Raw genomic sequence first — 54,773 nt, 5'->3', positions numbered from 1 at the left:
GAAGCGGTCGCAACCGGGTTTGCCGTAGATGGGAGCGTCGTCGTTGAGCTTGACGCCATAGCCGCCCGAGAGTGCCGCGGGGGCATTGACCTTGGCAGCCGGGTCCGTGAAGACGGTTCCGGTGGCGTGGGCATACTCGCGAGCCACGCCGCGGATCGAGAACGCGTAGCCGCGGTCCGGAGTGACGTTGATTTCGGCGGCTTCGTCGTAGAGGCCAAGGAGGGTCATGGCGTCGGTGCCGATTTCCGGATCGAGGCCAATGCGGGAAAGCACCAGGATGCCGTCGTGGTCCTCGCCGATGCCGAGTTCACGAACCGAGGCGATCATCCCTGCGGAAAGGTGCCCGTACGTCTTGCGCGCGGAAATATGGAAATCACCCGGGAGCACGGCGCCCGGGAGGGTCACCACAACCTTGTCTCCCTCGACGAAGTTGTGGGCGCCGCAAATGATGCCCTGCACGCCGGACGGGTCGATGCCCTTGCCGGTCAGGGTCTGCTCCTGGCCTTCGGGGACCACGCGGACCTGGCACCAGTTGATGGTCTTGCCGTTGGACTGCGGTTCCTTGACGAGGCTCAGGACCTGGCCCACCACGATGGGACCCTTGAGTTCGTCCGTGGGGCGGTGGACAGCTTCTTCTTCAAAACCGACCTTGACGAGTTCCGCCATGACGTCTTCGGCCGTGGCGTCGGCCGGAACCTGCGCGAATTCACGCAGCCATGAAAGTGGGATACGCACTGTTAGATCTCCATCCCGAAGTGCTCGCTGAAACGTACATCGCCTTCGATCATGTCGCGCATGTCGCCGACCTCGTTGCGGAACATGAGCGTGCGCTCGATGCCCATGCCGAAGGCAAAGCCTGAATACTCGTCCGGGTCGATGCCGGCAGCGCGCAGGACATTGGGATTGACCATGCCGCAGCCGCCCCATTCGATCCAGCGAGGCCCGCCCTTGGCACCGGGGTGCCAAATGTCCAGCTCCGCGGAGGGCTCGGTGAACGGGAAGTAGTTGGGACGCAGGCGGATCTGTGCCTCATCACCGAACATTTGCCGGGCGAAGTGCTCCAAGGTGCCGCGCAGGTCGGCCATGCTCAGCTTCTTGTCGATGGCCAGGCCTTCGAACTGGTGGAATACGGGCGTGTGGGTGGCATCGAGTTCATCGGTGCGGAAGACCTTGCCCGGGCACAGCACATAGATGGGCACTTCGCGCTCCAGCATGGACCGGACCTGCACCGGTGATGTGTGCGTGCGCATGAGCAGGTGGGCCTCGGGAGGTTCCACGAAGAAGGTGTCCTGCATTTCGCGGGCCGGGTGGTCCGGCTTGAAGTTGAGGGCGTCGAAGTTGAACCACTCGGACTCGACCTCGGGTCCTTCGGCGATTTCCCAGCCCATCCCGACGAAGATGTCCGCCACGCGGTCCTGCAGCGTGGAGAGCGGGTGGCGGGCACCGGCGCGGCGCCGCCGCGGCGCTGCCGTGACGTCGACGGTTTCCTCCACGAGGATGCGGGCGTCGTTTTCCGCTTCGAGCACAGCGGTCCGTGCTGCGAGCGCCTGGTTGACGCGGCCACGGGAGGAACCCATGAGCTTGCCTGCGGCCGCCTTCTGCTCCTTGGGCAGGCCGCCGATTTCACGGTTGGCAAGGCTCAACGGCGACTTCTCGCCGGTGTGCGCCAAGCGGACGGCTTTGAGTTCTTCGAGGGAGGATGCAGCAGCAATCGCGGCGACGGCATCCTCAACGGCAGCGGTGATGGCGGCTTCATCCAGAGGGTTCGGGATGGCAGCGCCCGGCAAAGTGTCAGTCATCTACTGTTCTTAGCTACGAGTCGGAAATGGTCTTCACCAGGCAGGGCCATGGCAAAAGCAGGAGCAATGCTCGCTGGACGGGTCCGGCGGGCACTAACACCCAGTCTAGTAGAAGGGTCCGGCGGGGATTTAACCCGTGACACCGCTGGGCCGCCGTTCGCCGGTGCCCGGGGCTAGCATGGCCTCATGACACCGGTCCGCACCATCACTGTCACCGGAGAGGGAACCGCCGAGGCCGTTCCCGACCTTCTTACGCTCACGCTCGCAGTCGAGGTCAGGCGCGACGCCGCCGAAGCCGCCTATGGCGGCGCCGGTGAGGTCGCCTCGGCGGTGACGGAGGCCTTGCGGGGACACGGCGTGGCCGGTCTTGACCTGCGGACGAGCGGCCTCAATCTGCGTGCCGAACTCGTCTGGGCCGAAAACCAAGGGCAAAAGGTCACTGGTTATGTTGCATCAACCACCATGGTTGCCCGGTTCGGCCCGCCGTCGGCGGCCCCCGCGGCCATCTCGGCGGCGGTGGCTGCAGGCGGTGACAGCCTTCGCATCAACGGGATCGAACGAGGATTCACGGATTCCTCCACCGTCGCAGCGCGCGCACAGGAGGCGGCGTGGCGGGAGGCCGAAGCGAAGGCGGCCCGCTTTGCGTCACTTGCCGGCGGCCGCTTGGGGCGCGTGTTATCCGTCGATCAGCGGCCGGAGCACGGATCGCCGGTGCCGATGATGGGCGACATGAAACGCGCCTCGGCGAGAGAAGGCGTGCCCATTGAAGCTGGATCCGTGGCGGTTTCCGCGAACGTCGTGGTGCAGTGGGAGCTGGACTCGGCAGCGCCAGCCTAGTGAACAGCGCCGGCCTAGTGAACAGCGCCGGCCTAGTGAACAGCGCCGGCCTAGTGAACAGCGCCGGCCTAATGAACAGCGCCGGCCTAGTGAACAGCGCCGGCGGACAGCTTCGCGTCCACCTGAGTCTCGAGCGTAGTCCGCACGACGACGGCGATCCCCCGGCCCATGTCCAGCGTCGCCATGCCAGGCGCGGCACTACCCTGCGGCAGCTGGGCCTCGTCATAGGGCACGTGGATGAAGCCGCCCCGCGGGCGGGACGCAACAGCCCCGGCGAGCTCGTGCATCAGGGCATAGAACACGTGGTTGCAAACGTAGGTCCCGGCAGTCTGCGAGACTTCGGCGCGGATTCCCGCGATCTGCAGCGCCCGGAGCGCGGACTTCACCGGCAGTGTGCTGAAATACGCCGCTGGGCCCTCCGGGACCACCGGCTCGTCGATGGGCCTGTTTCCGGCGTTGTCCGGAATCCGGGCGTCATCGCAGTTGATGGCCACGCGCTCCAGGGAGAGCCGGTCCCGGCCTCCTGCGAGCCCGACGCAGATGACCAGATCCGGGCGCAGCCTCCCCATGGCCTCGCGCAGGACCGCAGCTGATTCACCGAAAACGCACGGTAGTTCGAGCGTTTCCACCCCATGCCCTTCGGAGCGCAAAATTTCCTGCGCTTCGAGGACGGCAGCCCACGAAGGGTTGCTGGAATCGCCACCAAAAGGCTCGAATCCCGTCAGCAGAATCATGAAGCCACCATAGCAACAGCTGACCCGGCTTCCGGGTTCCCCGTTCGAACTTTCAGCAGGCTTTCTTTCGACGGGCCTTGACAAGCGTTCGAACATATATTCGAATGGAGGCCATGAGATGGGACGCACAAGCACTTTCACCACAACGTGGTCCGGCACCCGGAGACAACAGCAACAGCGTTCCGTCCGGAGCCGCCCCAGCAACGGACGCACTGCTGCCGCTGGCCGGGCTTGTGCGTTCCGTCTCAACCCCCGAATTCTCCGGAGTCACCTTCCATGAGGTCACCGCCAAATCGGTGCTCAACAAGGTGGCGTCCGGTTCCCAGATGCCTTTCGAATGGACGGTCAACCCCTACCGCGGATGCAGCCACGCCTGTGTCTACTGCTTTGCGCGCAAGAGCCACACCTATCTGGAGTTCGACGCCGGACACGATTTCGATTCCCAAGTGATTGTGAAGATCAACGCGGCCGAGGTCTTGCGCAAGGAACTGTCCAAACCGTCGTGGGGCCACCATCAAGTGGCCCTCGGCACCAACACGGATCCGTACCAGCGGGCAGAGGGGCGCTACCAGCTAATGCCGGGGATCATCCGGGCCCTGGCTGATTCCGGTACTCCGTTCTCCATCCTCACCAAGGGAACCCTCCTGGGCCGCGACATCCCCCTCCTCAAGCACGCCTCCAGCCAGGTGCCCGTGGATCTGGGCATCTCGCTGGCCATGACTGACGAAGCGCTGGCCTCGGCCGTGGAACCCGGCACGCCCGCACCACGCGCCAGGCTCAAGCTCATCCGCCGGTTGCGCGAGGCCGGTCTGCCTTGTGGTGTCATGGCCATGCCCATCCTGCCGTGGCTGACGGATAGAGATGAGGCCCTGGAGTCGCTCTTTACGGCCCTGTCCGACGCCGGTGCCACTGGTGTCACCGCCGGGGCCTTGTACCTGAAACCAGGCACGCGGGAATGGTTCATGCAATGGCTGGCGGAAAACCACCCCGGCCTCGTAGGCAAATACCGGCGTCTCTACGGCCAAGGCTCGTATGCCTCGAAGGAATACCGGACGTGGCTGACTGGCCGCATCAAGTACTTCAAGGCTCGTCACGGTTTCTCCGGCAGCAGCGGCTTCAGCCACAGGAACGCCACTGCGGGCAAGGAAACGCCGGGTTCCGTTCCAACGGCTTCCTTTCCAACTGCGGGCCAGCCCACTCTTTTCTAGCCAACGCTCTTCTAGCCGAGCAGGCCGGAAGCCACCCGTTCCAACAGTGCACGGACAATCGGCAGGTCGGCAGGAATCCACGGCAAGGTGAACGCCTCGTCCCCACTGCCAAGCGGAACCCACCGGAGTTCATCGTGGTCCTGGAGCGGACGCGGTTCGCCGTCAAGCAGCTCGGCGAACCATACCCTCATGACGGCCCGCTCGTTCAGCGGCCAACCGGCGCCTGCGTCCGGCTCAACCTCAGACCCGAGCCGGACAGTGATCCCGAGTTCCTCAAGAAGTTCGCGGTGCAGCGCGTCTTCGAAGGATTCCCCGGCCTCCAGCTTGCCGCCGGGGAACTCCCACATTCCCGCGAATTGCGGAGGGGCGCTGCGCCTTGCGACGAGCAGCCGCTTCGGATTTTCAAGGGAATCGACGACGGCGGCGCCGGCCACGCTTATTAGTCCAGTCACCGCAACAGTCTATTGGCCCTCAGGTAACCACCCTCATCTATGGAAGTTGTCACATTCAGGGTCATTCGCCGGAGTCTCGCACTAAGCTTGAAAGTCGGCTTTGTTCCCTTCGAGTCGCCTCCCGCTCGCCCCCAAGAAACAGGACGATGACCACTACCGCTGTCAGCAAGACCTCCCAAAAGACCGGAAGCCGGCACGTTGCGCTGGCGATCTTCGCCCTTGCCATGGGCGGATTTGCCATCGGGACCACGGAGTTCACCATGATGGGCCTGCTCAAGGAGATCGAGCAAGGACTCAACATCAGCACTCCCGAGGCCGGGAACCTGATCTCCGCCTACGCTTTGGGTGTCGTGGTGGGGGCGCCTATCTTCGCGGCACTTGGCGCCCGGCTCCCCCGCAAGCAACTTGCCTTGGGACTCATGCTGTTCCTGTCGATAGCAAACCTGACGTCCTTCATTGCACCGGACTACGGGACCATGGTGATCACGAGGTTTGCCTCAGGACTGCCCCATGGCGCCTTCTTCGGGATCGCCGCAGTCATCGCCGCGAGCCTGGTTGCGCCCACTAAGCGCGGCTGGGCGATTTCGATGGTCATGGGCGGTCTCACGGTCGCCAACGTCATCGGCGTACCCGCGGCTACGTGGCTCGGCCAGACTTTCGGGTGGCGCCTGCTCTTCGTGGTTGTGGGCGTCATCGGCCTGGCCACCAGCGTGTTGCTGTGGAAGTTTGTCCCCTTTGAGCCTGCCCACCCCGAGGCAAGTATCCGCCGGGAACTTGGTGCCCTCAAGCGCATCCAGGTGTGGCTGGCGTTGCTGATCGGCGTCATCGGCTTTGGCGGCTTCTTCGCCACCTACACGTACATCTCCCACACCATGACGTCCGTGGCCGGAATCCCGCAGGCGCTGATACCCCTCGTCGTTGCCCTCTACGGACTCGGCATGGTGGCAGGCAATATCCTGGGCGGCCGCATCGCCGATAAGTCGGTCATGGGAACCATCTACCGGGTCCTGCCCCTCATCGCCTTGGCGCTGGTGGTCTACGCGGTCGCAGCCCACTGGGCGTGGTCGGCATACGTCATGGTCTTCATCGTGGGCGGCATCGGCTCCATGCTTATCCCGCCCCTGCAGACGCGCCTCCTCGACGCTTCGCCGGACGCACCTTCCCTGGCTTCCTCGCTCAACCATTCCGCACTCAACATCGCCAACGCCCTTGGCGCTTTCCTCGGCGGGGTGGTCATCGCCTGGGGTTGGGGCTACGTTGCACCAGCCCTTGTCGGGGCTGTCCTGGCAATCCTGGGGCTCGGCGTCGCGGGCATCAGCGGCTGGTTGGAACGGAAGAGGCCGCTGGCCGCATAGTGCTGCCTTCGCAATACCTGGCTGCGCGACGAAAGCGCGTCATCCTCTGCATGCTCGCTCCTTCGTCCCCACCGGCCCCCTTACCTCGCAAGCTCGGCCAGGGAACCCGGCCGGAGTGGGCCCAGCTTAGACGCATGCTGCCGGATAACGCGCCCGCGCCGCGCTGCTACCGAGCTGGGCCTGCTTAGACCTGGACGCGTTCCACGTCCGGTTCGAGGTAGATGACCCGGGCGATCGGTACTGCCGTGCGGATCCTGAGTTCGGCGTCGTCGATCGCTTTAGCAATCGCCTGCCCGGTATCTGCCGCGCCCACGCTGATCTTCGCAGCGACAAGCAACTCTTCCGGGCCAAGGTGCATGGTCTTGAGGTGGATGATGCGCGTGCCGTCGGACTCAATGGCTTCCGTGATCCGCACGTTGTCCTCTTTGGTGGCTGATTCGCCGAGCAGCAAGGACTTGGTTTCCACCGCGAGCACCACGGCGATTGCCACAAGCAGCAGCCCAATCATTCCTGTTCCCGCCGCGTCCCACGCCCCGTTCCCGGTGAGAAGGGTCAGGCTCACGCCGAACAGCGCGAAAACGAGGCCCAGGAGGGCTCCGAAGTCCTCCAGGAGGATCACGGGCAGTTCCGGTTGCTTGGCGTTGCGGATGAACTTGATCCAACTTTGTTTGCCGCGCAAGGGATTGGATTCGTGGATGGCGGTCCGGAAGGAGAAGGATTCCGCCACGATGGCACCGAGCAGCACGGCCAGTGGGACCCACCAGAAATCGCCTTCGATGGCATGGGGGTGCTGGAACTTCTCCCAGGATTCATACAGTGCGAAAAGGCCACCCACGCTGAACAGCACGATCGAGACGATGAAAGCGTAAATGTACCGCTCACGGCCATAGCCGAATGGGTGCTCGGGACTTGCGGCCCGCTGCGCCCGCTTCCCGCCAAGCAGCAGGAGCAACTGGTTGCCGGAATCGGCTACGGAGTGGATTGCCTCGGCCAACATGGACGACGACATCGTCAGGACGAATGCGACGAACTTGAGCACAGCGATCGCCAGGTTGGCGCTCAATGCCGCCACGATTGCCTTGGTACCGCCATTTGCAGCCACGGGGGCTCCACCTCTTCTTCGGTTCAGGGGATGTGAGTGAATCGGCAGGAACGGATCGTAAGGGGGTGCGTCCCTGCAAGCAATACCGTACCTGTAGCGAGAGTGTCAGGAACCTTGTTGCGAGCGTGCGCTGGCGTAAAGGCAGACCGTGGCGGCCGTGCCGAGGTTCAAGCTTTCTGCCGAGCCGTAAACGGGCACTGCGACACGATGGTCGGCAAGGGCCAGCTCGGAGTCCGAAAGTCCTTGCGCCTCGTTACCGAACAGCCAGGCGGTCGGGGCTTCGAGGGCGTAGTCGGAGGCGGCTGCCGAAGCACCCAGGCGGCGCGCCGCGTTCTCGTCCTGGAGCTTGTCCAGATTGAGGGTGCCGTAGCCGTCCGCTGCGAGGATCCCGATGCCGCGCTCCTTGCAGAGGGCCACGAGTTCCTCGACGTCCGCTCCCAGGACTACCGGCAAGTGGAAGAGTGAACCTGCCGTGGACCGCACAGCCTTCGGGTTGTAGATATCGACGCTGGAGGCAGTCAAGACCACGGCATCCGCCCCGGCCGCATCAGCGGCCCGAAGCACTGTTCCAGCGTTGCCGGGGTCCCGCACCTGGCACATGACGGCGATCAGCCGCGGCCCGGCGTCGAGCACTGATTCAAGGCTGACGTCCACAAAACTGCAGACGGCCACAATCCCCTGGGGATTGACGGTATCCGCCATGGCGGCCAGGACATCGTCATTCGCGAGCCGCAGGGCAACGCCGTCGGCGAGCTCGGCCAGTTCGGGGAGCCGGTCCAGGCAGCTTTCGCTCGCGAAGACTTCGTGTACGACGCCGGGCTCCCCCGCCGTCGTCCGCTCCCGGTGGAGTACCAGCGCCTCGCGAACAGCCTGGGGCCCTTCCGCGAGGAACCGGCCGCGCTTTAAACGGGCCGGGCGCCCTGCAAGCCTTGCGACATCCCTGACCCGATCGGCTCGGGGGTTGGACATCGGAAGTTCTTGCGGGCGCCCGGTTTCGTTCATATACAGAACTTTAGTGGCAGTTGCGACTAGTTCTTGATCTGCTGGCGGGCTTCGCCGCCGGCAGGCTCAAAGCCTGCAGCCTTTGCTGCCTCAACCGTGGAGAACCAGTATTCGGCGACAGTGACGTCGTACCAGGTGGAACCCGGAACGTGGTACTTGTTCGACTCGGCGTTGCCCTTGATGGCGTGGCCTTCCGGTGCAGCTTCGCCTTCAACGGCAACAACAGCGCCTTCGATGGCAGGCTTCTCGGAAACCGAGGCCTTGACAGCGGTAGCGGTCTTTGCAGCCGGAGCAGCCTTGGCGGCGGCCTTCGGAGCTGCCGCGGCCTTGGCGGCCGGAGCGGAGGTGTCGGCAGGCAGGGAGTCCTTGGCAACCTTGACCAGCGCGGCGAAAGCGTTGGCGTCGGAGACGGCCAGCTCTGCCAGCATGCGGCGGTCAACCTCGACCTCAGCGGCCTTCAGGCCCTGGATCAGGCGGTTGTAGGTCAGGCCGTTGGCGCGGGATGCAGCGTTGATGCGCTGGATCCAGAGGCGACGGAAGTCACCCTTCTTCTTGCGGCGGTCGCCGTAGCTGTACACAAACGAGTGCAGCAGCTGCTCTTTTGCCTTGCGGTACAGGCGAGACCGCTGACCGCGGTAACCCTTGGCCCGTTCAAGGACAACCCGACGCTTCTTGTGGGCGTTTACCGCCCGCTTCACACGTGCCACGTGCGTACTCCTTCAAAATTCTTATCCCAAGCTGCTACTGCCGGGAAATCCGGCCGGCCTGAGAAGGCTTTGGTGTAGTCGGCAGCTACCGGATGGCAGCGACCAGAAAACTTGGAACTTAGACGCCGAGCATCTTCTTGATGACCTTGGCATCGCCCTTGAAGACGATCTTGTCGCCGGCAAGGCGACGGGTCAGGGTGGAGGACTTGTGCTCCAGGTAGTGGCGGCGGTTGGCCTGCTGACGCTTCAGCTTGCCGGTACCGGTCAGCTTGAAGCGCTTCTTAGCACCACTGTGGGTCTTCATCTTCGGCATGGGAACCGATCTCCTTACGTGTCCGCAGACTGGGTCTGCAGTTCTTTCGTGCAGCCATCCCATAGGGGGCGGCTGCTGCTTTCGAGCCGGGCGGAGGGGATACCTCCGGCGGCGTGACTAGTTGGTCTTGCGTGCCGCTGGCTTCGGAGCGGCCTTGGGGGCTGCCGGTCGAGCTGCAGGCTTCGGAACCGCGGGCTTCGCCATCGGTTTCGGTACTGGTGTGGCAGCAGGCTTGGGAGCAGCCGGCACAACGGGCTTCGGAGCTGCTTGCTCCGGAGCCTTTGCCGGTGCCGGTGCGGCAACCGGAGCTGCTTCAACCACGGGAGCCTCTTCGACAACAACTGCTTCCTCAGCAACCGGAACTGCTTCAACCACAGGGGCCTCGTCGGCAACCGTATCTTCAGCGACCGGAGCCTCTTCGGTTTCAGCAACCTCCGCCTCAACGGCCTCCGGCGCGGTTTCCTCGGCCTGGGTTTCCTCAACCTGGGTCAAGAGTTCTGCCGGGAGCAAGTCCGCGAGTGACTGGGTCAAGGGAGCATCCTCGCCTGAAACGTCAATCCGGCCTGCAGCCTTGGCTTCATTCTGGGCTTTGGCTTCTGCACGCTGCGCCGCGCGGCGGGCCTCGGCCTTGGCCTCGGCCTTGTTCTTCAACGGACCGATCACCATGACCATGTTGCGGCCATCGATGCGCGGGCTGGACTCAATCACGCCAACTTCGGCAACGTCCTCAGCGAAGCGCTGCAACAAGCGGATGCCCATTTCAGGGCGCTGCTGCTCACGTCCGCGGAACTGGATCATGGCCTTTACCTTGTCACCGGCGCCCAGGAAGCGAAGCGCGTGGCCGCGCTTGGTCTCGTAGTCGTGGGTGTCGATCTTCAGGCGGAAGCGGATTTCCTTGAGGACCGTGTTGGTCTGGTTCTTGCGGGCCTCACGGGCTTTAACAGCGGCTTCGTACTTGTACTTGCCGAAGTCCATCAGCTTGCACACCGGAGGCTTCGCCTGCGGTGCAACTTCAACGAGATCCAGGTCAGCCTCGGCAGCCAGACGTAGGGCGTCCTCAATACGGACGATTCCAACCTGTTCGCCGGCAGGACCGACCAAACGCACCTCGGGGACGCGGATACGCTCATTGATTCTTGGCTCGCTAATGTCAAAGCTCCTGTTGTTGTGATGAGTATTCCACCGGCAAATAGAGAAGGCCCCCAATTGCTGGCGCAATCGAAGGCCTCGAAGATCGGATACGGCCCCTCAATGGGGGCGTTCGCACCATCCAAGGCTGACCTTGAACGGTGTCCGACCAGGTACCCGGCAACTTACATCCCCGAAGGGAAACGGCTGACGCGGGTGGGAGAGAACTCCGCTTGCAAACTGAAAATCAATTCTACAGAAATCGGCAACCAACCGCACATTAACGATGGGTGGCCGAGCTCTGCGTGTGCCATGGAAAATGGCAACTTCCAGTCGGTCTGTGACAAGCTTACCAGCATGAGCACTTCAGACAGCAATTCCCTCGACCACGAGCCCAACGGCACTGACGCCGGAGTAGGCCAGCAGATCCGCGACATTTCGGAAGTTCCGGCTGTTGAGGTCATCACCACCGGCGCCGTCCACCTCATGAGCGCAGCAGCCGTCAAAGTGGGCTTGGCCGACGACCCCGAGGCCGAGGAGCTCAAGGACCTGGACGAGGCCCGCAAGCTGATCACCGCTTTGGCCGGACTGGTCACCGCCGCAGCGCCGGAAATCGGTTCGCAGCACGCCGGCCCCTTGCGCGATGGCCTCCGCTCCCTGCAGCTTGCGTTCCGGGAAGCGTCACTGATCCCGGACGAGCCGGGCAAGGGCCCGGGCGAGAAGTTCACCGGCCCGGTCAACTGACCCGGACCCACCTGTTGGACCGCGACGGCGGGCTGGCCTCTTCGGCCGGCCCGCCGTCGTCGTCTCCCGGCGGCTTGGGCGCAACTCAGTTGGCGGGGTCCCCCGCGCCGGCCTGGGTGGTGGTCATGATCCGGCGCCGACGCAGCTGGAGGAGCAGCCCGGCAAGGCACAGCACCACTCCCGCCGTCCCGATGGCGACGAAGCCGGCCCACGGCCCCACGCCGTCGATAAAGAGGCCTGCAACCGGCGAACCGAAGGCCACGCCTGCTGTGAGAGCCGAGCCATACCAGCCCATCGCCTCGCCGCGCCGCTCCTCATCCACGAGGTCGGCGACTTTTTCCGACGCCGCCGACAACACCGGCGCGCAGAGCAGGCCCGGAAGCAGGGACAACAACGCAAGGGTCCAGGTGTCCCCGGCGAAGCCCATCGGGATGGTCAGGGCCGCCATGCCAAGCAGGAGCAGGATGGGTGAGACGGGCCGGTGCATGGCACCATAGATGAGCCCGCCGACTACCGACGAGGCGCACCAGAAGAAGAAGACAATTCCGATCTGGCTCTCGTGCCCGCCGCGCTGCAACACCGCGACGATCCCGACGTCGGTGCCGCTCAGCACCATGCCGGATCCTGCGGCGACGGCGAACACAGCAGCTACCGCCGCAGTGAACCATGTGAAGTTCCTGGCCATTTTCCCCCGCAGCCCCGAAGGCTGCGAAGCCGTCGGTGCCATCTCTGAAGCTGCTTCCTGGAGATGGGCCGGCGCCGATGCCACCACTGCGGCTTCGGCCGCATGGAGCTCGTCCGCATCCCGGTCGGCCGTCTGGCCGGCATCCAGGACGCCCTCGCTGCGGGTGGGCGGGTTGAACCACAGCAGGAAGAGCCCTGCGGCCGAAGTGCACACACCCACGATGGTCAGGCCGAGGACCGTGAAGCCGCTGGTAGCCACGACCGCGCCCACCGCGGGGCCGATCATGAAAACCACTTCGGTGCCAATGGAGTCCAAGGCATAGGCCGAACGCCGTTGCTCGCCGTCAACCAGCACACCGAGGGACTGCCGGATGACGCTGAAGATCGGCAGCGTCAGCAGGCCCCCGACGAAGACGAGCGGAAGGATCCATTCGTAGCTCGCATGCGGCACTACGGACCAAATCACCAACTCCGACACCACCGAAGGAATAAGCGCCTTGCGCAGGCCCACGGTGTCCACGCGCCGTCCGCGCCACGGCGCGCCAATGGCGATGCCGATGGTGAAAACCGCGGCGGCAGCGCCGGCGGCAGCATATCCCTTGCCCAAGGTCAGCACGATGTGCAAGGTGAGCAGGACCCCCGCTGCCGAGTGCGGTATGCGGGCCACCATGCCCACCAACAAGAGACGCCGCACGGACGTGATGGACAGCATCTCCCGGTAGAGAGAGAAATTCACGAGCTACATCCTCTGTTCTGCCGAGGGCAGGACAAGGACGTTCCCCCTGTGCCTTCGGCTACTGTGCCGCCCGCTGCAAGCTGACCTCGATCGAGTCAACCCGCTCGGCGAACAATTCGTTCTGCGCCCAACGCCCGTTCAGCCCGGAGACGAGATCCTGTACCGCGGCGGCGTCCAGGCCGTCTTCGAGGTACAGCACCACGCGCAATTCGGGCCCGGGTCCCCCGCCGGCCATGGCCGATCCGTCAGCCGTGCGCGAAGCCATTCCCGATCCCGGCCGCACCTCCAGGCGCCGCACGGCCGGGTACATCCCTGCCAAGGAATTGAGAGCAGACTCCAGTTCATCATCAAGGTACGACGGCGTCCAGTCGCGCTGCTGTGCCAGTGACCACATGGCAGGCCGGCGCACGACGAAGGTGACCTCCGAACCGGGATCCAGGACAAGCAGCTGGGCTCCCTCCGAGACTGCAGACAGCGCCGCCCGGGCCGCATAAACAGCGACGGGACGGGCCTGCGGATGCCAGGCTTCAAGGGCGGCAGCCGACGTGAACACAGGCATGGCCGTGCGGCCGTCCGGCGCCTTCAGGGTCACGAGCGCCATGTCGGCCTGCTTGTCCGCATGGAGTCCGTCCACGCCCTCGGCTTCCTCAGCGAGCTGGGCCACCACCGGGACAAACACCCTCGCCGTTGCCAAGGAAGCCACCACGCCCGCCTCGGTGCCGGTACCGGCGAGCAGGGCCGCGACGGCGGCGAGGTACCCGGCGTCGGCCGTTCCGTCGTCGTCCTCGAAATTATGGATCTTGGCGGCGTCGCTGCTCAGGTCGCGGCCGGCCCAGGGCTGGCCGGCAGAATCGCCTGCGCCCCCCGCACCTGCCAGGGCTGCCGCGATGTGCCCAGGCAACTGCCGTGGGGCCGGAGTCGAAGCCTTGTGGGCAGCCGGGGACTGTGGATCCTGCGACATCAGCGGCGGCCGGCGACGTCCAGGGCTTCCGGGAGCGTGAAAGCACCGGCGTACAGCGCCTTGCCGACGATCGCTCCTTCGACCCCGAGCGGTACGAGTTCCCGCAGGACGCGCAAATCTTCGAGGCTGGAGATGCCGCCCGATGCAACGACAGGCTTGCCGGTCTTTTCGACCATCTGGCGCAACAGCTCGACGTTGGGTCCCTGCAGGGTTCCGTCCTTCGTGACGTCGGTGACCACGTAGCGGGCGCAGCCGGCGTCCTCAAGGCGGGCCAGGACCTCCCAGAGATCCCCGCCCTCCTTGGTCCAGCCCCGGCCCGCGAGCGTTGTGCCGCGGACGTCGAGCCCGACGGCGATCTTGTCACCGAAGCGGTCGATGGCCCGGCGGGTCCATTCCGGGTTCTCCAACGCGGCGGTACCGAGGTTCACGCGGGCGACGCCGAGCTCAAGCGCGCGCTCGAGGGATTCGTCGTCGCGCAATCCGCCGGACAGCTCCACCTTGACGTTCAGCTGCGAGACGACCTCGCTGATGAGGTCGGCGTTGTTGCCGCGGCCGAACGCTGCGTCCAGGTCCACCATGTGCACCCACTCGGCTCCGGCGTTCTGCCAGTTAAGTGCTGCTTCGAGCGGGGTGCCGTAGCTGGTCTCGGAGCCGGCTTCTCCCTGAAGGAGACGGACGGCCTGGCCGTCCACGATGTCGACGGCGGGCAGGAGTTCCAGAACAGGCAGTTCGGAGGCGGTGGTCATTGAAGTCCTCGGTGTTGTGGGGACGGGCGTCAATTGCCCGGCAAGTTATTTGGCAGGCGCAGTTATTTGGCAGGCGCAGTCATTTGGCAGGCAGGGTCAAGAGGTAGGCGGCCAGCAATGCCAAGCCAGCGAGTACGTAGAACGAAATGGAGACCCAGGCGGGACGCTTCTGCTGGTGGAAGGAGATTCCTCCGCCAACCAGCAGCCCGGCGGTGCCCATGAGGATAACGGACCACATACTAGGCAGCGCCTCCGGCTTCGCTCGCCTGCGGCTGGGGTTTTGCCTGCGGTCGCAAGCCCTCAACCCAGTTTCGCAGGAGCCGCGCTCCGGCGTCGCCCGACTTCTCGGGGTGGAATTGCGTGGCGCACAACGGTCCGTTTTCCACGGCGGCAATGAAGGGGGCGCCGTGTTCGGACCAGGTCACCTTCGGCGGAGCCATGCGGGGCTGGACGACGTCGAATTCCCACTTCTGCACGCCGTACGAGTGCACGAAATAGAAGCGTTCGTGCTCGACGCCAGCGAACAGCTTTGAGCCTTCCGGCACGTCCACGGTGTTCCAGCCCATGTGCGGGACAACGGGCGCGGGGAGGAGCTCCACCTTGCCCGGCCACTCGCCCATCCCTTCGGCCTCGGTTCCGTGCTCCACTCCGGCCTCGAACAGCACCTGGAGCCCGACACAGATACCCAGGACGGGCCTGCCCCCGGCAACACGGCGGCCGATCATCCGGATGGCGTCGACTGCCTTGAGTTCGCGCATCACTGTTTCGAAGGCGCCGACGCCGGGCACCAGGAGCCCGTCGGCGTTCAGGACATCTTCTGGCTTGGCGCTCAATGTGACTGCCGCGCCGGCACGCTCAAGCGCCCGGACCGCCGAGCGGACATTGCCCGAGCCATAGTCAAGGACGGTCACGGTCGGCTTTCCCTCAGGCGAGACGATGCGGCCGGCAGCGTTCGGATCCACCACAGCCCCATCCTTGAGGATGTGCGTACTCACAAGGCACCCTTGGTGGACGGAATGCCTTCGACGCGGGGATCCGACTCAACGGCGGAACGCAGTGCACGGGCGAATGCCTTGAACTGTGCCTCCACGATGTGGTGCGGATCCCGGCCAGCCAGGACATTCATGTGGAGGCAGATGCCGGCGTGCAGGGTGATGGCCTCAAAGACGTGACGGGTCAGCGAACCGGTGAAGTGTCCACCGATCAGGTGGTATTCCTGGCCGGCGGGCTCACCGCCGTGAACCAGATAGGGGCGTCCGGAGACGTCGACGACGGCGTGGGCCAACGCTTCATCCAACGGAACTGTGGCCTCGCCGAAGCGACGGATGCCCGCCTTGTTACCCAGGGCGGTGCGCAAGACCTCGCCGAAGGTGATGGCCACGTCCTCCACGGTGTGGTGGGCGTCGATGTGGGTGTCCCCCGTCGCCTTGACGGTCATGTCGATGAGCGAATGCTTGCAGAGCGCCGTCAGCATGTGGTCATAGAACGGCACCGAGGTGCTGATATCCGAGACTCCCGTGCCGTCGAGGTTGATTTCAACCAGGACGGAGGACTCGCTTGTGGTGCGTTCCATGCGTGCTGTCCGGGCGGCCGCCGTGCTGGCGCCGTTTTCGCTCATTGATATGTCCTTAGGAGGAAGGAGTGGTGGGGCTTGTCCAAGTCTAGGCCGGTGTGGAGCCCTGGCCGTCCAGCAAGGCTCCAAGCGCCTCAAGGAAGGCCGTGGTCTCCGGCTCCGTGCCGGCCGTGACCCGGAGGTGGCCTGGTATGCCGACGTCGCGGATCAGGACTCCGCGCTCCAGCAGGCCTTGCCACAGGGCGTGGGGGTTGTCGATTCCGCCGAAGAACACATAGTTCGAATCCGAGGCGGCCGGCTTGAAGCCCATCCGGGTCAACTCGCTGACAATGCGATCTCGTTGGACCTTGATGTCTTCGACGTCGGCCATGAGGGCTTCGCGGTGCCGGAGGGCCGCCAGCGCGGTTGCCTGCGTGATGGCGGAGAGGTGGTACGGAAGGCGGACCAAGCGGATCGCATCGGCGACCTCGGGGGCAGCTGCCATGTAGCCGATGCGTGCACCGGCAAGGGCGAACGCCTTGCTCATGGTGCGGGAGACAATAAGGCGCTCCCGGCCGGGGAGGAGCGTCAATGCGCTTGGCGTGTTGTCGTGGGCGAACTCGTGGTAGGCCTCGTCCACGATCACCATTGTCTGGCTCGCCTCGCCGGCTTCGTATACGGCTTCGACAACGTCGAGGCCGAGTCCGGTGCCGGTGGGGTTGTTCGGAGAGCAGAGGAACACGACATTCGGCTTGAGCTCGCGGACCTGCGCGGCGGCCGAGGTTGCATCGAGTCCATAGTCTTCAGCGCGGACTCCCGCGATGTACGCGGTGTCGGTTCCGCTGGCCAGCAGGGGGTACATGGAGTACGTGGGCGGGAAACCGAGCGCGGTCCGGCCGGGGCCACCGAAAGCCTGGAGGATCTGCTGCAACACTTCATTGGAGCCGTTGGCTGCCCAGATGTTCTCGGCCGCAAGGTCGTGGCCGAGGTATTCCGCGAGGGCCTCGCGCAGTTCGGTGAACTCGCGATCCGGATAGCGGTTCAGTCCGACGGCGGCCGCCGCGACAGCTTCGGTGATGGCCGCCTGGACATCAGCTGGTACGCCATGAGTGTTTTCGTTGACGTTGAGCAAAATCGGAACATCAAGCTGCGGCGCGCCATACGGGCTCAGGCCGCGGAGGTTGGTCCGGAGGGGAAGTCGGTCAAGTCGTTCAAGCTGCTCACTCACCATGACAGTTTAAGGTGCAGCGGCGGATGCCCTGAAACTGTGACGGCCCGGGGACCGTTCCAGGCACATGCAACCCGGTCAACGTTGCTGCTAAGTGGCAGGAATGAACAGTTGCTGGCCTGGCACGATGTGGCCGTCCTGGAGGTTGTTCAGCTGGATAATCTCGGCCACAACGTCGCGCGGATCCCGGGACGGTGCGGCAATTCCCGCAATCCCCCACAAAGACTGGCCCACTTGTACCGTGACGCTCGTACTGGAGGTGGGCTGCAGCTCCGCGGTGGAATCAGCAGCCTTGGCCGGCGAATTCAGGAATCCCGCCAGGCTCAGCAGGGCTGCAACCAGGAGCATTGCCGGGAAGCCGAAGAAGACCATGCGGCCCCGGCGGGTCAGGCGGAGCCGGCCACGTGCCGCATTGCGGCCGGGCGTGTGGGTGATGGTGATTGCGGACATGAGCTGAGCCCTTCTGAACAATGCCGCGTCCCGGAATCCCTGGTTGCGGCTGCCAATTCTTGCCTTCAGTCAGTGCTTGCAGGACGGTTGTTCGTTGTTGTCTTCGAACGATTCGAACGAACAACCGGAGCCTGCATCACTTTTATAGAACACATATTCGAACTTTGCTACGACATTTTTAGCACTTATCAACGAACGATGTCGAGACTCGCTAGAACAAATGTTTGATAAACGCCTGCGCCTGCCCTACGTTTGAGTGAAGGAACGAGCACTGAATCAGTGCAACAGGAGGGTCTGACATTTCAGGCCGCTAGTCCCGGCAAGCGCCTCAGGGCCGCACGGGTGGAACGGAAGGGCGTTGGCGAACATGGCAGCGAAAGCCACTGGCAGCGGGTCGGCCTCGGCGCGGAGCCAGCAGCCGCAAAAGGCCCCCAAGAGCCTGACCGTCCGCCAGAAGAAAATCCTGGAGACCATCCAACGTTCAGTGAACGATCACGGTTATCCGCCGTCGATGCGCGAGATCGGGGACACCGTTGGCTTGGCCAGCTTGTCCAGCGTCACGCACCAGTTGTCACAGCTCGAGAAGCTCGGCTATCTTCGCCGCGATCCCAAGCGCCCTCGCGCAATGGAAGTCCTCATGCCGTTGACCCTTGACGGCGGCTCCGTCATCCCCGGCGTTGAAGCGCCGGCGAAACTCCGTAGCGCCGGCGGCCTGGCCGTCACCGAGCTCGCGAGTGCCAGTGACACGGCCATGGTTCCCCTTGTAGGGCGCATTGCCGCCGGTGGACCCATCCTGGCGGACCAGACCGTTGAAGACGTCCTGCCGCTGCCCCGGCAGTTGGTAGGACATGGCGAGCTCTTCATGCTGAAGGTCGCCGGAGATTCCATGATCGACGCCGCTATCTGCGATGGAGACTGGGTGGTGGTACGGCGGCAGAACGACGCACTCAACGGCGACATCGTGGCCGCACTCCTGGACGACGAAGCCACCGTCAAGACCTTCCGGCAGCGCGACGGCCACACGTGGCTGCTCCCCCAGAACACGCAGTACGAGCCTATCCTGGGCGACCATGCCACCATCATGGGCAAAGTCGTCTCGGTCCTGCGCTCGCTTTAGTCCGCGATAGCTTTGACGGCGCGGTAGCTTTGACGGCACTGGGCCCGTGGCCTGCCGCCTCTCCGCCGGTGGTGGTAGTCAGGTATTCTGCTGCCAGTGATACTTCATCTTTCTCTGTGACCCACAGGCCTCTCAGCGATTCCAGGCCGCTCCTTAGCGAGCAGTGATTCCGTGCGCCCGCGAGGGGAACTCCATATGGACTTCCCCTGCTCACCGGCCCACACCGAACTCACTCCTGGAAGATCACATGCAAACAACGTCAGCGAACCATACCGAACCCTCATCACCTTCCCTCGACCGGCAATCCCTGCGCCCTGACTGCGGAAACTGCTTTGCCCTCTGCTGCACAGCGTTCGGGTTCTCCCGCTCTGCAGATTTCGCACTCGACAAACCCGCAGGCTCTCCGTGCCAAAACCTTGCAGCTGACTTCTCCTGCACAATCCACGACAGCCTGCGCCCAAGAGGCTTTCGTGGCTGCACGGTCTTTGACTGCTTCGGGGCCGGCCAGAACGTATCGCAAGGGTTCTTCGCCGGAAAGAGCTGGCTTGCGTACCCTGATATAAAAGACGAGATGTTTTCGGCATTCAAAGCCGCCAGACGGCTACATGAGATGCTTTGGTACCTGGCTGACGCACAGGCACGAACTTTCGATCCCGACTCCTCACATCGTGCGATACAGCTCCGGAACACGATCGAACAGGCAGTCGGCGGCGAGCTGCCGGACCTGCTTTCACTGGACATTCAAGAACTTCACTCCCAGGTGAGGTCAACGCTCATGGAAGTCAGCGAAGAAGTACGGGCCTCCTACTTCGCCACCGGAGACGATCATCTTGATTCCGCGCTGAAGCCGGGAGCTGATCTGATGGGCAAAAATCTCAGGTCCCGCCGGTTATGCGGGGCAAACCTCAGAGGGGCCTACCTGATTGCCGCGGATCTGCGGGACAGTGACTTATCGGGGGCCGATCTGCTCGGCGCAGACCTCAGGGATGCATGGCTTGAACGCACTGATCTGTCCAAGGCAATGTATCTAACCCAGCCGCAGCTCAACGCCGCCAGAGGCAGTCGCGCAACTCTGCTGCCCTCGGATCTGGAAGTGCCCTCGCACTGGCACGACGGATGACCACCACTGGGGCTTGTTTCCAACTCCGGGCCAACCGGCTCCGGGGTCGGAAACAAGCGCCGGATTCGCGGGCCTGAGGCCGCTGCTTGCTGATGCGGTCTCTTCAAGCCGACTCGGCGTAAAGCCGTTCGAGCGCACCGCGCACTACTGAACGGTCCGTGGTGGGCCAGAAGGGCGGCAACGCTGCCCGGAGGAAGTTGCCGTAGCGCTCGGTCGAAAGCCGTGAATCCAGTACTGCCACCACGCCCTTGTCCCCCGTTGAGCGGATGAGGCGGCCCGCCCCTTGTGCCAGCCGGATAGCCGCGTGCGTGGCAGACACGGCCATGAAACCATTGCCTCCGGCCTGCGCCACCGCGCGGGACCGTGCCGTCATCAGGGGATCGTCCGGACGAGGGAACGGGATCCGGTCAATCACTACCAGCCGGCATGAGCCGCCTGGAACGTCAACGCCTTGCCAGAGGGACATCGTGCCGAACAGGCACGTGTCTTCCTCCTCGGCAAACTGCCTGACCAACGCGGCCATGGTCGATTCGCCTTGGCACAGGATGTCCACGTCCAGGCGCGACCGCATCGCTTCCGCGGCGTCCTCGGCTGCACGTCGGGACGAGAAGAGGCACAAAGCCCCGCCGTGCGAGGCCCTGATGAGCTCTTCAAGTTCGTCAAGCGCTTCGGGCGAAGTGCCGCGCCCCGGCTTGGGCAAGTGCTTGGCGACGTACAGCATGCCCTGCTTCGGGTAGTCGAAGGGCGAGCCTACATCCACGCCCGTCCAGCTGGGGGCGCCCTGGCCAGTCAGGCCCAGCCCCCCGGCGGTGGCCTCGAATGCGGAGCCGATAGCCAAAGTGGCAGAGGTCAAGACCACGGTGTGGCCCGCGAAGAGCCCTTCCCGGAGGCGTCCGGCAACGCTGAGCGGCGCGATGTTGATGAGCGCGGGCGAGTCCTCGTCGGGCGCGGTGTAGCCCTGCTGCGGATCGAAGGTACTGTTCCGGGAGAGCCACACGACTTCCCTGTTTTCCCGTGCGGAGAGCAGCCGTTCGCACAGCTCGAGGATCAGCATCAACCGTGAGCGCGCGAGCTGGCGTCCGCCGTCGACCGCGTTGGAGGAATCCCCCTTCGAATCGGAAAGCGCCGCACGGCAGGCTTCCCGGAGCTGGTCCACGCAATCAAGTTGTTCATCGTTGAGCCCGTTGGGCAGGAGGCCGGACGGCGCACCGATGATTACGAGTTCCAAGCGGTCAGCGGCCGCGTTCAGCGCGTCCACGGTGATGGCCGTGTGTTTGCGGGCGCTCGAGGCTGCGGCGTGGATCATCGCCACGGACAGCTGTCCGGACACGGCACCCGTCACGCGGTCCTGGAGTTCGTGGGCCTCGTCCACCACGACAACGTCGTATTCGGGCAGCACGGCCAGGCCTTCGAAGGCGCTGACGGCAAGCATCGCGTGGTTGGTGACCACGACGTCGGACTCCGCGGCACGGTGGCGCGCGAGCTCGCTGAAGCACTCCTCCGCCATCGGACACTTCTGGGCCCCGAGGCACTCCATTGACGTGACGGATACCTGGCGCCAGGCCCGGTCCGTCACGCCCGGCATGAGTTCGTCCCGGTCCCCCGTCGTGGTCTTCCCGGCCCACTCGCGCAGCCGCAGGACTTCCTTGCCGAGCTGCGAGGCAGGCCCGCCGATGGCTGCGGCGAGGTGCGGAACGCTGGTGTCCTCGCCGAGGGAGAACAACTGCCCCTCGGCAGGCTCCTCGCTGGGGAAACCGCCCTCCAGCTTGTGCCGGCACACATAGTTGGCCCGGCCCTTGACCAGGGCGATGCTGACCGGGCGCTCCAGCTCCGGATTGATGGTTTCCAGGAGCCTGGGCAAGTCCCGGCCCACGATCTGCGTCTGCAGGGCGAGGGTGGCCGTGGACACGAGGGTGGGCTTGTTGCTCTCCATCGCGTGCGCAATCAGCGGAATCAAGTACGCGAGGGACTTGCCCGTGCCCGTGCCCGCCTGAACCAGGAGGTGTTCGCCGGTCTCGATCGCCCGCGCCACCTGCCGTGCCATCTGGTGTTGGCCCGTGCGGTTTTGCCCGCCCATACCGGCAACGGCTTTGTCCAGGAGTTCGAGGGCGGTCCGTTCCCCCACGGTTTCGCCGCGCTCCCCCGCCTCTGGATCAACCATTGCTGACGAACGACTCCAACTCGGCTGCCAGGTTCTCGTGGACCATGGCCACCACGCGGGTGCCTTCCTCCTCATGCTCAAGGCTGAGGATTTCGGCGTCGGTGTTGTGCAGTTTGTTGATGAGCTCGCCCCGGTTGTACGGAATCAGAACCTCAAGGCGCACACCGGGACGCGGAATAGCCTCGCTGATGGCTCCAAGGAGTTCGGCAATGCCCTGCCCTGTGCGCGTGGACACGACGACGTGGCGGGGCTCTTTCTGCTTGAGCCGCTCAATGACAAACGGATCCGCGGCGTCCGCCTTGTTCAGGACAATGATTTCCGGGATCTTCCGGGCATCCACTTCGCTGAACACCGTGCGGACGGCCGCGATCTGGCCTTCCGGATCGGGATGCGAAACGTCCACCACGTGGAGGATCAGATCGGCGTCGGCCACCTCTTCCAGCGTGGAGCGGAAAGCCTCCACGAGCTGGGTGGGCAGCGAACGCACGAAGCCGACGGTGTCCGAGAGCGTGTAGCCGATCCCGTCAGGGGTCTGGGCCTTGCGCACCGTGGGATCCAAGGTGGCGAACAACGCGTTCTCCACGAGGACACCGGCATCCGTCAGGCGGTTGAGCAGCGACGACTTTCCGGCATTCGTGTAACCGGCGATGGCAACCGAAGGAACGGCATTACGACGGCGGTTGGCCCGCTTGGTCTCGCGCGATGGCTTCATCGCGGCGATTTCGCGCCGTAGCTTGGCCATGCGGGTGCGGATTCGACGGCGGTCCAGTTCGATCTTGGTTTCACCAGGACCACGGGAACCCATGCCGGCACCGGCACCACCCACCTGGCCACCGGCCTGGCGGGACATGGAATCGCCCCAGCCACGCAGGCGCGGCAACAGGTATTCGAGCTGTGCCAGCTCAACCTGGGCCTTGCCCTCCCGGCTCTTGGCGTGCTGCGCAAAGATGTCGAGGATCAACGTGGTGCGGTCCACCACCTTGACCTTGACGATGTCCTCAAGGCCGCGCCGCTGGGACGGCGCCAGTTCGGCGTCGACCACCACGGTGTCCGCGCCGGTGGACATCACGATGTCCTTGAGCTCCATGGCTTTGCCCGAGCCAAGGAACGTGCCGGGGTCCGGCTTCATGCGGCGCTGGACAATGCCATCCAGGACTTCAGAGCCGGCCGTTTCGGCCAGGGCGGCAAGTTCCCGCAGGGAATTCTCGGCGTCGGCCAGGGTGCCTTCGGTCCAGAGGCCTGCCAGCACCACGCGCTCAAGGCGCAACTGCCGGTATTCGACCTCGGTGACATCTGCAAGTTCCGTGGACAGGCCCGCAGTACGGCGCAAGGCCCGGCGCTCGGCCAGATCCTCTTGATCGCCGTCGTAGATGCTGTGTTCTTCGTCCAGGCGGGAGATCGCCTGGGCCTTGCCAAACACGCCCCTCGGTTCGTCGCGGTCCTGAACTATGGCAGGTGCGTCCTTGGAGAGAATCCGGTCGATGACAGCCTGGATTTCTTCAGGACTCATGTCCTGGGCGTCGGAATCGGGTCCGGTGTTCTTCTGCGTGGTCATGGTCTCCTCTAGGGGGTTCGGCACTTCCAGAATAGTGCCGATTCGTCTCTTGTGGCGCGGAATTCGCGCAGGGCTGATGCCTGGCAAGGCTCTGCTGACTGTCTGGGGTCTCCATCCGGGACGGGCTGCGCGGATTGCGTGCACAGATCCCGGGATGGGGAGGGGACGATCTGCTGAGTGTCCAGACGTCAGGGAGCAACGACTGGAACGGACATGCCAAGGCGGAATGGCGCTGCACATGAGGCAGGCCTACGTCGCGGGCGGTGCCAGCTACTCAAAGATCAAGAACATGCGCATCAGACTATCAGACCCCGTCAAGTTCAGCCTTGCCGACCCGCGGTTTCCCTTGCCCGCTGCTGGCCACTAATCTGGCAAGCTATGGAGTCTGCTCACTATTTCAGCGCACAGCCCGCGGGGCCGTTCACCCGCAAGCCCCTCACGGTGGAACTGGCCGGCGCGACCCGCCGGCTCCAGACCTCGGGCGGCATCTTCAGCCCCGACGGGATCGACAAGGGAACCGCAATCCTTCTCTCCGAGGTTCCACCGCCGGCGCCGCAGGGAAACCTGCTGGACATCGGCTGCGGCTGGGGTCCCATTGCGTTGACCATGGGGCTCATGGCTCCGCACGCACGCGTCCACGCCGTGGATGTCAACGAGCGCTGCGTCACCTTGACGAACGAGAACGCGGCCCTGCTGGAGCTCGGGAATGTCACCGCGAGCCTGCCCGACGACGTCGACCCGGCCGTGACGTTCGACACCATCTGGTCCAACCCGCCCATCCGCATCGGCAAGGATGGACTCCACGAGCTGCTGCTCACGTGGCTGCCACGGCTTGCCCCGGGCGGAAACGCGTGGCTCGTGGTGCAGAAAAACCTCGGAGCGGACTCGCTTCAGCGCTGGCTGGCCGAGACCCTCGACGGTTCCTTCTCGGTGTCCCGGGAGAGCACGTCGAAATCGTTCCGCATCCTGCGGATCAGGAAAGCGTCCCGCTAGCGACAATCACGGCGGGCCCGCTGAGCTCAACGTGTTCGCGGCCGCTTTCTCCAGGGAAGAACCGCACGCCGACGACGCCGCCCGGCACCTTGACGCGCCACGTGTCGGGTGCGCCTTCGCCGGCCCAGTGGCGGATCGCGACGGCGGCCGCGCAGGCGCCGGTGCCGCACGATTGGGTCTCACCGACGCCGCGTTCGTGGACGCGCATCGTGATGTTTCCGACGCCTTCGTGGACGAGGGGCTCCGCGGGAACCACGAATTCGACGTTGGTGCCATTGGCTGGCTTGGGATCGACGACGGGCGCCTTGAAGAGCTGCGTGGATTTGAGCTCTGAAAGCTCGGCCAATGCCACCACAGTGTGCGGATTGCCCATGCTGACAGAAAGGGCTGGGCGGGCGACTTCCAGTCCGTCGGCGCTGACGAGGGAGTCCATTGCTTTACTGGTGGCATCCTTGGGGAAAATGAACTCCCACGGACCCATGTCCACCGCATATCCCTCAGAGGTCCGGACGATCTTCTTAATACCGCCGCGCGTCCCGATGGTCAGGGATTCACCGGCGTTTAGCGTGACAAGACCCTGCTCGATGAGGAATTGGACGAAGACGCGGACACCGTTGCCGCACATTTCGGACAGCGAGCCGTCGCCGTTCCGGTAGTCCATGAACCACTCGGCATCGGAATCTGCTTCGAGCAGCTGGACGCCTTCGGGCAGGAACCGTGAAGGGACGGCTCGGATGAGCCCGTCCCCGCCGACGCCCAGGTGGCGGTCACAGAGGGCTGCCACCTGCTCCGGAGAGATCTGGTGCGCGTCTTCGGGGTCCGCAATGAGGACGAAGTCGTTGCCCGTTCCATGCCCCTTGGAAAAGGCCAATCCGTGAAGACCGGAGGCGGGCACGGAACCGCCGGCAGCGGTAGGCTGCGGGGCGGAAAATGCAAGGGTTTCATCCATGGCTCAAGGCTACCTGTACTAAGGGTTGCGCCTAAATCACCGACGCCGGGCTCGCGCAGATTTCTACTGCTTTGGCCACCAAATCCGGATCCTGCCAGTCAAGCCAGTGGATTCGAGGGTCGGCCCGGAACCAGGTGAGCTGGCGCCGGGCGAATTGCCGGGTGGCCACGATGGTTTCTTCGGCCGCGGTAGCCGTGTCGGATTCGCCATCGAGGACCCTAAGGAACTGGGCGTATCCGAGAGCCCGCGATGCCGTCTTGCCTTGTCGCAGTCCGGCGGCGTCCAATCGGGCGACCTCTTCAAGAAGTCCCGCGTCCACCATCCCCAGAACGCGCTCGGCCAAACGCTCGCGGAGTACTCCACGGTCGACGTCGAGCCCTATCTGCACGGCCGGCTGGAAGTACTCGCGCTGCGGCATGAAGGAGCTGAACGGGCGGCCGGTGAGCTCGAAAACCTCCAGCGCGCGGATGACGCGGCGGGCGTCGCCGAGCCTGGCCGCCGAAACGGGGTCGACATGTTGGAGTCGTTCCTGGAGGGCTGGAAGACCGGATGTTTCGTGCTCCTCCTCCAGCCGCCGCCGTACGTCGGAGTCCGTGCCAGGAAACTCCAGGACATCCAACGCTGCCCGAACGTAGAGGCCGGAGCCGCCCACCAGGATGGCACGCTTCCCGCGGCTATGGATATCACGGATGGCGGCCCGGCAGTCGGCCTGGAAAGCGGAGACGCTGGCTTCCTCGGTGACATCCATCGTGTCGAGGAGGTGGTGGGGTACTCCCCTGCGTTCGGCGACGCTGATCTTGGCCGTGCCGATGTCCATGCCCCGGTAGAACTGCATGGCATCGGCGTTGATGACCTCGCCGTCGAGCGCAAGGGCGAGGGCGACGCCGAGATCGGACTTGCCGGACCCTGTGGGCCCGACGACGGCGATCACGGGTGGCTTCGGATCAGCTGATCCGGCCGGTGGTGCTGCAGCCATGTCGGGCTAGCCGCGTCGCACGGGGAGCGACGGCATGCCGAGGGAGACGGCCTTCAGGCCGCCGGACCCGGCCCCCGCGGCACTCGGTGCCGGAGCGCCGCAGGAATCGGCCTGCGAGCGGTCCCACGCGTCGCCGGCACGGGAGCGCCTCAGGCTGTAGTCCGCCGTCGTCGCCGGATCTGAAACGAGGTGGAAGGCAGCTGCCTCGGTGATCGTCACGGTGACGAAGTCTCCGGGGCGTGGGGTCTCAGCGCCTTCGGGCACTGAGAAGTGGACCAGCCGCTGGTCCTGGGAGCGACCGGACAAGCGATGCGTTTCCTCGGCCTTGCGGCCGGACTGCGCCGTGACAAGGAGTTCAACGCGGCGTCCGAGCTGTTTCGCGTTCTCCTCGGCCGCGATGCGGTCCTGGAGGGCGGTCAGCCGCTCGTAGCGTTCCTGGACAACGGCCTTTGGCAGCTGGTCCGGAAGGTCCGCGGCCGGGGTGCCCGGGCGCTTGGAGTACTGGAAGGTGAAGGCTGAGGCGAAGCGTGACTTCTCGACGACGTCGAGCGTGGCTTGGAAGTCCTCTTCCGTCTCGCCGGGGAAGCCCACGATGATATCGGTGGTAATCGCGGCGTGGGGAATCTTGTCACGGACCTTGTCCAGGATCCCCAGGAACTTGGTAGAGCGGTAGGAGCGGCGCATTTCCTTGAGGACCTTGTCCGAGCCGGACTGGAGAGGCATGTGCAACTGCGGCATGACATTGGCGGTCTCGGCCATCGCGTCGATGACGTCGTCGGTGAAGGCAGCCGGGTGCGGGCTCGTGAAGCGGACCCGCTCGAGGCCGTCAATGTCACCGCAGGCGCGCAGCAGCTTGGAGAAGGCCATACGGTCCCCGAATTCGACGCCGTAGGAATTCACGTTCTGGCCGAGCAGGGTGACCTCGACTGCGCCGTCGTCCACCAACGCTTGGATTTCGGCAAGGATCTCGCCGGGACGGCGGTCCTTCTCCTTGCCGCGGAGCGACGGCACAATGCAGAAGGTGCAGGTGTTGTTGCACCCGACGGAGATGGAGACCCAGCCCGAGTACACGGAGTCACGCTTGGTGGGCAAAGTAGACGGGAAGACGTCCAGCGACTCCAGGATTTCAAGCTGCGCCTCGTTGTTGTGGCGGGCCCTGTCCAGCAACGCCGGCAGCGCACCCACATTGTGGGTCCCGAACACGGCATCCACCCACGGGGCCTTGCGCACGATGGTTTCGCGGTCCTTCTGCGCCAGGCACCCGCCCACGGCTATCTGCATGCCCGGATGGGCGGCCTTGACCTGCTTGAGTTCCCCGAGGTTGCCGTAAAGCTTGTTGTCGGCGTTCTCACGGACGGCGCAAGTGTTGAAGACCACGACGTCGGCGACACCGCCGTCGAAGGGCACATATCCTGCATCCTCCAGGAGTCCTGCCATGCGCTCGGAGTCATGGACATTCATCTGGCAACCGAAGGTGCGGACCTGGTAGGTGCGCTTCGCCCCGAACTCGGGTGCCGGATCGATGACAGGGGCCGGAGTGGGCTGCTGGATGGAGGCTGGTGCTGGTGCTGCGGAAGGGGAACTCACCAATCTAGGGTAGCCCCTCGGACTAGTACCAGTTGAAGCCCATCTCATGCTGCCAAGCGTTGCAGGGGGAACCGTAACGGTCGCGGATATAGCCGAGGCCCCAATCGATCTGGGTCCGGTAGTTGCTGAGCCAGTCGCTGCCTGCCGAATAGTACTTGTCCGGCGGCAGCGCCTGCGCAACGCCGTAGGCACCGCTGCTGGGATTGGTGGCATCCGTCATCCAGCTTGATTCCTGGGTCCACAGCAGGGACAAGCACTGCATTTGGTCCTGGCCCCAGCCGTAGGCGCCGAGGCGGGATGACGCATATTGTCGTGCACCTGCGGGGTCGTTCACGACGTTACCCCCGCCGCCGCCCCCGCCTCCGAAGCCGCCGCCGCTGCTGATCGGCGGCTGGACGACTGGCTGGTTACTGGCAGCTGCCGCCGCGGCGGCCGCCGCAGCGGCGTCCGCTTGGCGCTGCGCCGCTTCCCTCTTGGCTTCCTGGGCGGCCTGATAGGCGGCAAGCGCCACTTGGCCTTCTTGGTATTTCTGCGCAACTGCGGCAGAAGTGGACGTCAAGGACGCGAGCTGGGCGACCATGGTCTTTCGCTGGCCGTCCGTGGCGGCAACGCTGTCTTCGGCAGCACGCCTGGCAGATTCTGCGGCCTGCGCCTTTGCCGCGGCGTCGCTGTCCAATTGGGCCAGGACGTCGCGGGCAGCTTGTTCCTGGGCGGTCGCGGCAGCGGATGCCTGGGACGCGCTCAGGGCATCATCGTGGAGCTTCGCAGTACGATCCAGAACCCTGTTCAGCAAGGCGAAATTCTGAATGTTGTCTGGTGCGATGGCGGCGTTCGCGAGGGACCACGGCCCGGGATCGAAGCCGCCCGACTCGTATGCCTTGACCACCAGGGAGGAAGTGGCCTTCCTCAATGAATCGGCTTTTGCCTTGGCCTGTCGGGACGCTTCAGCCAGTTTCTGGGTGACTGCCTGCTGATGCTGCAGCGCGTCATGGGCCTTCGCGTACTCGGTTCCCGCTTTGATGGCTGCCGCGCCGAGCTCTCCGGACTTCTGCTGGAGGCCGGCCAATAACTGGTTGATACGGTCCACTTCGGCGCTTGCGGCAGCTTCGTTCCCCTGGGCCTGCTGTACCTCTGCCCAACTGGGATAGCCCGACGGCGGCGCATCATCGTCTGCGGAGGCCGGGCCTGCCTGGAGAAGCGACGCGACGAGCAAGGGAACAATGATTGCCGAAAGCCGTAACGACAACGGATGCATTGGATCTGACCTGCTTCCCGACTCGGAACACTAGTCAAGAACCTTAGCCGACGACCATCAAGAAGCCACCCAACCCCGCTGCCCGGGGCAATACTCACAGGCAGCTCTCAGTTTCCCAGGCAGCGCAGCTTAGCCGAAGTCGTCCGGGTCCGGACCACCGCGTGACCCGATACTGTGTGACTCCGGCCCGGTACGGTAGGACTCCGGTTCCCCCGCCAAGGCTTCGTCCAGGACCTCGCCAACAATCCGGAACGCCGCCGATGGCTGGTAGCCCTTGCGGGCAAGCATCGACGCGAGCCGCCGGGTTTGCTTGTCCCGCTCAGTCCTGTCGGAAAGGTCCGTGCCGGACCTCAAACGGCGCGCGACCAGGTCCCTGGCCGCACTCAGCTCGTCCTCATCGCTCACTTGCGCCAGTGCCTGCTCTGCGGTTTCGGTGTCGATGCCTTTGTCCGCCAATTCGCGCCTCAACGCACCCCGGGCGAGTTTCCTCGACTGGGAACGGCTGCGAACCCACATCTCGGCGAAGTCGGCGTCATCAATGAGCCGGACTTCCTCGAAGCGGTCCAACACTGCTTCGGCCACATCTTCCGGCACATTCCGCTCAGCCAGTTTGCGTGCAAGCTGAAGCCTGCTCTTGGGCGAGTTGGTCAGTTGGCGCAAAACAATGGCCCGGGCTACCAATTCCGGATTGGCCTCGGGGTCCGCCGCCACGGACGAATCCGCAGACGGACCCCACGACCGGGAAGAACTTGAGGAACGGGAGCGGCCCTGGCGCTTAGCCGTCAACGGCCTTCAGCTTCGGAGATTTTTCGGCTTCGGCAGGCTTGACTACTCCGACGCCAAGCTTCTCCTTGATGAGCCGCTCGAGGTCTGCCGCCAGCTCCGGGTTGTCCCGCAGGAAGCGGCGGGAATTCTCCATACCCTGCCCCAGCTGGTCGCCGTCATAGGTGAACCATGAACCGGACTTCTTGATGATGCCGTGCTCGACGCCCATGTCGATGATGCCGCCCTCACGGGAAATGCCCTGGCCGTAGATGATGTCGAACTCGGCAATCTTGAAGGGCGGAGCCATCTTGTTCTTGACGATCTTGGCCTTGGTGCGGTTACCTACCGAATCCGCACCTTCCTTCAGCGTCTGGATGCGGCGGACGTCGATGCGAATGGAAGCGTAGAACTTCAGGGCCTTACCACCGGTAGTGGTCTCGGGAGAACCGAAGAAAACGCCGATCTTCTCACGGAGCTGGTTGATGAAGATAGCGGTCGTCTTGGTCTGGCTCAGCCGGCCGGTGATCTTGCGCAGGGCCTGGCTCATGAGGCGGGCCTGGAGGCCGACGTGGGAGTCGCCCATTTCGCCTTCGATTTCGGCACGCGGAACCAAGGCGGCGACGGAGTCAATCACGACGATATCCAAGGAGCCGGAGCCGATCAGCATATCCATGATTTCCAAGGCCTGCTCACCTGTATCCGGCTGCGAAACCAACAGCGCGTCGGTGTCGACGCCCAGTTTCGCCGCGTACTCGGGATCGAGGGCGTGCTCGGCGTCGATGAAGGCAGCGATGCCGCCCTGGCGCTGGGCATTGGCTACAGCATGGAGTGCCACGGTGGTCTTACCCGAGGATTCCGGGCCGTAGATTTCCACGATACGACCGCGCGGCAGGCCGCCAATACCAAGGGCGACGTCCAGGGCAATGGAACCGGTGGGAATGACTTCGATAGGCGCACGGATGTCGTCACCCAAGCGCATGATGGAGCCCTTGCCGAATTGCTTGTCGATCTGGGCAAGCGCCGCCTCGAGCGCCTTCTCACGATCCTGGTTTGCCGCCATGGTTCACACCTCTGATGCTTTCTCGCTGTGGACTGGCCTGAACGGCCGTTTTCCTGTCTCATCCGACGCTAGTACGAGCCGCTGACAATTTTGTGTGCGACTTCGCCTATGTGGACAACTACGGGCTTCGAATGACACGGAAACCGCTCCGCCAGGATCAATTTTCCTCTGATAGGAGCATAGCCTCATCCGAACAGATATTCGAACAAATTTGCGGGCGTGTCCGCCATGAACTGGAACTCAGAACGTGCTGGAACCCTTGTCGGCAGGCTTGATGTCCCTGCCGAGCCGTCGCTCCGGAGGAACGTCCTGGACATCGCACAGGGCAAGCCAGACGTCGCGGGGGCTGTAGCCCGCTGCCAAGGCTTCGTTTGCCGTACGGCCGCCGACGCCGGCCAATACAAGGGAGCTGCTGAGGACCCTGGAGTAGCCAGCCCCGAATTCATCGTCCATCAGCCGCCAGAAGTCACTGATACGCACCAATAGAGTCTCTCACGGGAGCGGACTCTAGAATGGTTGTCATGAGCAACACTCCCGACGACGCGCCGGAGATGGTGGAGGCCGGCGACAACGTCGACGCCGCCCTCCAACAGGTGGAACACCAGCTGAGCATGTTCTGGCGACGCGCACGATCGCTATCCCACCAGTTATCCCGCCAGGTCCATCCCGACATGGAGCCAGCAGCCTACGGACTGCTGACGATCATTAGGAAAGAGGGCCCCATTCGTTTGACGGAGCTTGCCTCGTGCATCGGCGTCGGGAAACCGTCGGTGAGCCGCCAGATCGCGTTCCTTGAGAGCATCGGCATGGTCTACAAAGAAGCCGACCCCCAGGACGGACGCGCACAATCGATCCGGCTCACGCCCAAGGGCGAAGAAAAGATGCACCAGGTCCAGGACGCACGCCGGCAGGTTTTCCGGGAACGCCTGGGTGAGTGGCCGCTGGAAGAAATCCAGACGCTGGCCGACTACATTGAACGGCTCAATGCTGCCTACGGCGAAGGAATCGGCAAGGACTGACCGCACCAAACCACATAGACCAAAGAAGGAGGACCTCCAGTTGGAGGTCCTCCTTCTTTATTTCAGGTCCGCCTAGCGGGCTCCGGAGAGCATGCCTTGGGTGAAATCGTCGTTCAGTTCGGCGCTGAGCTCGCGGTCGAGATCGCGGCCGTAGCGCTGAGCGAATTCCTGCGGGACGGTGTCCGGAACAGCGACGCCTTCGGCGACGGCAACCCGGTCACTGACTTCGCGGAGCATGCCGGACAATGGAACGTCCAGGGCGGAGCAGATAGAGGACAGCAGCTCTGAGGATGCTTCCTTCTGGCCGCGCTCAACTTCGCTCAGGTAGCCAAGGGAAACGCGGGCGCTGTGCGAGACTTCGCGGAGCGTGCGGCCCTGACGCTGGCGGACATCGCGCAGGACATCACCAATTTCGTGACGCAGTACAACCATTTTGCGCTCCTTCTGTTCGCTCGGTGCCTTCTCGGCCAAGCCCACATCCTTCCAGCGGACAACGCCGTTTACGGATACGGGCTGCTTAACCATCTGTATCGCCTTGCTCCCTCGTGAGTCCGGTTCACCTTGCAGGTGCACCGGTTGTTTTCTACATCCTAGGCGCCCCGGCCATTCCGAGGCGACACAATGTAACAACTATTGGGCCGCAGTTTTTGTTCCCGGCTACTTTACGTGTGGTAGGTCGGCATGGACAAGGCACTCCAACAAGCGCTCCAATGCGGCCTCGGTTGCCTGCGCCCGGATACTCGGCCGGTCGCCGCTGAACGAGTAGGAATGCGCCGCGGCCCCGCCCGGGGTGGCGACGCCAATGAAGACGGTGCCAACCGGCTTCCCGTCGTGGGGCAAGGGCCCCGCAACCCCCGTTGTGGAGATTCCGACGTCGGCCCCGCACGCGCGTCTGGCCCCGTCGGCCATAGCTGCCGCCACCTCGGCGTCGACGGATCCGAGTGCGGCAAGCAACTCCTCGGACACGCCCAGGATTCCGGCCTTGACAGCATTCTGATAGGCGACCACCCCGCCCTGGAGCATGCCTGACGCCCCTGGAGTATCGGCGAGGGTGGCGGCAACCATCCCGGCGGTCAGGGATTCCGCGGTAGCCACGGTGATGCCCCGCTCGATGGCGAGCGCTACCGCCGACGCGGCCACTTCATCCGCGGCAGCGCTCATGCGCGCTTGCCTGCCGTGCGAAGCTTTGCGGCCTCGATGACGTATTCGACGCCGGTCCACACCGTGATGGCGAGGGCGACGATCATGACCCAGAAGGCCACGCTGACGAGCCATGGCGCGAAGGAATTCAGCGGCAGGATGTAAAGGAAGATGGCGACAGTCTGGACGACGGTCTTGAGCTTCCCGCCACGCGAGGCCGGCATCACGCCATAGCGGATGACGAAGAAGCGCAAGGCGGTGATGCCCCATTCGCGAACGAGGATGAGGATGGTGATCCACCAAGGCAACTCCCCCAGCGCCGACAGGAGAACGAGAGCCGATCCGATCAGCAACTTGTCGGCAATGGGGTCCGCGATCTTGCCGAAGTTGGTGACGAGGTTGCGGCTCCGGGCGATGTCGCCGTCGAGCTTGTCCGTGTAGATCGCAACTGCGAAGGCCACCACTGCGGCCCAGCGCCAAATGCCGTGCTGGCTGTTGTCCTCCAGGAGGAACCACACGAAGAACGGGACCAGGACAATCCGGAGCATCGTCAGGATGTTGGGCAGGTTCCAGATATCGGAGCTGCTGGAACCGGCTTTGCTGCCGTCGGATGTAGTCACTCCTCTAGGCTACCGTCCGGTCAGTGACCAGGCGTCCTCGCCGCCGTCGTCCTCGTCATCGAGGCCATCTGCTCCGTCGTGGTAATCAGTGACCTGCTTGCGACGTTCGAGATCGGCGGCCACCAGGTCTTCGGCATAGCCGCCGACGGCGATGTTCGCGTTCGCGTTGTCGCTAAGCGCCGCGGTGTGCGCGTCGGGCGTAGCCGGAGCCTCCTGCCCCTTCATGGCTGCCAGCACGGGAGCGAGGTCGTCCGGCTTCACCAGCACATCGCGGGCCTTGGAACCTTCGGACGGACCCACGACGCCGCGCGACTCCAGCAGGTCCATAAGGCGGCCGGCCTTGGCGAAGCCGACCCGGAGCTTGCGCTGCAACATCGATGTGGAGCCGAACTGTGTGGTGACCACGAGTTCGGTGGCCTGAAGCAGGACCTCGAGGTCGTCTCCAATATCGTCGTCGATCTGCTTCTTCTGCGCCTCGGGCGCGACGTCGTCACGGTAGACAGCCTTGAGTTGTCCCTTGACGTGCTCCACCACCCGATGGATCTCGGACTCCGTGACCCAGGCGCCCTGCACGCGCATCGCCTTGGAGGCGCCCATCGGCAGGAAGAGCGCGTCACCCTGGCCAATGAGTTTCTCGGCGCCGGGTTGGTCCAGGACCACGCGGGAGTCGGTGACGGAGGAGGTGGCGAACGCCATACGCGAGGGGACGTTCGCCTTGATCAGGCCGGTGACGACGTCAACGGACGGACGCTGGGTGGCCAGGACCAGGTGGATGCCGGCAGCACGGGCGAGCTGGGTGATCCGGACAATCGAGTCTTCGACATCGCGCGGGGCAACCATCATGAGGTCGGCTAGCTCGTCCACGATCACCAGCAAGTATGGGTATGGCTTGATGACGCGCTTGGAGTCAACCGGCGGAACAACCTTGCCAGCGCGGACAGCCTTGTTGAAGTCGTCGATGTGCTTGAAGCCGTAGTTGGCGAGGTCGTCGTAGCGGGCGTCCATTTCGCGCACCACCCACTGAAGCGCCTCGGCAGCTTTCTTGGGGTTGGTGATGATCGGCGTGATCAAGTGCGGAACGCCCTCATAGGCGGTCAGTTCCACGCGCTTGGGGTCCACCATGACCATGCGGACCTCATCGGGTGTGGCGCGCATCAGGATCGACGTGATCATGGAGTTCACGAAGGACGACTTACCCGCACCTGTGGCACCGGCCACGAGCAAGTGCGGCATCTTGGCGAGGTTCGCGACGACGTAGCCGCCCTCGACGTCCTTGCCGACGCCCATCACCATGGGGTGGTCTGTCCGCCTCGCGTTCTGGCTTCGCAGGACATCGCCGAGGGACACGGTTTCGCGGTCAGTGTTGGGGATCTCGATGCCGATGGCCGACTTGCCCGGGATGGGGCTGAGGATACGGACATCACTCGATGCCACGGCGTAGGAGATGTTTTTGGACAAGGCCGTGACGCGCTCCACTTTGGTGCCGGGAGCAAGTTCGATTTCGTAGCGGGTCACGGTGGGCCCGCGGCTGAAGCCGGTAACAGTGGCGTCCACGTTGAACTGCTGCATCGTGTCCGTCAGGGCGGCAACGACGGCGTCGTTCGCTTCCGTGCGCTCCTTCGGAATGGAGCCCGGAGTCAGGTTGTCCGAGGACGGCAGCGTGTAGGTGACGTCCCCGGCGAGCGAAAGCTGTTCGGTGCGCTGCGGGATCGGCGTCGGGGGCGGGGGCGGGCTGACCGGTGCCGAAGGCACGATGACCGGCGGGACGGCGGCGGTCGGCGCGACCAGGGGGATCGCTTCGGTGGCGTTCGGGTCGGCTTGTGCTTTTCCGAGCCCCTGTGCCGCTTTGATCTTCTCGACGGCGATTTCGGCCTGGGTCGGCCTGCGCACCCCTGGCGGGATGGACGGCGCGCCCTTCGCAGGAGGGGCGTCGTCGTCGACGATTGCGTGTTCGAAGGCCTCGTCGCCGACATAGCCCTCAAGCCTGGCGTCGTCGTCGTGGTCCTTGCCGAAGAAGCGCTTGCGGCGCTTCTTCTTCGGTTCAACGTCCGCCTGGTTTTCATAGAGGTAGCTGCGGTCGTGGGAATCGCCGTGCTGCGCGTCGGCATCCACCAGGTCGACGCCCATGAGGTGCTCGTAGGCGCCGCGGATACGCCGGGGAATGGCGCCGAAGGGCGTGGCCGTGACAATCAGGAGGGCGATGAACGCCAAAGCGCCGTAGACGATGACGGGGACTGCGGGGTGGATGGCGGCAAGGGGCGACGCCGCGAGGAATCCGAGCATCCCGCCCGCGCGCCGGAGGCCGTCGAAGCCGTCGGCCACAGTCGGCTGGCCGCCGATAATGTGGGCCAGGCCGGCGCCCGCGAACGTCATGATCAGGAAGCCGATGCCCACGCGGTTGTTGCCGCGGCTGTCCCACGGCTGCCGGAAGAGCCGGAAAGCGCAGACGAAAAGCATGAGCGGCAGAAGCAGGGATACCCAGCCGAAGGTTCCGTTCACAATGCTGTAGACAACGTCCGGGAACCAGCCTTTGAAGCCCCACCAGGCGAAGGTTGCTATGAAGACACCGAGCGCCAGGTTGAAAAGCGCGGCGCCGTCCCGGCGGTCCGCGGGATCGAGGTCACTGACGTCATGGCCGATCCGGCGGATGCCCGCACCCACCACGTGCCCGATTCCTAACCAGACACCAGCAAGCGCACGCAGGATCCACGGTTGTTGGGGTTCGACGACGGCGGCCTGCTTGCCGCGGGCCGCGCCTGTGCCGCTCCTGCCGCTCTTAGCCGGGGTCCGGCTGCTGCCCGAGCCGCCGGATTTGCTGTTGGAGCTGCCTCTAGGCGCGGAGGTAGTACGAGTCGCCATATCGGCCACGCTACCCCAAGCCGTCCGGAAACCCGCGGATTTCAGGGGCGCAGAGGAACCATGTTGCCCCTGTTGGACAATCCGCGGACTTGGCTTCGCGGCGAGCTTGGCTAGACACACGAACGGCCCGGTTCGCTTGAACCGGGCCGTTCATGGACTGACTCCGGGGCGTGCCTGTGCCGGTATCGCTGGGCTAGGCCTCCGGGGCTATGCTTCCAGAACCAACGGGATGATCATGGGGCGCCGGCGAAGCTTGCGATTGACCCACGTGCCGATAACCCGACGGACCACTTGCTGGAGCTGGTGGTTGGTGTGGTCCGCGTGGTGGAGCACTGCGTCTTCGAGGGCCGCGTTGATCTTGGGGATGATCTCGTCAAAGACGGAATCGTCCTCGGCCACGCCGCGGGCGTGGATTTCCGGTCCCGAGACGATCTTGCCGGTGGTCCGGTTGATCACGGTGATGACCGAGATGAAGCCCTCGTCGCCGAGGATCCGGCGATCCTTGAGGTCGGCGTCGGTGATTTCGCCCACGCTGGAGCCGTCCACATAGACGAAGCCGACCTCCACCTGGCCCACAACGTTGGCTTTGTGGTCCCTGACGTCAATGACCGTGCCGTTGTCGCTGAGGATGACGCGGTCCGAGGGCACACCGGAGTCCTCCGCAAGGTTGCCGTTGGCGATGAGGTGCCGGGTTTCGCCGTGCACAGGCATCGCGTTCAGGGGCTTGAGGATGTTGTAGCAATAGAGCAGCTCGCCCGCGGCGGCGTGACCGGAGACGTGCACTTTGGCATTGCCCTTGTGGACGACGTCGGCGCCGAGCTTGAGCAACCCGTTGATGATCCGGTAGACCGCGTTCTCGTTGCCCGGGATAAGGCTCGAGGCGAGAATGACGGTGTCGCCCTGGCCCACCACCACGCGGTGGTCACCGTTGGCCATCCGGGAGAGGGCCGCCATGGGTTCACCCTGGGATCCCGTGGACATGAGGACTACGCGGTGGTCTGGCAGGTTGTCGATGTTCTTGATGTCCACGAGGATTCCCGGCGGGACGTCAAGGTAGCCCAGTTTCGCGGCGATAGCCATGTTGCGCACCATGGACCGCCCCACGAAGGCGACATTGCGGCCATGCTTGGCGGCGGCGTCGAGCACTTGCTGCACCCGGTGCACGTGGGAGGAGAAGGAGGCGACGATGATCCGCTTCTTGGCCTGGCCGAACAAGCGGTCCAGGGTGGGGCCGATTTCCTTTTCCGCCGTGGTGAAGCCGGGGACATCGGCGTTGGTGGAGTCGGCCATGAACAGGTCCACCCCTTCTTCACCCAGGCGGGCGAAGTGGCGCAGGTCCGTGATGCGCCCGTCGAGGGGCAACTGGTCCATCTTGAAGTCGCCCGTGTGCAGCACGTTGCCGCCGGCGGTGCGGATGAAGACTGCCAAGGCATCCGGAATGGAGTGGTTGACGGCAACGAATTCGCATTCGAAGGGGCCGAACTGCTCCACCTGCCCTTCTGCCACTGTGAGGGTGTACGGCTTGATCCGGTGTTCCTGGAGCTTGGCCTCAACGAGGGCAAGCGTCAGCTGGGAACCGACCAGCGGCAGGTCCGCACGCAGGCGCAGAAGGTACGGCACAGCGCCGATGTGGTCTTCGTGGCCGTGCGTCAGGACGATGGCAACTACGTCATCCAGCCTGTCCTCGATGTACGAGAAATCGGGCAGGATCAGGTCAACACCCGGCTGGGTCTCTTCAGGGAAGAGCACGCCGCAGTCAACCACGAGCAGCTTGCCGTTGATTTCGAAAACGGCCATGTTGCGGCCGATCTCCCCCAGCCCGCCAAGGGGCACAATCCGGAGTGTTCCCTGCGGAAGTTTGGGCGGGGTGACAAGTCCGGGAAGGGCGGTTTGGGTCATAATGCGCTACTTTCCGGCGGAATCTTTCTAGACAGTGAAGTCCATTCCAGCTTCCGCCAAGTCCTCGCGGATGATTGCGATCTCGGCGGCGTCCGGCTCCACGAGGGGCAAACGGACAACCGAGTTGGGCAGGACTCCCTGCCATTTAAGAATTTGTTTGGCGGCGACGGCGCCTTGGACCCGGGTCATGGTCGCCCGGATCACGGGCTCGAGCTCGAAGTTGATCTTGCGTGCCGTGCCAAGGTCGTTCGCGTTGATGGCGTCGATGAGTTCACGGAAACGGCGGGTGACGACGTGGGTGGTGACGCCAATCAGGCCCACGGCACCCATGGCCATCCACTGGAGGGTCAGGCCGTCGTCGCCCGAGTAGAAAAGAAGGTCGGTTTCCGCCATGACGCGCGTGGCCGCGGCGAAGTCGGCCTTGGCATCTTTGACCGCAACGATGTTGGGGTGGGAGGCAAGGCCGATCATGGTCTCCGGCGCGATCTGGATGGAGGAGCGCCCGGGAATGTCGTACAGCATGACAGGAAGCTCAGTGGCGGACGCAATGGTCTCGAAATGGGCCCGGACGCCGGCCTGGCTCGGCTTGTTGTAATACGGGGTGACGATCAAGAGACCGTCGACGCCGAGTTTCGCGGCTTCCTGGGAGAGGTGCACCGAGTGGGCAGTGTCATTGGTTCCCGTGCCCGCGATGATTGCCGCGCGACCGCCCACAGCTTCCTTCACTGCGCGGAACATGCCGAGGTTTTCCTCATCGGTGAGCGTGGACGTCTCCCCGGTTGTTCCGGTGACGACCAGGCCATCGCAGCCGTCGTCGACAAGCTTGACTGCCAGTTCCGCTGCCTGCTTGTAGTCAACTTCGCCGTCCTTGGTGAACGGGGTGACCATGGCGGTCAGAAGGGTACCGAGAGCAGGAACGTTCGCACGAGAGTCAGACATACGAAAAACGTTACCCTGTCAGCTGCGGGTTAGGAGAATGGGGCCCGCGTGATTGTCGTCAAATTCAGCGAAATGGGAGCAAGGCCTCAGGCTGAAGCGTCGCTATGGCGCCCGGGCTTCGCTGGCGTCTCCGACGCGCAATACTGCGCAACAGCAGCCTCCCGCAAGCGGTCCGCCCACGCCCCGAGCCGTTGGGCTGCCCGCACATAGTCGAACAATTCAACGGGGGTCAATGATTCAAGGTCGGCTTCTGCAAGCCGCCTGGCGAGTTCGGCTCCCGGCTTCTGCTCGCCCAGAACGGTTCCCTCGCGCCGCCACTGCATGTCTTCAGGCGGCTCCCCCGCCACAAGCTGCCGGAAGAGGAAATCGACGACGCCCGGGCTCATCGCCTTCATGGGCCCGTCCAGGCCATGGGGATAGCCGTTCGGCCGCTTCGAAGGATCGCTCATGCAGCCATGGTATTCGAACATATATTCGAATACAAGGTGTTTCCTTCGAGGCGACAGCCGCTACCGCTCCGCTGCGGTGGGCTCGCTGCGGAAGAGGCGCACGGCGTCGCGCATGGATTCCCTCGCCCGCTTTCGGTCGCCGGCGGCATCGTAGGCGCAGCTGAGCCGGAACCAGGACCGCCAGTCCTCGGGGGCGGCCTCGGCCTCCACGCGGTACTTCTCAAACTCGGCGTCCGCGGCGGCACGCACAATGCGGCCTCCCGGTGTACGGGGCAAGTTGTCCACCGGCAGCCCGCCCTCCGCTTCGAGCACCTTGGCCATCTTCTCCGTGCGTGCACCGAAGACAAGTTCGCGGATCAGTGCCCACGCTCCGATGATGGGAAGCACCAGGTAGGCAGCGCCGATTCCCTTGGCTACCAGGTTCGCGTCACTGAGCAGCAGGATCGAGCGTTCGAAGGTGACCACGAGATAGAGAACCAGCAACAGGGTGACGGCACCTACCCAGATCTTGGTGCGGTTCTCCTTGAATGCCTTCCAGAGCGGGCCCATGCGCCTACAGCCCCAGATCCAAATAGCCGTCCAGGCCGACGGTCAGCCCGGGGTGGGACGCCACATTGCGCAGTCCCAGCAACACTCCGGGCATGAAGGACGCCCGGTCGAAGGAATCGTGGCGGATGGTCAGTTGCTCTCCCGGCCCGCCCAGGAGCACTTCCTGATGCGCCACGAGTCCGCGCAAACGGACGCTGTGGACGCGGACACCGTCCACATCGCAACCGCGGGCACCGTCAAGGGCAGTGTTCGTGGCATCCGGGCTAGCGGGGACGCCGGCTTCTTCGCGGGCGGCGGCAATGAGCTGGGCCGTGCGGACGGCCGTGCCCGAGGGCGCGTCCACCTTGTTCGGGTGGTGCAGCTCGATGATTTCCACCGATTCGAAATACTTGGAAGCCTTGGCGGCGAAGGCCGAGGCAAGGACGGAGCCGAGGGCGAAGTTGGGGGCGATAAGGACGCCTGCCTCCGGGTTCGCCGCAAGCAACTCGCGCAACGCCGCGAGCCGCTCGGCGTCCCAGCCAGTGGTGCCGACAACAGCATGCATGCCGTGTTCGACGGCGAAGCGGACGTTGGCTTCGGTGCTGTCCGGAACGGTCAGGTCGACGACATACTTGGCGCCGGCGTCGAGCAGGGTATCAAGGGAATCTCCGCGGCCGAGCGCCGCGACGAGCTTCATGTCGGAGGCTTCCTCCACCGCTTTGACGGCTTCGATACCCATGCGGCCCTGGGCGCCCAACACGGCGACAGCAAGTTGTTCGGTCATGTCCTTAACCCTACCGGGCGGCGCGAACCGGACTTGCCCCGGATCCTAATCGCGGGATGGGGCGACAGATCGCGGTCGAACGAGATTTCGAAGGCCCAGCACGATGAGTCCCAACAGCGAGCCGGCAACGACGGCGAGGATGAGCATGGCAACGATTGGAATCGTCAGGGAATCGGCACCGATTTCTTGCTGAGCGGCCTTGAGTCCCGGGATGCTGATTGCGATAACGAGCGCCGCCACCACCAGCGTGGGCACAAGGAACCAAAGCCAGGATCGGGCTTTCTTGGACATGGGATCACTTTCCTTTCAATCGCAGGGCGGCTAGAAGAAGCACTCCGCCGGACCAGATCGCAAGAAGGAGGAGCGCTCCCCAGGGCCCGAGGGCGTCCCCTGGCTCGGGGGTGGTGCTGATCGCTTGCCCGACCAGTATCCCGGTGGTGATATTCGCTACTGACGTGGCGCCCTGCACCCCGCTCAGTCCGGCGATGAGGAGAGTGATCGGCGCAAGCCAAAAGACGGTGATGATGACGATCGCGGCGACGGTGGCTGAGCGCACCGCGTACCCGAGCCCTGCACCGAAGCATGAAGCGAGCGCCACCGCAGCGATAGAACGCATTACCGCGGCGACGGAGTCAGCAGAGAAGGGCGCGAACGCCCCGCCGAACACAGCAGCGAAGACGCCGACAACGAGCATGACGAGCACCGCAAGTGCTGCGGCAACCCCGCTGTACCCGAGTGCGCTCGCGGCAAGCAGCCGTCCGCGGCGCGGGACGAGCAACATCCGGAAGGCGATCGCTCCCGTCTGGTAGTCGCGGCCAACGCCGATGGCCGCAGCCAGAGCTGCCACGAACGCGAAGATGTCGACCCCGGCCGTCGCGATACCTGTCAGATCCGGTGCCGGCGAAGACACCTTTCGATAGATCGCTTGTCCAACGCCGAGCGCGAGCGGTACGGCTGCTCCGAGCAACAGCACGACCACGGACGTCCGTGTCCGGAGGATCCGGATCGTCTCGGCAGACACGAGCTCGCTCCGCCGTTGCGCGTCTTGCTGGCGAGCGATTCGGATGGGTGGGCGCAGCATCCTCAAGGAGCCTCTCCTTCGATTTTCGTGTCCACGATCCGTCGATACACGTCGTCAAGCGAGACGCTCTCGGTGCGAAGCTCATCCAAGACAAGCCCATGGGCAGCCGCAAGCGAGAACACCTCACGCGCTGTGAGGTCTGCGACGACCACGGCGCGATCGTCTGCTTTGACGATGGTGGCGCCGTTCCTCTTTGCGAGCGCGATGAAGGTGCCGACGTCCTCGCTTATGACGTTGACCCGCGGCCCGGCTCCTCGTGCAAGGTCGGCGAGGCTGCTTCGGAGTTTGAGCACGCCGTTGTTGATCAGTACGACGTCGTCAGCCACGAGCTCGAGCTCGGTGATGATGTGCGACGACAGGAGAAGCGCCGCGCCCTCATCGCGAAGTTGGAGGAGCAAGTGACGCAGCCACTGGATGCCCGAGGGGTCGAGACCGTTGAGCGGCTCATCAAGGACGTAGTTGCCCGGGTTGCCCAAGATGGCTGCGGCGAGCGCGAGACGCTGCCTCATGCCAAGCGAAAGCTCGCGCACCCTCCGTCTACGGGCCTCACCGAGGTCGACCATGGCCAGAACCCGTTCGGCCCGGGCCTTGTCCACGCCCTGAACACTTGCGCAGTAACGCAGGAGCTCAATCGCGCGGAGGTCAGGGATCAGCGCCCCGGCGTCGAGGACCGCCCCAACGCTCTGGCGTGGGTTGGGAAGCTCCCGGTATGGGCGTCCGTCGAACAACGCCCGCCCCGAATCGGGCTTCTCAAGGCCGAGGGCGGTTCGCATCGTAGTGGTCTTGCCGGCGCCGTTAGGCCCGATGAAGCCGACGATACGGCCGTCGCCGACGCTGAAGGTAACGTCATCAACCCGTGTCCGTCCGCCGTATGACTTCGTGAGTCCGATCACTTCGATCATGATGCGTGCACCTGGTCACGCGAGAGCGCCTCCATCAGCGTCGCGTGACCCGAGCCTCGGAGGAGCGCTCTGATTGTCCGAGGCACTGTGCCGCCGGCACGGAAAGCGAGCACACAAAATCGCCATCCGGACGCGTTGCCGTATATCGTCGTCGAGGCAGGGCTTGTTGAGGGGAGCACCCACGTCCTCGTGCCAAGCACCCCCGATCTCACTCGCCACAACCGGCTGTCAGTGGAGAAGTCAGCGCGCTTAACCGCCAGTTGCGCCACCGCGGTCGCGATCACCACTAACGCCATGATCACGACGACAACCGGCGGTGAGACCAGAGCCGCTAGCGTGCCCGCCACGACTCCTCCCACAGTCAAGCCTGCGCCCCATCCCAGGACCGGGTTGATGCCGGCGACCTCAACGCCGCTGACGATGCGGAATCGCGGAAGGTACTGTGCGACGAATGCGTCGATGTCTGAGTGGCGGGCAATCGGGATCACAACTGTACGGCTCGCGCTTCCGGACCCCTGAGCCCGCACGATCACTCGCAGCGAGTATCGCCCAAACACCCGCATCACGACGTTCTGCCGCATTTCGAGTGCGTCGATTCGGTCGACGCGGGTGGATTGATCCACGGTAGATATCAGCCCGCGCGATACCCGCATCTTCAGCATGCCATCGGAGTCGGGTTCCACACGGACGAGCGTCTTCGAATATTTCAGATAGGCCACTAAGGCGCCGTAAGCGACGCTCGCGGCGAGCAGCAAGGGCATTGCGGCCAGCGCAAGGCCCGGCTGCGCTCGCAACTGGTCTACGGTCCACTCGAGCTGGGCGACACCAGTGTTCCCCGTGAACCGGGAGATCAACGTCCAAAGCACCGGAATGAGAAGCATGTACTTGCCGTATGTGAGGGAGATAAGCCAGCAGTCCGCGTTCCGAAGGGAAACCGCGCTCGCCACCACGGAGGGCGCTTCGGTAACGCCTTCCGCGGGTGCCTCCTCCTGCCGGCCGGACCCTGCGGCAGTATTGACATCCTTGGCCTGCAGGGTCGGACGAACACCGTAGACGCGGGCGATCTCATCGACTTGGTCACGTGTGACCGCGTGCAGAAGCAGGCTGGCGCGTCCCCCCGCAGTACTTTGCACCCGCACTTCGAACAGCTTCCAAAACCGGTCCAGGCCGCCCTGCGAGAGATGGACGCTCGCGATATCGTTGCGAGCGATGGTTAAGGTCTCCCGCGAGAAGAGGCCTCGTCGATAGTGGAAGCCATCTGACCGTACATCCCAGGCGGTTGCCAGGTAGTCGTAGAAGATCACGTAGATCCGCGTATAGACGAAGTATGCGAGGAGCACCCACAACGCCGCGGCAATCCCGCCTTGAAACGTGGAGGTCGCGACGACGATCCCGATGACGATAAGTACAGACTGTGGCAGCGCCTTCAGGAGTCTGACCAGCATCAACAGTGGCGAGTTGCGCATCAGGCGGCTCCCCTATCGACGTTTTTCAACGCCCCCCGCAGCCGCTCAGCATCCTGCTCGTCGAGACAGGGAACCATGAACTCCCTGCCCAGTACACCTACGTGCACACTCGCAAGTCCAAAGTTGCGCAGCACCGGACCGCGTCGAAGCCGGACATAGAGAATCTGTGCCCTCGGCACAAAGGTCTCACGTCGAATCCACCGGCCCTGAGCGATCGACAGGCCCGGCGGCTCCACTCCATAACGGAACGTAAGGGCTCGTCGAGGGTTGACGATCAGGCACTCAGCGACCGTCGAGGCGACGGTCACGACCGCCAAGACAACCAGGACGATCGCGAGCCAGCCGTCTTGAAAGACCAGGCGGAAGCCGAGCAGCACGACGCAAGCGATCAGCCCGGTACAGCCAGAAGTGATGTTCCACACTGTCACCGCGCGGCGGCTCACCGCTGCCGAAAATGTCGCGCCAGCGACATCTGTCTCCGCCACTCTTGCGATCCCCCTCGCTATCCCGCGCGGGTCGTCACCTGTCGTTGTAGTCATCGCGTCACCTGCTCGCGCACGGTGGTATGACACGGAAAAGGGCGACCCCGGCTGGGCTGAGCGCGCCCTTTCCCGCTGCTCACAGCCCGAGGATGTCTCGGATCCGCCGAACGATCCAATCGATCGTCCTGCCGGCGTTGAGCCAGTCCAGCACCGTGCGCCAGTTGGCCGTCACCCAGTTGACCGCCCGGGAACCCAAGTGCATGACTGCTCGGATGACAGCCAGAATGATGGCAGGCATCGACCCACCTCACCTTCCTCTCAGTGCGACATTGTTGTCGCCACTGACTACGATTCATCCCGACCTCCCGTCTCAAACACCGTCATCCGTATCGAGTTAGACATCGTTCGAATGCACCCGTTCCTCTCGCAATGCGACCCAACGTTCGCGGACGCGAATCCTCTGACCGCGAAATCTGTTGGACTACTGGCCCATTAGAACCTGGGCATCGTCGCCGTCACGGTCCACCCCGTTTCATCACCGCCTGCCTTGAACGTTCCGCCAAGCAGCATCACCCGGTCGTTCATCCGCTTCAGTCCGTAGCCCGTCGCATCAGCGGTCAAATCCTCCCCGCCGCTGGACGGAGCATTCCAGACCTGCAATGTGATGCATTCGCGATCAGACGTCACCGCCAAACGAATCGACGGGCTCTGCCGAGCGTGCTTCATCACGTTGGTGGCTGCCTCACGTGCGATGTGCACGAGAGTCGTCTCGATGCTGTTCGAAATGGACAACTCACTGCCGGGAAAGGAGAGCTCGACCGAAGCTCCCATCGAGCCGAGTCCAAGACGTAAGGACTCCAACGTCGCTGCCAAGGACACTGCACCTGCCCCGGCTTCTCCGACCGTCTCGTCCGTCCCCTGGACTAAACGCAGCATCCGTCGGATGTCTGTGAGGGCTTGTGTCGCGGCATCAGTGATCGCACGCCTTGATGTATCGCGAGCCACGGGGTCGTCCACCAGTTCGAGGGCCCGGGCCTGCATCACAACGGTCGTGATGTCGTGGGCAATGATGTTGTGCAGCTCATCAGCGATTCGATCCCGCTCCATCTGTACGGCGGCCGCCGATTCTCTTTTGAGCCGATCAATGTCAGCAGCAAGCTGATGTTCCCTCGCTCGACCTCCGCGGAACCCCCAACCGATTAGTCCCGAAGCAAGGCCAGCGGCAACGCTGCCGATCCCGCCGCCTTGTGCGAGCCCCTGGCCAACCCCTGCCGCAACCACCGCCCACCCCGCTGTGATGACGCAGTATGAGACACTCAGCCACCGACTGCACGTACTCGTGACCAAGCCGACCGAGACGGCAAGAGCCAGAGAGTAAGGCCCACCCGCACCAAGAAATGTTGCGACGAGGCCGCATGCCGCGAGCACCATCGCCGCTATGGGAGGCCGCCATGCGAAAGCACCGATTGCGATGAGCGCGCCCACGTAAACAGCCGCGGTGGGCATCGGTGTCTGGGCAACTAGCGCCAGCACACCATCCACCAGCAACCCCACCGCGACAACGGCCGCCAATGCGAGACGAGCACCCGCCGGCAACGCTGTGTACGCCCAGAAGCCACGCCAACCGGCAGACCCGTGGACATTGTTGCGGGCAGCCTCTGCCGGACCGCTTCGCTTCATCCCCCAATTATCCAGACGAAGCGGGCGGACGCTCAGGCACACAGTCTCATTGCCCTACCCATCCGGCCGAAGATCGGCGGGCCCCAGGCGGAACGCCAGCCCGCCCACTACGCTCGCTGCAGACACGGTCAAATCCCTTTCTGCCCGAAAGTACCAACAAGCTAATCGTCGCAGCCGGCCGGCACAGGGTCTGCCGACGAAAGTCGACTCCTTGCGCGACTTTAGTCTGATCTGAGAGTCGACTCCCGACACCTAAACTGTAGGAATGGAAGGCGTGCGTGTTCTGATCGTCGATGACGAAGCCCTCGTGCGACACGCATTGCGCATCTTCCTGGAGTCAGCTCCGGCCACAGTTGTGGCCGGAGAAGCAGTTAATGGAACGGAAGCCGTCGAGCAGTACCGCAAGTTACAACCGGACGTAGTACTGATGGACATCCAAATGCCGGTGATGAACGGCATTGCCGCAACAGAGAGGATCACTGCCGAATACCCGGACGCCCGGGTGCTTGCAGTGACCACGTTCTCCTCCGAAAGCCACGTCATCGCCGCGCTCAGGGCCGGAGCCTCCGGCTATCTTGTGAAGGACACTCATCCGGACGAGATCGTCAGCGCCATCTTGGACGTGCACGCTGACAGGTCAGTGCTCTCGCCGCGCATAACTCGTGGACTCATTGCGGCCGTCCGGCACACGGCCAACCCCAACGGTCACGTCGCGCTCTCCCGCGCCCAAGCGCTCACAGAACGCGAACTGTCGATCGTGGTGTTTCTCGCGCAGGGTATGTCAAACGCCGAGATAGCACAGGCTCTCCACCTCTCCGAGGCGACGATCAAGTCGAACCTCGGCCGCATCATGAACAAATGGGACGTGCGCGACCGCGTCCAAGTACTCATCCATGCGGTGCGCACAAATCTCGTGACGTTGTAGCGCTCGCGATCCCTGCGCCCGGGCTACTCCCCTGCCCCGACCCACTCGACCGTGCCGTCGCTGAAGAACTGTTCCTTCCAGATGGGCACTTGCGCTTTGATCCTGTCCACAAGCTCCGAGCACACTGCGAAGGCTTGTCCGCGGTGTGCGGCGGCAACGGCGCAGACGAGCGCAGGTTCGCCAATCTCCAGCATGCCGATCCGGTGTGCTGCCCAGATCCGGACAGGCTGCGCAGCTTCTCCTGAGTGCTCGGCCACGAGTTTCGCGACTACGTCGGCCATGACCTGGTGCGCCGTGGGGTGGGCGCTGTAGCTGAGCCTGTCGACGGGTTTGCCGCCGTCGTGGTTGCGGACCACGCCGCTGAAGCTCACTACCGCTCCCGCCGTGTCCGATTCAACCGCCGCTATGGCCTGGTCGACGGAAATCGGCTCCGCGCTGAGGATCGCGCTGATGACTTCGAAGTCGGTTTCAGTGGTCATGACTTCCCTCCAACTGATCGCATAGGTGGGCAATAACAGGGTCCAGTACGGCGAGGCCGTCCATCACGCCCTTCGGCGAACCCGGCAGGTTCACGATGAACGTCTTGCCGGCTGTACCGGCATGGCCCCGGCTCAGCATCGCCATGGGGGTCTTGGAGGCTCCGGCGCGGCGGATACCCTCCATGAGCCCCGGTATTTCGCGGTCCAACAATGGCAACGTGACTTCCGGAGTGCGGTCATCGGGGCTCAGTCCCGTACCGCCGCTGGTAATGACGACGGCAGGTTCCTGGGTCAGTAGCGCACGGATGGCGGCACCGACAGGCTCACCATCCGGCACCACCATGACGGGAAAGGTCTCGTAGCCGTGTTCGACCAACCAGTCCAGGATCACGGGACCACTCTTGTCCTCGTAGATTCCTGCCGCAGCGCGGTTGGACGCGATGACCACGCCGGCCTTCCGCGGGCCGCGGCGGGGTTCGCAGGCGTTCATGCGCGTGGTCCTTCGCCGGGCGCGCCGGACGAGGCGGGCAGGGCCCAGTCGCCGCTCTTTCCGCCGCTCTTCGCCAGCACCTGGATGCCGCTGATCACGGCGTGCTTGTCCACGGCCTTGATCATGTCATAGACGCTCAAGGCAGCCACCGAGGCCGCGGTCAACGCTTCCATCTCCACGCCCGTGACGCCCCTGGTCTTCACAGTTGCCAGGACAACTACCGTGTCCTGGCCAAGCTCGAAGTCCACCGTGACCTTGGAAATAGGCAGCGGGTGGCACAGGGGGATGAGTTCAGGGGTCTTCTTGGCTGCCATGATGCCGGCAACCCGGGCCACGGCCAAGGCGTCCCCCTTGGGCAGCTCACCGGCCCCGAGCAGGGCAAGCACCTCGGCGGTGCTGTGGACGGTGGCTGTGGCCGTAGCCTCACGTGTGGTCACGGCCTTCTCGGAGACATCGACCATCTGGGCTGTACCATCTTGGCGCAAATGCGTAAGGGCGCCGCCGTCTTGGCTCAAATGCGCAAGGGCGCCGCCATCCTGGCTCAAGGGGGTGAGGCCGCCGACCATGCCGGCGGAGTCTGAAGTGTCATTCACAACATCCATACTTCCACTTCCGCCCCGGCGTCGAGTTCCGTGACGGCTGCAGGCACCTGGACCAGCGCGTTCGAGTTGGCGAGCGCATGGATGAGATGGGAACCGGCACCTCCCTCCAGCCTGACCGTTCCCCCCGGAAGAAGCGTGCCGCGGCGGACCTGGTGCTTGCCGGCCGGCGAAGTCAGAGACTCCGTAAGGCGGGCCTGGAGGCTCGGACGCAATGCAGGGCTTCCGACGACGGCGGCGAGCGCCGGGCGGAGGAACATTTCGAAGGACACGAGGCAGCTCACGGGATTGCCCGGGAATCCCAGGAAGGGCAAACCGTCGAACGTCCCGATCCCTTGGGGGCCGCCGGGTTGCATGGCCACCGACACGAATTCGACCGGCTGTTCCATCATGGCCTGCCGGACCACTTCGTAGGCGCCCTTGCTGACGCCCCCGGTGCTGACGATGAGATCGACAGTGCCGCCCAGGCTGCGGAGGAGCGCCAGCAGCTCGGTAGGATTGTCGCCGCTGATTCCCGTCCGCGTGACGTGGAGGCCGGACTGCAGCATGGCGGCTTCGAGCAGGGTTCCGTTGGAATCGTAGATCTTGCCTTCCGGCAGGGACGTACCGGGTTCCACGACTTCATCGCCGGTGGTGACCAGGAGCACGCGCACCGGCGTGCGGACCTCGACGGCGGTCATCCCCAGGGCGGCGAGCAGCCCCAATTGCCCCGGTCCGAGGGCGGTTCCGGCGCGCAAGGCAACGGTTCCCGCGGTGATGTCGCTCCCGGCGTCGCGGACGAACGTTCCGGGCTCAGTGGTGGGAAGGCGGACGGTTGATGGGACACCGGGGACGGGAAAGACATCAGGCACTGCCTGTTCGATGGGCACGACGGCGTCGGCACCCTCGGGCATCATGGCGCCGGTCATGATCGGGGCTGCGGTGCCGGGCATGAGCCGGACCGGTGCCGCGCCGGCCGGGACGGGATCCACGACCGTCAGCTCCGCACCGGCGTCGCTCCCTGCGTGGGGGGCCAGGTCCGCAGAGCGGACGGCAAAACCGTCCATCTGGGAGTTGGCGAACGGCGGCAGGCTCAGCGGGGCCAAGACGTCGGCGGCAAGTACCCTGCCGAGCGCCCCCATCAACGGCAGCTCTTCGGTGCCATCTACGTGTGCAAGGCCGGACAGCAGCTCCTGGACGGCTTGGCGGTGGGCTGCGACGGATCGTGCCACGAGGGTTCCTCCCGGGTTGTTTCGCTCAGACCTTCACAGCCTAATGTCAGTTGGCGGTGACATGGATGGTGTGGAACCCCGTGGCGCCGTCCGGTGCCACGGGGGTTTGGGCTTCGGGCTGCGGGGTACCCGTGGCATCGGTGGCACGGACCTGGACTTCATGGTTCCCTGAGCCCAACTCAAGGCCCAGCTGCCATTGGTACCACGTGTCCGAGGAGATCCCCGGGGCTAGCTTGGCTTCCTGCCAATTGCCTCGGTCGACGCGCAACTCCACGCGGGAAACGCCGCGCTGCTGAGCCCAGGCGACACCGCCGAACTGGACCGTTCCGGCCCTGACCGAGCGGCCGTCCCGGGGCACGTCGATGCGGGACTGCGTCTTGATGGGACCATGATCGCTCCAACCTCGCGGGACCCAGTAGCCCTGGTCGTCGGCGAAACGGGTGACCTTCAGTTCCGTCAGCCATTTGGTGGCCGAAACATATCCATAGAGGCCCGGAACGACCATCCGGACGGGGAAGCCGTGCTCGAGCGGCAACGGTTCGCCGTTCATTCCGACGGCGAGGATAGCGTCACGGTTGTCCGTGAGCGCTTCGAGGGGGGTTCCGGCGGTCCAGCCGTCAGTGCTGCGGGAGAGCACCATATCCGCCCCGGGCTTGGGCCCGGCCATGGCGAGGAGTTCGCGGACCGGCCAGCCCAGCCAGAGGGCGTTGCCGATCAGGTCTCCGCCGACTTCGTTGGACACGCAAGCGATGGTCACGTAACGCTCGATCATCGGCTTCGTCAGCAGGGTGGCGAAATCCAAGGTGACTTCGCGTTCCACCAGGCCGGTCACCTTCAGGGTCCAGTCCGGCGGATTCACGGCCGGCGGGATCAGCGCGGTGTCGATCCGGTAGAAGTCGGGGTTCGGCGTGACGAGCGGCAGCAGGCCCGGCAAGGTGAGAGCGGCGCCGTCGGGAACTTTTTCGGGAGGCGTCACCGGGGCTGGAAGGACCACCCCGTTGCGGAAGTCCGATGCCACCGTTCCTGCCCTGCGCACCACTGTTGTCACGATCCCGACGACGACCGCTGCGATCGCGGTTCCACCCAGCAATTGCATGAAGCTTCGGCGGGCCAATGGCATGTCTGCCGCCTCGGGCACGGGTCGCCAGGTTTCGAGCCGCTGGATCAGGAGCCGGAGGAAAAGCATGGTGACGATCGTGGCCACGACGGGGGCAATTGCGGCTGTCGGCGCGGCTTGGGCACGGGTCAGCACTGCAGCCAGCCCCGCAGCTCCAGCGAGCAAGGCGAGCGCCAGCCCCGCTCCTTTTCGCCGATACTCCAGGAGGCCGGCGACTGCGGCGAGGATCAAAGTGACCAGGGCGATGCTGACGATCAGGGCGATTTTGTCGGCGGTGCCGAAAAGGTTGACGGCCAGTTCCTTGGCCCAACCCGGCACGGCGTCGATGACCACACCGCCCAGGGCTGTGACGGGCGAGACGGACGGGCTCAGGAACCCGGCCAGCAACTCGCCGGCCGCCACCCCGAGTCCGATCGCCACCACGCCGCACGCAGCCGCCCACCGGGCCGCCGTCCTGGTACTGGCTTTCTTCGAAGTGGTCCTGCTCATGATGTGCCTGCCTGTTTGGTGCCCTCTGCCGGAACGGTGTCCGCGGGCACTTTCTGTATCGGAAATACCTTGGTGCGGGATGCGCTTGACTCTGCGCCCGATGGAAGGCGGAGCGTGAAACAGCAGCCCTCCCCCGTGTTCGCCACCGTGACATTGCCGCCATGCGCCTTCACAATCCCTGCCACCATGCTGAGCCCCACGCCTGCCCCGCTGTATCGCGGCAGACCCCCATCGACGGGCATTCCTGCTCCCCGGGAACGGTCCTTTTGCCAGCCGGTCTCGAAAACGTGGGCGAGATCCTCCTCGTCGATACCCCCGCAGCTGTCCACGACGTCGACGACGGCGTCGCTTCCGTCGCGTCCGACGCGAACCAGGACCCCGCCGTCGGGCCGGCTGTAGATAATCGCGTTGAGCAGCACGTTCCGGACGGCCCTTCCCAGGCTGGGGCCGTCCGCGACGGCCATGCACTCGCGGTCGCCGCCGCCGTCGAGCCGGATCCCGCGCTGGGCGGCGAGCGGCGCGAGATCGGCGATGGCGTCGCTCACGAGGTCGTAGAGGTCCAAGGATTCTGCGCTCAGCCGTAGGGTTCCCGCCTGGATTTTGGAAAGTTCGAGAAGATCGTTGACCATGACCGCCATCTGATCCGCCTGGGCGATGATCTTGCGATAGTACGCGGGGACGTCGGAGGCCATACCGTCTTCCAGCGCTTCGGCCATGGCCCGCATGCTGGCCAAGGGGGTCCGGAGGTCGTGCGAGATCCAGGAGACCAGTTCGCGGCGGGCGGTTTCGACGGCGGCTTCCCGTCGCCGGGATTCCTCCAGTTTGATGCTGCTCGCTTCGAGTTCCTGGGCGAGCTGGGCAAGCTCGGAGTTCATTGCCGGTCCGGCCCGCCGCGACCCTGGTTGTGGCAGGAACGAGCCATCGAGGGCTTCTCCGCTGCCGAGGCGCCGCGTTGCGGCCACGAGCCGGATGGCGTTTCGGGACACCCCGGCCCCGAGGACCAGGGAAATCGCGATCGCCACGGCCGAGGCTACGCCCAGGATGTACCACATGACTTCGAGGTCCACGGCGGAAATGAACATCGCATTGAAAGCGCTCACCATCCCTGCCACGAGGACAGCAACTGTGGCCACCACCACGAGGCAGATCTGCACCAGGATCGACGCGCCGCGCAGGAAACGCAGCAAGGCAAGGGTCAAGGCGCCGATGAGGACAGCCCACAGCAGCATCCAGCCCAGGATCGTGAACATTTCAGCTGGCTGCATGTCCACCTTCCTTCGCGTCAAAACGGTAGCCGATTCCCCAGACCGTTTTGAGCAGCACCGGGGTGGTGGGGTTGTCCTCGATCTTTTCGCGCAGGCGACGGACGTGGACCGTCACGGTGGACAAATCCCCGAAGTCCCAGCCCCAGACCGCCTTGATGAGATCCTCGCGGCTGAACACCTGGTTGGGCCGACGGAGCAGGAATGCCAGCAGATCGAACTCACGCGCCGTAAGCATGAGGGGCTTGCCATCCTGGAGCACCGTGCGGGAGGCCGGATCCAGTTCGAAGCCGGCGAGCTCCACGGGAGGTTCCGGGCTGAATTCCCGGATGCTCCGGCGCAACACGGACTTCACCCGGAGGACCAGCTCGCGGGGTGAGAAGGGCTTGGTCACATAGTCGTCCGCTCCCGTTTCCAGTCCAAGGATCCGGTCGTCTTCCGTGCCAAGGGCAGTCACCATGATGATGGGAACGCTCATGGCCAGGCGCAGCCTGCGGCACACTTCCACGCCGTCGAGTCCGGGCAGCATCCGGTCCAGGATGACAAGGTCGGGCCGCCTGGCGGCCGCGAGGCTCAGCGCGGTGAAGCCGTCGCCCGCGAGATCGACCTGGAAGCCTGCCTGGACCAGGTAGTCCCGGACGACGTCGGCGATGGTCTGTTCGTCTTCGACCAGCAGAATGCGGCGATTGCCGACTTCGGCAGCGTGCGGGGCGGGCTGCATGTTCACACCTTCAGCATAGATTCGCAGGGTGCCCGCGGTATGTGTTCCGGGCGCCCGCGGGCCAACCGTATGTATTCCGTAAGAAGTCGCGCCATGCGTTGCCTTCAGCGGCGGGCAACCGACGAACGTGACCCGTGGGCGATATCACGCTTCGGCCCTGCCTGGCGTAGCCTGAACCCATGAGTGTTCAGCTAGGCATGCCGTTGCCTCCCACGGGCGACGGGACGGGAAGCAGCGTGTCTGCACCCCCGCCGCGCCCTGCCGGAACTCCGGCGGGCCTGTTCGACCGTTACGGACGCCGGGCCACCGACATGCGCTTGTCCCTGACGGACAAATGCAATCTCCGATGCACGTAC

At 64.4% G+C, this 54,773-nt stretch carries 59 protein-coding genes and 1 pseudogene (1 of these 60 running past the window's edge); 11 read left to right on the top strand and 49 right to left on the bottom strand.

The annotated features are described in order from the left end of the window. Both pheT and pheS read right to left on the bottom strand, forming a co-directional pair. A protein-coding gene (gene pheT, locus ACFVTG_RS21565; protein ID WP_390282832.1) for a phenylalanine--tRNA ligase subunit beta crosses the window boundary here: on the bottom strand, positions 1-735 show its 5' end (the start). Its footprint begins 1,815 nt before the window's first position; 735 of the gene's 2,550 nt are visible here — the first part of the coding sequence; the start codon lies at positions 733-735; its stop codon lies beyond the left edge, outside the window. 2 nt (positions 736-737) lie between these two features. Then, entirely contained in the window at positions 738-1,799 is a 1,062-nt protein-coding gene (gene pheS, locus ACFVTG_RS21560; RefSeq protein WP_390282831.1) for a phenylalanine--tRNA ligase subunit alpha, read from the bottom strand. A 186-nt stretch (positions 1,800-1,985) separates the two neighbouring features. On the opposite strand from pheS, the gene ACFVTG_RS21555 reads away from it, so the two are divergent. After that, on the top strand, positions 1,986-2,636 hold the full coding sequence (locus tag ACFVTG_RS21555; protein ID WP_390282830.1) for an SIMPL domain-containing protein: 651 nt from the start codon (positions 1,986-1,988) through the stop codon (positions 2,634-2,636). An 86-nt stretch (positions 2,637-2,722) separates the two neighbouring features. On the opposite strand, the gene pcp is transcribed toward ACFVTG_RS21555, so the two are convergent. Continuing rightward, complete coding sequence (gene pcp / locus ACFVTG_RS21550; protein WP_390282829.1) at positions 2,723-3,370, bottom strand: pyroglutamyl-peptidase I; 648 nt, start codon at positions 3,368-3,370, stop codon at positions 2,723-2,725. 113 nt (positions 3,371-3,483) lie between these two features. On the opposite strand from pcp, the gene ACFVTG_RS21545 reads away from it, so the two are divergent. Then, on the top strand, positions 3,484-4,578 hold the full coding sequence (locus tag ACFVTG_RS21545; RefSeq protein ID WP_390282828.1) for an Rv2578c family radical SAM protein: 1,095 nt from the start codon (positions 3,484-3,486) through the stop codon (positions 4,576-4,578). 11 nt (positions 4,579-4,589) lie between these two features. Here ACFVTG_RS21545 and ACFVTG_RS21540 read toward each other — a convergent pair whose 3' ends face one another. Next, entirely contained in the window at positions 4,590-5,030 is a 441-nt protein-coding gene (locus tag ACFVTG_RS21540) for a (deoxy)nucleoside triphosphate pyrophosphohydrolase (RefSeq protein ID WP_284753564.1), read from the bottom strand. A gap of 146 nt (positions 5,031-5,176) precedes the next feature. On the opposite strand from ACFVTG_RS21540, the gene ACFVTG_RS21535 reads away from it, so the two are divergent. Then, positions 5,177-6,385 (top strand): MFS transporter, encoded by a 1,209-nt coding sequence (locus ACFVTG_RS21535; protein ID WP_284753565.1) that lies wholly within the window; start codon positions 5,177-5,179, stop codon positions 6,383-6,385. A 184-nt stretch (positions 6,386-6,569) separates the two neighbouring features. Here the strand turns inward: ACFVTG_RS21535 and ACFVTG_RS21530 are convergent, their stop codons facing one another. From ACFVTG_RS21530 to infC, 5 genes are all read right to left on the bottom strand, one after another. Beyond that, positions 6,570-7,487 carry a cation diffusion facilitator family transporter gene (locus ACFVTG_RS21530; protein WP_390282827.1) on the bottom strand — a complete coding sequence of 306 codons (918 nt, stop codon included), beginning with the start codon at positions 7,485-7,487 and terminating at the stop codon, positions 6,570-6,572. A gap of 105 nt (positions 7,488-7,592) precedes the next feature. Further along, positions 7,593-8,489 carry a TrmH family RNA methyltransferase gene (locus ACFVTG_RS21525; RefSeq protein WP_390282826.1) on the bottom strand — a complete coding sequence of 299 codons (897 nt, stop codon included), beginning with the start codon at positions 8,487-8,489 and terminating at the stop codon, positions 7,593-7,595. Positions 8,490-8,515: 26 nt separating this feature from the next. Next, a complete protein-coding gene (rplT, locus tag ACFVTG_RS21520) occupies positions 8,516-9,196 on the bottom strand; it encodes a 50S ribosomal protein L20 (RefSeq protein ID WP_390282825.1) in 681 nt (226 codons plus the stop codon). A 118-nt stretch (positions 9,197-9,314) separates the two neighbouring features. After that, positions 9,315-9,509: a 50S ribosomal protein L35 gene (gene rpmI, locus ACFVTG_RS21515; RefSeq protein ID WP_059387794.1), complete on the bottom strand. Its 195-nt coding sequence runs from the start codon at positions 9,507-9,509 to the stop codon at positions 9,315-9,317. A 117-nt stretch (positions 9,510-9,626) separates the two neighbouring features. Continuing rightward, the gene (gene infC, locus ACFVTG_RS21510) at positions 9,627-10,616 is read right to left on the bottom strand and encodes a translation initiation factor IF-3 (RefSeq protein ID WP_390282824.1); all 990 of its coding nucleotides are present in this window, start codon (positions 10,614-10,616) and stop codon (positions 9,627-9,629) included. Between the two features lie 378 nt (positions 10,617-10,994). Between infC and ACFVTG_RS21505 the strand changes: the two genes are divergently transcribed. After that, positions 10,995-11,381: a DUF1844 domain-containing protein gene (locus ACFVTG_RS21505; RefSeq protein ID WP_284753575.1), complete on the top strand. Its 387-nt coding sequence runs from the start codon at positions 10,995-10,997 to the stop codon at positions 11,379-11,381. Between the two features lie 85 nt (positions 11,382-11,466). On the opposite strand, the gene ACFVTG_RS21500 is transcribed toward ACFVTG_RS21505, so the two are convergent. The 8 genes from ACFVTG_RS21500 to ACFVTG_RS21465 form a co-directional block, all read right to left on the bottom strand. After that, positions 11,467-12,801: an MFS transporter gene (locus tag ACFVTG_RS21500; RefSeq protein ID WP_284753577.1), complete on the bottom strand. Its 1,335-nt coding sequence runs from the start codon at positions 12,799-12,801 to the stop codon at positions 11,467-11,469. 58 nt (positions 12,802-12,859) lie between these two features. Next, positions 12,860-13,762: an SseB family protein gene (locus ACFVTG_RS21495; protein WP_284753579.1), complete on the bottom strand. Its 903-nt coding sequence runs from the start codon at positions 13,760-13,762 to the stop codon at positions 12,860-12,862. Next, positions 13,762-14,508 (bottom strand): bifunctional 1-(5-phosphoribosyl)-5-((5-phosphoribosylamino)methylideneamino)imidazole-4-carboxamide isomerase/phosphoribosylanthranilate isomerase PriA, encoded by a 747-nt coding sequence (gene priA / locus ACFVTG_RS21490; RefSeq protein WP_184735761.1) that lies wholly within the window; start codon positions 14,506-14,508, stop codon positions 13,762-13,764. Before priA ends, ACFVTG_RS21495 begins: the two co-directional genes overlap by 1 nt. Before the next feature lie 79 nt (positions 14,509-14,587). Then, positions 14,588-14,746 (bottom strand): hypothetical protein, encoded by a 159-nt coding sequence (locus ACFVTG_RS21485; RefSeq protein WP_390282823.1) that lies wholly within the window; start codon positions 14,744-14,746, stop codon positions 14,588-14,590. 1 nt (position 14,747) lies between these two features. Next, positions 14,748-15,503, bottom strand: a complete 756-nt coding sequence (gene hisH / locus ACFVTG_RS21480) for an imidazole glycerol phosphate synthase subunit HisH (protein ID WP_284753582.1) — start codon at positions 15,501-15,503, stop codon at positions 14,748-14,750. Continuing rightward, positions 15,500-16,126 carry an imidazoleglycerol-phosphate dehydratase HisB gene (gene hisB / locus ACFVTG_RS21475; protein ID WP_234753135.1) on the bottom strand — a complete coding sequence of 209 codons (627 nt, stop codon included), beginning with the start codon at positions 16,124-16,126 and terminating at the stop codon, positions 15,500-15,502. Before hisB ends, hisH begins: the two co-directional genes overlap by 4 nt. A 43-nt stretch (positions 16,127-16,169) precedes the next feature. After that, positions 16,170-17,288: a histidinol-phosphate transaminase gene (locus ACFVTG_RS21470; RefSeq protein WP_390282822.1), complete on the bottom strand. Its 1,119-nt coding sequence runs from the start codon at positions 17,286-17,288 to the stop codon at positions 16,170-16,172. 90 nt (positions 17,289-17,378) lie between these two features. Further along, complete coding sequence (locus tag ACFVTG_RS21465; protein ID WP_284753584.1) at positions 17,379-17,738, bottom strand: LysM peptidoglycan-binding domain-containing protein; 360 nt, start codon at positions 17,736-17,738, stop codon at positions 17,379-17,381. Positions 17,739-18,105: 367 nt separating this feature from the next. Between ACFVTG_RS21465 and lexA the strand changes: the two genes are divergently transcribed. Both lexA and ACFVTG_RS21455 read left to right on the top strand, forming a co-directional pair. Further along, positions 18,106-18,855 (top strand): transcriptional repressor LexA, encoded by a 750-nt coding sequence (gene lexA / locus ACFVTG_RS21460; RefSeq protein WP_059387803.1) that lies wholly within the window; start codon positions 18,106-18,108, stop codon positions 18,853-18,855. Between the two features lie 247 nt (positions 18,856-19,102). Beyond that, entirely contained in the window at positions 19,103-19,975 is an 873-nt protein-coding gene (locus ACFVTG_RS21455; RefSeq protein ID WP_390282821.1) for a pentapeptide repeat-containing protein, read from the top strand. A gap of 103 nt (positions 19,976-20,078) precedes the next feature. On the opposite strand, the gene ACFVTG_RS21450 is transcribed toward ACFVTG_RS21455, so the two are convergent. Together ACFVTG_RS21450 and hflX are read right to left on the bottom strand one after the other, a co-directional pair. Further along, positions 20,079-22,136 carry an ATP-dependent DNA helicase gene (locus ACFVTG_RS21450; RefSeq protein ID WP_390282820.1) on the bottom strand — a complete coding sequence of 686 codons (2,058 nt, stop codon included), beginning with the start codon at positions 22,134-22,136 and terminating at the stop codon, positions 20,079-20,081. Further along, entirely contained in the window at positions 22,129-23,691 is a 1,563-nt protein-coding gene (gene hflX / locus ACFVTG_RS21445; RefSeq protein ID WP_390282819.1) for a GTPase HflX, read from the bottom strand. Before hflX ends, ACFVTG_RS21450 begins: the two co-directional genes overlap by 8 nt. A gap of 238 nt (positions 23,692-23,929) precedes the next feature. Here hflX and ACFVTG_RS21440 point away from each other — a divergent pair, with 238 nt between their 5' ends. Then, positions 23,930-24,058 carry a hypothetical protein gene (locus tag ACFVTG_RS21440; protein WP_390282818.1) on the top strand — a complete coding sequence of 43 codons (129 nt, stop codon included), beginning with the start codon at positions 23,930-23,932 and terminating at the stop codon, positions 24,056-24,058. Between the two features lie 11 nt (positions 24,059-24,069). Further along, positions 24,070-24,684 (top strand): class I SAM-dependent methyltransferase, encoded by a 615-nt coding sequence (locus ACFVTG_RS21435; protein ID WP_390282817.1) that lies wholly within the window; start codon positions 24,070-24,072, stop codon positions 24,682-24,684. Here the strand turns inward: ACFVTG_RS21435 and dapF are convergent. The 7 genes from dapF to ACFVTG_RS21400 all read right to left on the bottom strand — a co-directional run bounded on the left by dapF (position 24,665) and on the right by ACFVTG_RS21400 (position 31,756). Beyond that, positions 24,665-25,633: a diaminopimelate epimerase gene (gene dapF / locus ACFVTG_RS21430; protein WP_284753592.1), complete on the bottom strand. Its 969-nt coding sequence runs from the start codon at positions 25,631-25,633 to the stop codon at positions 24,665-24,667. The two genes, ACFVTG_RS21435 and dapF, sit on opposite strands and share 20 nt — an antisense overlap. Positions 25,634-25,664: 31 nt before the next feature. Continuing rightward, positions 25,665-26,609, bottom strand: coding sequence for a tRNA (adenosine(37)-N6)-dimethylallyltransferase MiaA (miaA, locus tag ACFVTG_RS21425; protein ID WP_284753594.1), 945 nt, complete (start codon positions 26,607-26,609; stop codon positions 25,665-25,667). 6 nt (positions 26,610-26,615) lie between these two features. Then, positions 26,616-28,244: a tRNA (N6-isopentenyl adenosine(37)-C2)-methylthiotransferase MiaB gene (gene miaB, locus ACFVTG_RS21420; protein ID WP_390282816.1), complete on the bottom strand. Its 1,629-nt coding sequence runs from the start codon at positions 28,242-28,244 to the stop codon at positions 26,616-26,618. Continuing rightward, the gene (locus ACFVTG_RS21415) at positions 28,219-29,451 is read right to left on the bottom strand and encodes a lytic transglycosylase domain-containing protein (protein ID WP_390282815.1); all 1,233 of its coding nucleotides are present in this window, start codon (positions 29,449-29,451) and stop codon (positions 28,219-28,221) included. The genes miaB and ACFVTG_RS21415 overlap by 26 nt, the downstream gene beginning before the upstream one ends. A 129-nt stretch (positions 29,452-29,580) precedes the next feature. Next, positions 29,581-30,162, bottom strand: a complete 582-nt coding sequence (locus ACFVTG_RS21410) for a regulatory protein RecX (protein ID WP_390282814.1) — start codon at positions 30,160-30,162, stop codon at positions 29,581-29,583. A gap of 64 nt (positions 30,163-30,226) precedes the next feature. Then, positions 30,227-31,276 carry a recombinase RecA gene (recA, locus tag ACFVTG_RS21405; protein WP_059387807.1) on the bottom strand — a complete coding sequence of 350 codons (1,050 nt, stop codon included), beginning with the start codon at positions 31,274-31,276 and terminating at the stop codon, positions 30,227-30,229. Between the two features lie 240 nt (positions 31,277-31,516). Then, a complete protein-coding gene (locus tag ACFVTG_RS21400; protein WP_284753600.1) occupies positions 31,517-31,756 on the bottom strand; it encodes a DUF3046 domain-containing protein in 240 nt (79 codons plus the stop codon). 41 nt (positions 31,757-31,797) lie between these two features. Here ACFVTG_RS21400 and ACFVTG_RS21395 point away from each other — a divergent pair, with 41 nt between their 5' ends. After that, complete coding sequence (locus ACFVTG_RS21395; RefSeq protein ID WP_078105745.1) at positions 31,798-32,295, top strand: MarR family winged helix-turn-helix transcriptional regulator; 498 nt, start codon at positions 31,798-31,800, stop codon at positions 32,293-32,295. A gap of 72 nt (positions 32,296-32,367) precedes the next feature. Here ACFVTG_RS21395 and ACFVTG_RS21390 read toward each other — a convergent pair whose 3' ends face one another. The 16 genes from ACFVTG_RS21390 to ACFVTG_RS21315 all read right to left on the bottom strand — a co-directional run bounded on the left by ACFVTG_RS21390 (position 32,368) and on the right by ACFVTG_RS21315 (position 47,124). Then, positions 32,368-32,820 (bottom strand): helix-turn-helix domain-containing protein, encoded by a 453-nt coding sequence (locus tag ACFVTG_RS21390; protein ID WP_078105673.1) that lies wholly within the window; start codon positions 32,818-32,820, stop codon positions 32,368-32,370. A 132-nt stretch (positions 32,821-32,952) separates the two neighbouring features. Next, on the bottom strand, positions 32,953-33,456 hold the full coding sequence (locus ACFVTG_RS21385) for a CinA family protein (RefSeq protein WP_284753603.1): 504 nt from the start codon (positions 33,454-33,456) through the stop codon (positions 32,953-32,955). Then, complete coding sequence (gene pgsA, locus ACFVTG_RS21380; RefSeq protein WP_390282813.1) at positions 33,453-34,055, bottom strand: CDP-diacylglycerol--glycerol-3-phosphate 3-phosphatidyltransferase; 603 nt, start codon at positions 34,053-34,055, stop codon at positions 33,453-33,455. The genes ACFVTG_RS21385 and pgsA overlap by 4 nt, the downstream gene beginning before the upstream one ends. A 9-nt stretch (positions 34,056-34,064) precedes the next feature. Further along, positions 34,065-36,914 carry a DNA translocase FtsK gene (locus ACFVTG_RS21375; RefSeq protein ID WP_390282812.1) on the bottom strand — a complete coding sequence of 950 codons (2,850 nt, stop codon included), beginning with the start codon at positions 36,912-36,914 and terminating at the stop codon, positions 34,065-34,067. 207 nt (positions 36,915-37,121) lie between these two features. After that, positions 37,122-38,813 (bottom strand): ribonuclease J, encoded by a 1,692-nt coding sequence (locus ACFVTG_RS21370; protein WP_059387811.1) that lies wholly within the window; start codon positions 38,811-38,813, stop codon positions 37,122-37,124. Positions 38,814-38,840: 27 nt separating this feature from the next. Beyond that, the gene (gene dapA, locus ACFVTG_RS21365; RefSeq protein ID WP_390282811.1) at positions 38,841-39,752 is read right to left on the bottom strand and encodes a 4-hydroxy-tetrahydrodipicolinate synthase; all 912 of its coding nucleotides are present in this window, start codon (positions 39,750-39,752) and stop codon (positions 38,841-38,843) included. Positions 39,753-39,838: 86 nt separating this feature from the next. Next, positions 39,839-40,201: a hypothetical protein gene (locus ACFVTG_RS21360; RefSeq protein ID WP_390282810.1), complete on the bottom strand. Its 363-nt coding sequence runs from the start codon at positions 40,199-40,201 to the stop codon at positions 39,839-39,841. A gap of 60 nt (positions 40,202-40,261) precedes the next feature. Beyond that, the gene (locus ACFVTG_RS21355) at positions 40,262-40,750 is read right to left on the bottom strand and encodes a hypothetical protein (RefSeq protein ID WP_390282809.1); all 489 of its coding nucleotides are present in this window, start codon (positions 40,748-40,750) and stop codon (positions 40,262-40,264) included. 4 nt (positions 40,751-40,754) lie between these two features. Further along, positions 40,755-41,513, bottom strand: a complete 759-nt coding sequence (gene dapB / locus ACFVTG_RS21350; protein WP_284753611.1) for a 4-hydroxy-tetrahydrodipicolinate reductase — start codon at positions 41,511-41,513, stop codon at positions 40,755-40,757. 45 nt (positions 41,514-41,558) lie between these two features. Further along, complete coding sequence (locus ACFVTG_RS21345; RefSeq protein WP_284753612.1) at positions 41,559-41,804, bottom strand: hypothetical protein; 246 nt, start codon at positions 41,802-41,804, stop codon at positions 41,559-41,561. A 4-nt stretch (positions 41,805-41,808) separates the two neighbouring features. After that, the gene (locus ACFVTG_RS21340; RefSeq protein WP_390282808.1) at positions 41,809-42,594 is read right to left on the bottom strand and encodes a hypothetical protein; all 786 of its coding nucleotides are present in this window, start codon (positions 42,592-42,594) and stop codon (positions 41,809-41,811) included. A 2-nt stretch (positions 42,595-42,596) separates the two neighbouring features. Continuing rightward, positions 42,597-43,496 (bottom strand): ABC transporter ATP-binding protein, encoded by a 900-nt coding sequence (locus tag ACFVTG_RS21335; protein ID WP_390282807.1) that lies wholly within the window; start codon positions 43,494-43,496, stop codon positions 42,597-42,599. Then, positions 43,493-44,962 carry a PH domain-containing protein gene (locus ACFVTG_RS21330; RefSeq protein ID WP_390282806.1) on the bottom strand — a complete coding sequence of 490 codons (1,470 nt, stop codon included), beginning with the start codon at positions 44,960-44,962 and terminating at the stop codon, positions 43,493-43,495. Before ACFVTG_RS21330 ends, ACFVTG_RS21335 begins: the two co-directional genes overlap by 4 nt. Further along, positions 44,962-45,501 (bottom strand): PH domain-containing protein, encoded by a 540-nt coding sequence (locus ACFVTG_RS21325; RefSeq protein ID WP_390282805.1) that lies wholly within the window; start codon positions 45,499-45,501, stop codon positions 44,962-44,964. The genes ACFVTG_RS21330 and ACFVTG_RS21325 overlap by 1 nt, the downstream gene beginning before the upstream one ends. A 79-nt stretch (positions 45,502-45,580) precedes the next feature. Then, positions 45,581-45,742, bottom strand: coding sequence for an aureocin A53 family class IId bacteriocin (locus ACFVTG_RS21320; RefSeq protein WP_345449805.1), 162 nt, complete (start codon positions 45,740-45,742; stop codon positions 45,581-45,583). Between the two features lie 194 nt (positions 45,743-45,936). Beyond that, entirely contained in the window at positions 45,937-47,124 is a 1,188-nt protein-coding gene (locus tag ACFVTG_RS21315; protein WP_390282804.1) for a sensor histidine kinase, read from the bottom strand. 265 nt (positions 47,125-47,389) lie between these two features. On the opposite strand from ACFVTG_RS21315, the gene ACFVTG_RS21310 reads away from it, so the two are divergent. Further along, the gene (locus tag ACFVTG_RS21310; RefSeq protein WP_390282803.1) at positions 47,390-48,049 is read left to right on the top strand and encodes a response regulator; all 660 of its coding nucleotides are present in this window, start codon (positions 47,390-47,392) and stop codon (positions 48,047-48,049) included. A 23-nt stretch (positions 48,050-48,072) separates the two neighbouring features. Here the strand turns inward: ACFVTG_RS21310 and ACFVTG_RS21305 are convergent, their stop codons facing one another. Genes ACFVTG_RS21305 through ACFVTG_RS21275 form a run of 7 tightly spaced genes read right to left on the bottom strand, consistent with a single transcriptional unit; the run spans position 48,073 to position 54,417 of the window. Further along, a complete protein-coding gene (locus tag ACFVTG_RS21305; protein ID WP_345449802.1) occupies positions 48,073-48,528 on the bottom strand; it encodes a molybdenum cofactor biosynthesis protein MoaE in 456 nt (151 codons plus the stop codon). Then, positions 48,518-49,018 carry a MogA/MoaB family molybdenum cofactor biosynthesis protein gene (locus ACFVTG_RS21300; protein ID WP_284753619.1) on the bottom strand — a complete coding sequence of 167 codons (501 nt, stop codon included), beginning with the start codon at positions 49,016-49,018 and terminating at the stop codon, positions 48,518-48,520. The genes ACFVTG_RS21305 and ACFVTG_RS21300 overlap by 11 nt, the downstream gene beginning before the upstream one ends. After that, on the bottom strand, positions 49,015-49,584 hold the full coding sequence (moaC, locus tag ACFVTG_RS21295) for a cyclic pyranopterin monophosphate synthase MoaC (RefSeq protein WP_390282848.1): 570 nt from the start codon (positions 49,582-49,584) through the stop codon (positions 49,015-49,017). The genes ACFVTG_RS21300 and moaC overlap by 4 nt, the downstream gene beginning before the upstream one ends. Positions 49,585-49,607: 23 nt before the next feature. Then, positions 49,608-50,828 (bottom strand): gephyrin-like molybdotransferase Glp, encoded by a 1,221-nt coding sequence (gene glp, locus ACFVTG_RS21290; RefSeq protein WP_390282802.1) that lies wholly within the window; start codon positions 50,826-50,828, stop codon positions 49,608-49,610. Positions 50,829-50,874: 46 nt separating this feature from the next. After that, on the bottom strand, positions 50,875-52,434 hold the full coding sequence (locus tag ACFVTG_RS21285; RefSeq protein WP_390282801.1) for a molybdopterin-dependent oxidoreductase: 1,560 nt from the start codon (positions 52,432-52,434) through the stop codon (positions 50,875-50,877). Continuing rightward, positions 52,431-53,699 (bottom strand): sensor histidine kinase, encoded by a 1,269-nt coding sequence (locus ACFVTG_RS21280; protein WP_390282800.1) that lies wholly within the window; start codon positions 53,697-53,699, stop codon positions 52,431-52,433. The genes ACFVTG_RS21285 and ACFVTG_RS21280 overlap by 4 nt, the downstream gene beginning before the upstream one ends. Next, positions 53,686-54,417, bottom strand: a complete 732-nt coding sequence (locus tag ACFVTG_RS21275; RefSeq protein ID WP_284753628.1) for a response regulator transcription factor — start codon at positions 54,415-54,417, stop codon at positions 53,686-53,688. The genes ACFVTG_RS21280 and ACFVTG_RS21275 overlap by 14 nt, the downstream gene beginning before the upstream one ends. 197 nt (positions 54,418-54,614) lie before the next feature. Between ACFVTG_RS21275 and ACFVTG_RS21270 the strand changes: the two are divergent. Further along, positions 54,615-54,773 (top strand): annotated as a pseudogene (locus tag ACFVTG_RS21270) (GTP 3',8-cyclase MoaA); the annotation flags it as partial.

The sequence above is a fragment of the Arthrobacter sp. NPDC058127 genome (assembly GCF_042884555.1).
Taxonomy (GTDB): domain Bacteria; phylum Actinomycetota; class Actinomycetes; order Actinomycetales; family Micrococcaceae; genus Arthrobacter.
Note: the sequence above shows the minus strand (reverse complement) of the source record. Positions and strands in the feature narration are given on the sequence as shown.

Excerpts from the sequence above, each read along its gene's own strand:
- ACFVTG_RS21395 (WP_078105745.1), top strand. The coding sequence starts at position 31,798 with ATGAGCAACACTCCCGACGACGCGCCGGAGATGGTGGAGGCCGGCGAC.
- ACFVTG_RS21525 (WP_390282826.1), bottom strand. The coding sequence starts at position 8,489 with ATGAACGAAACCGGGCGCCCGCAAGAACTTCCGATGTCCAACCCCCGA.
- ACFVTG_RS21375 (WP_390282812.1), bottom strand. The coding sequence starts at position 36,914 with ATGGCGACTCGTACTACCTCCGCGCCTAGAGGCAGCTCCAACAGCAAA.
- ACFVTG_RS21465 (WP_284753584.1), bottom strand. The coding sequence starts at position 17,738 with ATGTCCGCAATCACCATCACCCACACGCCCGGCCGCAATGCGGCACGT.
- priA (WP_184735761.1), bottom strand. The coding sequence starts at position 14,508 with ATGACCACCGCCTCCGAACTGCCTGTTCTGGAACTCCTGCCCGCCGTC.
- ACFVTG_RS21285 (WP_390282801.1), bottom strand. The coding sequence starts at position 52,434 with ATGAGCAGGACCACTTCGAAGAAAGCCAGTACCAGGACGGCGGCCCGG.
- dapA (WP_390282811.1), bottom strand. The coding sequence starts at position 39,752 with ATGTCTGACTCTCGTGCGAACGTTCCTGCTCTCGGTACCCTTCTGACC.
- moaC (WP_390282848.1), bottom strand. The coding sequence starts at position 49,584 with ATGGTCGGCGGCCTCACCCCCTTGAGCCAGGATGGCGGCGCCCTTGCG.
- ACFVTG_RS21495 (WP_284753579.1), bottom strand. The coding sequence starts at position 13,762 with ATGTCGCAGGATCCACAGTCCCCGGCTGCCCACAAGGCTTCGACTCCG.
- ACFVTG_RS21300 (WP_284753619.1), bottom strand. The coding sequence starts at position 49,018 with ATGAACGCCTGCGAACCCCGCCGCGGCCCGCGGAAGGCCGGCGTGGTC.
- ACFVTG_RS21330 (WP_390282806.1), bottom strand. The coding sequence starts at position 44,962 with ATGCGCAACTCGCCACTGTTGATGCTGGTCAGACTCCTGAAGGCGCTG.
- ACFVTG_RS21280 (WP_390282800.1), bottom strand. The coding sequence starts at position 53,699 with ATGCAGCCAGCTGAAATGTTCACGATCCTGGGCTGGATGCTGCTGTGG.
- ACFVTG_RS21315 (WP_390282804.1), bottom strand. The coding sequence starts at position 47,124 with ATGAAGCGAAGCGGTCCGGCAGAGGCTGCCCGCAACAATGTCCACGGG.
- ACFVTG_RS21435 (WP_390282817.1), top strand. The coding sequence starts at position 24,070 with ATGGAGTCTGCTCACTATTTCAGCGCACAGCCCGCGGGGCCGTTCACC.
- pcp (WP_390282829.1), bottom strand. The coding sequence starts at position 3,370 with ATGATTCTGCTGACGGGATTCGAGCCTTTTGGTGGCGATTCCAGCAAC.
- ACFVTG_RS21335 (WP_390282807.1), bottom strand. The coding sequence starts at position 43,496 with ATGATCGAAGTGATCGGACTCACGAAGTCATACGGCGGACGGACACGG.
- ACFVTG_RS21360 (WP_390282810.1), bottom strand. The coding sequence starts at position 40,201 with ATGAGCGATCCTTCGAAGCGGCCGAACGGCTATCCCCATGGCCTGGAC.
- lexA (WP_059387803.1), top strand. The coding sequence starts at position 18,106 with ATGGCAGCGAAAGCCACTGGCAGCGGGTCGGCCTCGGCGCGGAGCCAG.
- ACFVTG_RS21505 (WP_284753575.1), top strand. The coding sequence starts at position 10,995 with ATGAGCACTTCAGACAGCAATTCCCTCGACCACGAGCCCAACGGCACT.
- miaA (WP_284753594.1), bottom strand. The coding sequence starts at position 26,609 with ATGGCTGCAGCACCACCGGCCGGATCAGCTGATCCGAAGCCACCCGTG.
- ACFVTG_RS21320 (WP_345449805.1), bottom strand. The coding sequence starts at position 45,742 with ATGCCTGCCATCATTCTGGCTGTCATCCGAGCAGTCATGCACTTGGGT.
- ACFVTG_RS21385 (WP_284753603.1), bottom strand. The coding sequence starts at position 33,456 with ATGAGCGCTGCCGCGGATGAAGTGGCCGCGTCGGCGGTAGCGCTCGCC.
- ACFVTG_RS21305 (WP_345449802.1), bottom strand. The coding sequence starts at position 48,528 with ATGACCACTGAAACCGACTTCGAAGTCATCAGCGCGATCCTCAGCGCG.
- ACFVTG_RS21355 (WP_390282809.1), bottom strand. The coding sequence starts at position 40,750 with ATGGGCCCGCTCTGGAAGGCATTCAAGGAGAACCGCACCAAGATCTGG.
- hflX (WP_390282819.1), bottom strand. The coding sequence starts at position 23,691 with ATGACCACGCAGAAGAACACCGGACCCGATTCCGACGCCCAGGACATG.
- ACFVTG_RS21310 (WP_390282803.1), top strand. The coding sequence starts at position 47,390 with ATGGAAGGCGTGCGTGTTCTGATCGTCGATGACGAAGCCCTCGTGCGA.
- dapF (WP_284753592.1), bottom strand. The coding sequence starts at position 25,633 with ATGGATGAAACCCTTGCATTTTCCGCCCCGCAGCCTACCGCTGCCGGC.
- ACFVTG_RS21450 (WP_390282820.1), bottom strand. The coding sequence starts at position 22,136 with ATGGTTGATCCAGAGGCGGGGGAGCGCGGCGAAACCGTGGGGGAACGG.
- ACFVTG_RS21545 (WP_390282828.1), top strand. The coding sequence starts at position 3,484 with ATGAGATGGGACGCACAAGCACTTTCACCACAACGTGGTCCGGCACCC.
- ACFVTG_RS21390 (WP_078105673.1), bottom strand. The coding sequence starts at position 32,820 with ATGGTTAAGCAGCCCGTATCCGTAAACGGCGTTGTCCGCTGGAAGGAT.
- ACFVTG_RS21440 (WP_390282818.1), top strand. The coding sequence starts at position 23,930 with ATGAGGCAGGCCTACGTCGCGGGCGGTGCCAGCTACTCAAAGATCAAG.
- ACFVTG_RS21485 (WP_390282823.1), bottom strand. The coding sequence starts at position 14,746 with ATGTGGTCCGTTATCCTCATGGGCACCGCCGGGCTGCTGGTTGGCGGA.
- recA (WP_059387807.1), bottom strand. The coding sequence starts at position 31,276 with ATGGCGGCAAACCAGGATCGTGAGAAGGCGCTCGAGGCGGCGCTTGCC.
- pheS (WP_390282831.1), bottom strand. The coding sequence starts at position 1,799 with ATGACTGACACTTTGCCGGGCGCTGCCATCCCGAACCCTCTGGATGAA.
- ACFVTG_RS21535 (WP_284753565.1), top strand. The coding sequence starts at position 5,177 with ATGACCACTACCGCTGTCAGCAAGACCTCCCAAAAGACCGGAAGCCGG.
- rpmI (WP_059387794.1), bottom strand. The coding sequence starts at position 9,509 with ATGCCGAAGATGAAGACCCACAGTGGTGCTAAGAAGCGCTTCAAGCTG.
- ACFVTG_RS21345 (WP_284753612.1), bottom strand. The coding sequence starts at position 41,804 with ATGTCCAAGAAAGCCCGATCCTGGCTTTGGTTCCTTGTGCCCACGCTG.
- ACFVTG_RS21275 (WP_284753628.1), bottom strand. The coding sequence starts at position 54,417 with ATGCAGCCCGCCCCGCACGCTGCCGAAGTCGGCAATCGCCGCATTCTG.
- hisB (WP_234753135.1), bottom strand. The coding sequence starts at position 16,126 with ATGAGCGAAAACGGCGCCAGCACGGCGGCCGCCCGGACAGCACGCATG.
- ACFVTG_RS21455 (WP_390282821.1), top strand. The coding sequence starts at position 19,103 with ATGCAAACAACGTCAGCGAACCATACCGAACCCTCATCACCTTCCCTC.
- ACFVTG_RS21555 (WP_390282830.1), top strand. The coding sequence starts at position 1,986 with ATGACACCGGTCCGCACCATCACTGTCACCGGAGAGGGAACCGCCGAG.
- dapB (WP_284753611.1), bottom strand. The coding sequence starts at position 41,513 with ATGACCGAACAACTTGCTGTCGCCGTGTTGGGCGCCCAGGGCCGCATG.
- ACFVTG_RS21325 (WP_390282805.1), bottom strand. The coding sequence starts at position 45,501 with ATGACTACAACGACAGGTGACGACCCGCGCGGGATAGCGAGGGGGATC.
- miaB (WP_390282816.1), bottom strand. The coding sequence starts at position 28,244 with ATGAGATGGGCTTCAACTGGTACTAGTCCGAGGGGCTACCCTAGATTG.
- ACFVTG_RS21370 (WP_059387811.1), bottom strand. The coding sequence starts at position 38,813 with ATGACCCAAACCGCCCTTCCCGGACTTGTCACCCCGCCCAAACTTCCG.
- ACFVTG_RS21415 (WP_390282815.1), bottom strand. The coding sequence starts at position 29,451 with ATGCATCCGTTGTCGTTACGGCTTTCGGCAATCATTGTTCCCTTGCTC.
- ACFVTG_RS21340 (WP_390282808.1), bottom strand. The coding sequence starts at position 42,594 with ATGCTGCGCCCACCCATCCGAATCGCTCGCCAGCAAGACGCGCAACGG.